At 63.8% G+C, this 56,388-nt stretch carries 49 protein-coding genes, 2 tRNA genes and 8 pseudogenes (2 of these 59 cut by a window edge); 33 read left to right on the top strand and 26 right to left on the bottom strand.

Annotation, left to right across the window (positions count from 1 at the left end; all coding sequences use genetic code 11):
* On the top strand, positions 1-58 hold the end of the coding sequence (locus ACVDG8_RS33165; RefSeq protein WP_447252239.1) for a helix-turn-helix domain-containing protein. It extends 257 nt beyond the left edge of the window; the window shows 58 of its 315 coding nt (coding positions 258-315); the start codon falls outside the window, past its left edge; the stop codon is at positions 56-58.
* A 155-nt stretch (positions 59-213) separates the two neighbouring features.
* Here ACVDG8_RS33165 and ACVDG8_RS33160 read toward each other — a convergent pair whose 3' ends face one another.
* Both ACVDG8_RS33160 and ACVDG8_RS33155 read right to left on the bottom strand, forming a co-directional pair.
* On the bottom strand, positions 214-1,263 hold the full coding sequence (locus ACVDG8_RS33160) for a tyrosine-type recombinase/integrase (RefSeq protein WP_455707872.1): 1,050 nt from the start codon (positions 1,261-1,263) through the stop codon (positions 214-216).
* Between the two features lie 42 nt (positions 1,264-1,305).
* Positions 1,306-1,533, bottom strand: a pseudogene (locus ACVDG8_RS33155) (Arm DNA-binding domain-containing protein); the annotation flags it as partial.
* Between the two features lie 405 nt (positions 1,534-1,938).
* On the opposite strand from ACVDG8_RS33155, the gene ACVDG8_RS33150 reads away from it, so the two are divergent.
* The 4 genes from ACVDG8_RS33150 to ACVDG8_RS33135 all read left to right on the top strand — a co-directional run bounded on the left by ACVDG8_RS33150 (position 1,939) and on the right by ACVDG8_RS33135 (position 5,755).
* On the top strand, positions 1,939-3,096 hold the full coding sequence (locus ACVDG8_RS33150; protein WP_447252237.1) for an HlyD family secretion protein: 1,158 nt from the start codon (positions 1,939-1,941) through the stop codon (positions 3,094-3,096).
* Positions 3,093-4,691: a DHA2 family efflux MFS transporter permease subunit gene (locus tag ACVDG8_RS33145; RefSeq protein ID WP_447252236.1), complete on the top strand. Its 1,599-nt coding sequence runs from the start codon at positions 3,093-3,095 to the stop codon at positions 4,689-4,691. The genes ACVDG8_RS33150 and ACVDG8_RS33145 overlap by 4 nt, the downstream gene beginning before the upstream one ends.
* Positions 4,692-4,763: 72 nt before the next feature.
* On the top strand, positions 4,764-5,102 hold the full coding sequence (locus ACVDG8_RS33140) for a PsiF family protein (RefSeq protein WP_455707390.1): 339 nt from the start codon (positions 4,764-4,766) through the stop codon (positions 5,100-5,102).
* Positions 5,103-5,323: 221 nt separating this feature from the next.
* Entirely contained in the window at positions 5,324-5,755 is a 432-nt protein-coding gene (locus tag ACVDG8_RS33135; protein WP_447252234.1) for a cupin domain-containing protein, read from the top strand.
* A 51-nt stretch (positions 5,756-5,806) separates the two neighbouring features.
* Here ACVDG8_RS33135 and ACVDG8_RS33130 read toward each other — a convergent pair whose 3' ends face one another.
* Positions 5,807-6,262 (bottom strand): carboxymuconolactone decarboxylase family protein, encoded by a 456-nt coding sequence (locus ACVDG8_RS33130; protein ID WP_447252233.1) that lies wholly within the window; start codon positions 6,260-6,262, stop codon positions 5,807-5,809.
* Between the two features lie 178 nt (positions 6,263-6,440).
* Here ACVDG8_RS33130 and ACVDG8_RS33125 point away from each other — a divergent pair, with 178 nt between their 5' ends.
* From ACVDG8_RS33125 to ACVDG8_RS33115, 3 genes are all read left to right on the top strand, one after another.
* Complete coding sequence (locus ACVDG8_RS33125) at positions 6,441-7,205, top strand: copper homeostasis protein CutC (RefSeq protein ID WP_447252232.1); 765 nt, start codon at positions 6,441-6,443, stop codon at positions 7,203-7,205.
* On the top strand, positions 7,205-7,717 hold the full coding sequence (locus tag ACVDG8_RS33120; protein WP_447252231.1) for a GNAT family N-acetyltransferase: 513 nt from the start codon (positions 7,205-7,207) through the stop codon (positions 7,715-7,717). Before ACVDG8_RS33125 ends, ACVDG8_RS33120 begins: the two co-directional genes overlap by 1 nt.
* Before the next feature lie 167 nt (positions 7,718-7,884).
* The gene (locus tag ACVDG8_RS33115) at positions 7,885-8,373 is read left to right on the top strand and encodes an SRPBCC family protein (RefSeq protein ID WP_447252230.1); all 489 of its coding nucleotides are present in this window, start codon (positions 7,885-7,887) and stop codon (positions 8,371-8,373) included.
* Here ACVDG8_RS33115 and ACVDG8_RS33110 read toward each other — a convergent pair whose 3' ends face one another.
* The 4 genes from ACVDG8_RS33110 to ACVDG8_RS33095 all read right to left on the bottom strand — a co-directional run bounded on the left by ACVDG8_RS33110 (position 8,374) and on the right by ACVDG8_RS33095 (position 13,624).
* Positions 8,374-9,396, bottom strand: a complete 1,023-nt coding sequence (locus ACVDG8_RS33110) for an acyltransferase family protein (RefSeq protein WP_447252229.1) — start codon at positions 9,394-9,396, stop codon at positions 8,374-8,376.
* 339 nt (positions 9,397-9,735) lie between these two features.
* Positions 9,736-10,533: an FAD binding domain-containing protein gene (locus ACVDG8_RS33105; protein WP_447252228.1), complete on the bottom strand. Its 798-nt coding sequence runs from the start codon at positions 10,531-10,533 to the stop codon at positions 9,736-9,738.
* 114 nt (positions 10,534-10,647) lie between these two features.
* Complete coding sequence (locus tag ACVDG8_RS33100) at positions 10,648-12,999, bottom strand: xanthine dehydrogenase family protein molybdopterin-binding subunit (RefSeq protein WP_447252227.1); 2,352 nt, start codon at positions 12,997-12,999, stop codon at positions 10,648-10,650.
* Between the two features lie 124 nt (positions 13,000-13,123).
* On the bottom strand, positions 13,124-13,624 hold the full coding sequence (locus tag ACVDG8_RS33095) for a (2Fe-2S)-binding protein (RefSeq protein WP_447252226.1): 501 nt from the start codon (positions 13,622-13,624) through the stop codon (positions 13,124-13,126).
* Between the two features lie 303 nt (positions 13,625-13,927).
* Here ACVDG8_RS33095 and ACVDG8_RS33090 point away from each other — a divergent pair, with 303 nt between their 5' ends.
* Both ACVDG8_RS33090 and ACVDG8_RS33085 read left to right on the top strand, forming a co-directional pair.
* On the top strand, positions 13,928-15,097 hold the full coding sequence (locus tag ACVDG8_RS33090) for an FIST N-terminal domain-containing protein (protein ID WP_447252225.1): 1,170 nt from the start codon (positions 13,928-13,930) through the stop codon (positions 15,095-15,097).
* A gap of 3 nt (positions 15,098-15,100) precedes the next feature.
* Entirely contained in the window at positions 15,101-16,444 is a 1,344-nt protein-coding gene (locus ACVDG8_RS33085; protein ID WP_447252224.1) for a hybrid sensor histidine kinase/response regulator, read from the top strand.
* A gap of 108 nt (positions 16,445-16,552) precedes the next feature.
* On the opposite strand, the gene ACVDG8_RS33080 is transcribed toward ACVDG8_RS33085, so the two are convergent.
* Positions 16,553-17,236, bottom strand: a complete 684-nt coding sequence (locus tag ACVDG8_RS33080) for a response regulator (RefSeq protein WP_447252223.1) — start codon at positions 17,234-17,236, stop codon at positions 16,553-16,555.
* 195 nt (positions 17,237-17,431) lie between these two features.
* Here ACVDG8_RS33080 and ACVDG8_RS33075 point away from each other — a divergent pair, with 195 nt between their 5' ends.
* The 3 genes from ACVDG8_RS33075 to ACVDG8_RS33065 are packed head-to-tail and all read left to right on the top strand — an operon-like array spanning position 17,432 to position 19,237.
* Positions 17,432-18,130, top strand: coding sequence for a fumarylacetoacetate hydrolase family protein (locus tag ACVDG8_RS33075; RefSeq protein ID WP_447252222.1), 699 nt, complete (start codon positions 17,432-17,434; stop codon positions 18,128-18,130).
* Positions 18,127-18,777: a maleylacetoacetate isomerase gene (gene maiA / locus ACVDG8_RS33070; protein WP_447252221.1), complete on the top strand. Its 651-nt coding sequence runs from the start codon at positions 18,127-18,129 to the stop codon at positions 18,775-18,777. The genes ACVDG8_RS33075 and maiA overlap by 4 nt, the downstream gene beginning before the upstream one ends.
* Positions 18,767-19,237: a DUF4262 domain-containing protein gene (locus ACVDG8_RS33065; protein ID WP_447252220.1), complete on the top strand. Its 471-nt coding sequence runs from the start codon at positions 18,767-18,769 to the stop codon at positions 19,235-19,237. Before maiA ends, ACVDG8_RS33065 begins: the two co-directional genes overlap by 11 nt.
* Here the strand turns inward: ACVDG8_RS33065 and ACVDG8_RS33060 are convergent.
* Positions 19,238-20,394: pseudogene (locus tag ACVDG8_RS33060) on the bottom strand (MFS transporter).
* Complete coding sequence (locus tag ACVDG8_RS33055) at positions 20,382-20,684, bottom strand: hypothetical protein (protein WP_455707889.1); 303 nt, start codon at positions 20,682-20,684, stop codon at positions 20,382-20,384. Before ACVDG8_RS33055 ends, ACVDG8_RS33060 begins: the two are co-directional and overlap by 13 nt.
* Here ACVDG8_RS33055 and ACVDG8_RS33050 point away from each other — a divergent pair.
* Together ACVDG8_RS33050 and ACVDG8_RS33045 are read left to right on the top strand one after the other, a co-directional pair.
* Positions 20,592-21,010 (top strand): annotated as a pseudogene (locus ACVDG8_RS33050) (winged helix-turn-helix transcriptional regulator). The gene ACVDG8_RS33055 and the pseudogene ACVDG8_RS33050 sit on opposite strands and share 93 nt — an antisense overlap.
* A gap of 167 nt (positions 21,011-21,177) precedes the next feature.
* Entirely contained in the window at positions 21,178-22,218 is a 1,041-nt protein-coding gene (locus ACVDG8_RS33045; RefSeq protein ID WP_447252218.1) for a zinc-dependent alcohol dehydrogenase family protein, read from the top strand.
* A gap of 101 nt (positions 22,219-22,319) precedes the next feature.
* Here the strand turns inward: ACVDG8_RS33045 and ACVDG8_RS33040 are convergent, their stop codons facing one another.
* Positions 22,320-23,210: a DMT family transporter gene (locus tag ACVDG8_RS33040; protein WP_447252217.1), complete on the bottom strand. Its 891-nt coding sequence runs from the start codon at positions 23,208-23,210 to the stop codon at positions 22,320-22,322.
* Positions 23,211-23,314: 104 nt separating this feature from the next.
* On the opposite strand from ACVDG8_RS33040, the gene ACVDG8_RS33035 reads away from it, so the two are divergent.
* Positions 23,315-24,742 (top strand): aminotransferase-like domain-containing protein, encoded by a 1,428-nt coding sequence (locus ACVDG8_RS33035; protein ID WP_447252216.1) that lies wholly within the window; start codon positions 23,315-23,317, stop codon positions 24,740-24,742.
* A gap of 172 nt (positions 24,743-24,914) precedes the next feature.
* On the opposite strand, the gene ACVDG8_RS33030 is transcribed toward ACVDG8_RS33035, so the two are convergent.
* The 3 genes from ACVDG8_RS33030 to ACVDG8_RS33020 form a co-directional block, all read right to left on the bottom strand.
* Positions 24,915-25,412 (bottom strand): MaoC family dehydratase, encoded by a 498-nt coding sequence (locus ACVDG8_RS33030; protein WP_447252215.1) that lies wholly within the window; start codon positions 25,410-25,412, stop codon positions 24,915-24,917.
* 179 nt (positions 25,413-25,591) lie between these two features.
* Positions 25,592-26,020 (bottom strand): phasin family protein, encoded by a 429-nt coding sequence (locus tag ACVDG8_RS33025; RefSeq protein WP_447252214.1) that lies wholly within the window; start codon positions 26,018-26,020, stop codon positions 25,592-25,594.
* Positions 26,021-26,153: 133 nt separating this feature from the next.
* Positions 26,154-27,449 carry a DUF445 domain-containing protein gene (locus ACVDG8_RS33020; RefSeq protein WP_447252213.1) on the bottom strand — a complete coding sequence of 432 codons (1,296 nt, stop codon included), beginning with the start codon at positions 27,447-27,449 and terminating at the stop codon, positions 26,154-26,156.
* 199 nt (positions 27,450-27,648) lie between these two features.
* On the opposite strand from ACVDG8_RS33020, the gene rirA reads away from it, so the two are divergent.
* Entirely contained in the window at positions 27,649-28,110 is a 462-nt protein-coding gene (gene rirA / locus ACVDG8_RS33015) for an iron-responsive transcriptional regulator RirA (RefSeq protein ID WP_447252212.1), read from the top strand.
* Here the strand turns inward: rirA and ACVDG8_RS33010 are convergent.
* The 5 genes and pseudogenes from ACVDG8_RS33010 to hemP form a co-directional block, all read right to left on the bottom strand.
* A pseudogene (locus ACVDG8_RS33010) lies at positions 28,107-28,894 on the bottom strand (heme ABC transporter ATP-binding protein). The gene rirA and the pseudogene ACVDG8_RS33010 sit on opposite strands and share 4 nt — an antisense overlap.
* 7 nt (positions 28,895-28,901) lie before the next feature.
* Positions 28,902-30,002 (bottom strand): FecCD family ABC transporter permease, encoded by a 1,101-nt coding sequence (locus ACVDG8_RS33005; protein ID WP_447252210.1) that lies wholly within the window; start codon positions 30,000-30,002, stop codon positions 28,902-28,904.
* Between the two features lie 6 nt (positions 30,003-30,008).
* Complete coding sequence (locus ACVDG8_RS33000) at positions 30,009-30,902, bottom strand: heme/hemin ABC transporter substrate-binding protein (protein ID WP_447252209.1); 894 nt, start codon at positions 30,900-30,902, stop codon at positions 30,009-30,011.
* Between the two features lie 11 nt (positions 30,903-30,913).
* A complete protein-coding gene (locus ACVDG8_RS32995) occupies positions 30,914-31,975 on the bottom strand; it encodes a hemin-degrading factor (RefSeq protein ID WP_447257159.1) in 1,062 nt (353 codons plus the stop codon).
* Between the two features lie 50 nt (positions 31,976-32,025).
* The gene (gene hemP / locus ACVDG8_RS32990) at positions 32,026-32,232 is read right to left on the bottom strand and encodes a hemin uptake protein HemP (protein WP_040981784.1); all 207 of its coding nucleotides are present in this window, start codon (positions 32,230-32,232) and stop codon (positions 32,026-32,028) included.
* A gap of 202 nt (positions 32,233-32,434) precedes the next feature.
* On the opposite strand from hemP, the gene ACVDG8_RS32985 reads away from it, so the two are divergent.
* From ACVDG8_RS32985 to ACVDG8_RS32970, 4 genes are all read left to right on the top strand, one after another.
* Positions 32,435-34,648, top strand: coding sequence for a TonB-dependent hemoglobin/transferrin/lactoferrin family receptor (locus tag ACVDG8_RS32985; RefSeq protein ID WP_447252208.1), 2,214 nt, complete (start codon positions 32,435-32,437; stop codon positions 34,646-34,648).
* Positions 34,649-34,653: 5 nt separating this feature from the next.
* Complete coding sequence (locus tag ACVDG8_RS32980) at positions 34,654-35,091, top strand: hypothetical protein (RefSeq protein WP_447252207.1); 438 nt, start codon at positions 34,654-34,656, stop codon at positions 35,089-35,091.
* Between the two features lie 79 nt (positions 35,092-35,170).
* Complete coding sequence (locus ACVDG8_RS32975) at positions 35,171-36,175, top strand: TonB family protein (RefSeq protein ID WP_447252206.1); 1,005 nt, start codon at positions 35,171-35,173, stop codon at positions 36,173-36,175.
* Positions 36,176-36,240: 65 nt separating this feature from the next.
* A complete protein-coding gene (locus ACVDG8_RS32970) occupies positions 36,241-36,555 on the top strand; it encodes an antibiotic biosynthesis monooxygenase family protein (RefSeq protein ID WP_447252205.1) in 315 nt (104 codons plus the stop codon).
* 42 nt (positions 36,556-36,597) lie between these two features.
* On the opposite strand, the pseudogene putA reads toward ACVDG8_RS32970, so the two are convergent.
* Positions 36,598-40,205: pseudogene (putA, locus tag ACVDG8_RS32965) on the bottom strand (bifunctional proline dehydrogenase/L-glutamate gamma-semialdehyde dehydrogenase PutA).
* 164 nt (positions 40,206-40,369) lie between these two features.
* Between putA and ACVDG8_RS32960 the strand changes: the two are divergent.
* Entirely contained in the window at positions 40,370-40,822 is a 453-nt protein-coding gene (locus tag ACVDG8_RS32960) for an Lrp/AsnC family transcriptional regulator (protein ID WP_447252203.1), read from the top strand.
* A gap of 175 nt (positions 40,823-40,997) precedes the next feature.
* On the opposite strand, the gene ACVDG8_RS32955 is transcribed toward ACVDG8_RS32960, so the two are convergent.
* Positions 40,998-42,206, bottom strand: coding sequence for a cytochrome-c peroxidase (locus tag ACVDG8_RS32955; RefSeq protein WP_447252202.1), 1,209 nt, complete (start codon positions 42,204-42,206; stop codon positions 40,998-41,000).
* A gap of 7 nt (positions 42,207-42,213) precedes the next feature.
* Positions 42,214-42,657, bottom strand: coding sequence for a FixH family protein (locus ACVDG8_RS32950; protein ID WP_447252201.1), 444 nt, complete (start codon positions 42,655-42,657; stop codon positions 42,214-42,216).
* 158 nt (positions 42,658-42,815) lie between these two features.
* Between ACVDG8_RS32950 and ACVDG8_RS32945 the strand changes: the two are divergent.
* Positions 42,816-43,735 (top strand): annotated as a pseudogene (locus ACVDG8_RS32945) (sugar kinase).
* 44 nt (positions 43,736-43,779) lie between these two features.
* Here ACVDG8_RS32945 and ACVDG8_RS32940 read toward each other — a convergent pair.
* From ACVDG8_RS32940 to ACVDG8_RS32930, 3 genes and pseudogenes are all read right to left on the bottom strand, one after another.
* Positions 43,780-44,799, bottom strand: coding sequence for an aldose epimerase family protein (locus ACVDG8_RS32940; protein ID WP_447252199.1), 1,020 nt, complete (start codon positions 44,797-44,799; stop codon positions 43,780-43,782).
* Positions 44,800-45,000: 201 nt separating this feature from the next.
* Positions 45,001-46,457, bottom strand: a pseudogene (locus ACVDG8_RS32935) (NAD-dependent succinate-semialdehyde dehydrogenase).
* A gap of 169 nt (positions 46,458-46,626) precedes the next feature.
* On the bottom strand, positions 46,627-47,577 hold the full coding sequence (locus ACVDG8_RS32930) for an AEC family transporter (protein ID WP_447252197.1): 951 nt from the start codon (positions 47,575-47,577) through the stop codon (positions 46,627-46,629).
* A 170-nt stretch (positions 47,578-47,747) separates the two neighbouring features.
* Between ACVDG8_RS32930 and ACVDG8_RS32925 the strand changes: the two genes are divergently transcribed.
* The 9 genes and pseudogenes from ACVDG8_RS32925 (at position 47,748) to ACVDG8_RS32885 (ending at position 55,355) form a co-directional block, all read left to right on the top strand.
* Positions 47,748-48,296, top strand: coding sequence for a histidine phosphatase family protein (locus ACVDG8_RS32925; protein ID WP_447252196.1), 549 nt, complete (start codon positions 47,748-47,750; stop codon positions 48,294-48,296).
* Positions 48,297-48,509: 213 nt separating this feature from the next.
* A tRNA-OTHER gene (locus tag ACVDG8_RS32920) sits at positions 48,510-48,581 on the top strand.
* Positions 48,582-48,586: 5 nt separating this feature from the next.
* A tRNA-Ile gene (locus ACVDG8_RS32915) sits at positions 48,587-48,656 on the top strand.
* 495 nt (positions 48,657-49,151) lie between these two features.
* Entirely contained in the window at positions 49,152-50,147 is a 996-nt protein-coding gene (locus ACVDG8_RS32910; protein WP_447252195.1) for a slipin family protein, read from the top strand.
* Positions 50,148-50,327: 180 nt separating this feature from the next.
* Positions 50,328-50,609, top strand: coding sequence for an acyl carrier protein (locus ACVDG8_RS32905; RefSeq protein ID WP_181056006.1), 282 nt, complete (start codon positions 50,328-50,330; stop codon positions 50,607-50,609).
* Between the two features lie 57 nt (positions 50,610-50,666).
* Positions 50,667-51,856: pseudogene (locus ACVDG8_RS32900) on the top strand (beta-ketoacyl-ACP synthase).
* Between the two features lie 71 nt (positions 51,857-51,927).
* Positions 51,928-53,199, top strand: coding sequence for a beta-ketoacyl-ACP synthase (locus ACVDG8_RS32895; protein WP_447252193.1), 1,272 nt, complete (start codon positions 51,928-51,930; stop codon positions 53,197-53,199).
* 36 nt (positions 53,200-53,235) lie between these two features.
* A complete protein-coding gene (locus tag ACVDG8_RS32890) occupies positions 53,236-54,261 on the top strand; it encodes a zinc-binding dehydrogenase (RefSeq protein WP_447252192.1) in 1,026 nt (341 codons plus the stop codon).
* A gap of 101 nt (positions 54,262-54,362) precedes the next feature.
* On the top strand, positions 54,363-55,355 hold the full coding sequence (locus ACVDG8_RS32885; protein ID WP_447252191.1) for a lipid A biosynthesis lauroyl acyltransferase: 993 nt from the start codon (positions 54,363-54,365) through the stop codon (positions 55,353-55,355).
* 21 nt (positions 55,356-55,376) lie between these two features.
* Here the strand turns inward: ACVDG8_RS32885 and ACVDG8_RS32880 are convergent, their stop codons facing one another.
* On the bottom strand, positions 55,377-55,808 hold the full coding sequence (locus tag ACVDG8_RS32880; RefSeq protein ID WP_447252190.1) for a L,D-transpeptidase: 432 nt from the start codon (positions 55,806-55,808) through the stop codon (positions 55,377-55,379).
* Between the two features lie 260 nt (positions 55,809-56,068).
* On the opposite strand from ACVDG8_RS32880, the gene ACVDG8_RS32875 reads away from it, so the two are divergent.
* A protein-coding gene (locus tag ACVDG8_RS32875; RefSeq protein ID WP_447252189.1) for an acetylornithine deacetylase/succinyl-diaminopimelate desuccinylase family protein crosses the window boundary here: on the top strand, positions 56,069-56,388 show its 5' portion. It continues 958 nt past the right edge of the window; the window shows 320 of its 1,278 coding nt (coding positions 1-320); the start codon lies at positions 56,069-56,071; the stop codon falls past the right edge of the window.

Raw genomic sequence — 56,388 nt, 5'->3', positions numbered from 1 at the left:
TCCTGAAAATGGCGGTGGTGTCGGCGTGCGTCTGTCACGGCGTTCCGAAAGGACGTAGGATCGGTGAAGTAGCTCCCGGTAGGCAAGGCAAAGCGCGTCCATTAGCCGACAATCATTCGATTGCGGCGGCAGTCAGAGGGATCAAGATCAACCGCGAAGACTTCGGCGAGCAGCAGGAAGGATTCGGGTCGAACGACGACTGGGCAGACCGGTTCATGCAACTGCCTTCGCTCGCAGAGGTTCGATGTTGCCCTTGCCTGCAATAATGCCGGCAAGCCGATCGGCCCAAAGCTCCAAGGCGTCCCGTTTCTCGCTCATATAATCGTAGCGCGCATATACCCGCGACGTGATCGTACTCTTGGTCACCGAAACGTGGTTCAACACTTGCCCGACGATGAACGGCGAAATGCCGATCTCTTCCATGCCCGTCGCAGCAGATCGCCGTAGGTCATGCGGCGTCCACGGTGCAATGCCCATGATCATTGCCACGCCGCGCTTGCTGATCTCTTCTCGCTTCACTGCTTTCGGGACAGATGCGCCGGTGAGGGCTGCACGGCCGCCCGGTCCAGGAAAAACGAAAGGCGGTACCGCCCTGCCCTTGCGCTCCGACAGCGTCTTCACGTCGGCGATCTGATCGCCGATGATCCGGATTGCCATTTCGCACAGTGGCACAACATGGTCGCGGCCGTTCTTCGCGCGCCTGGCTGGTATCGTCCAAAGGCCGCGTGTCAAGTCCAGTTCGCCGTGCTCCATGCCGGCGATCTCGCCAACACGCTGTGCGGAAACCAGGCACAGGCGCAGAATGCGGCGGGTGCTTTCCCGCATGTCGGCTTCGGGCAAGGCTGCCCACATCGTCTTGATCTCGTCGGCCGTCAGCACGCGGTTGCGCTCGACCGTTTCAGTCGGCCTCGTCATACCTTCGGTCAAGTTGCTGTCCAGATCGCCACGACCGCGCCCCCATCGGATCATGGCGCGAATGTCCTCGAACACCCGGTTCGCCTCAACGGCCGCGCCCCGGTCCTTCACCGCGTCGATCGCCTTGGTGATGTCGCGACGATGCAGGTCTGCGAGCTTCACCTCGCCGATGCAGCCAGATGATGCCTTCTCGACCTTCTTTCCGTCAGCGTCATAGCCGGACACATTCTTGCGCAGCCGGCGCGCAATCTCATCGACCGACCGCCGCGATGATGCCCGGCGGGTAAGATAGCTCTCAACCAAATCAGAGACGGTCATCGAGGCGGCGTGCGCCTTCTTGGCGGCCACAGGGTCGCCGCCCTCTTGCACGCTTGCACGAGTGTCCTTGGCCTTCTGGCGAGCACCCTTGTCGGTGCCGAGCGGTGTCTCGGGATAGGTGCCGAGCTTCAACCATTGCCGCTTGTCGGGCGGCCCGTAAACCACGAACCAGGTCTTTTGCCCACCCGCCGAGACGCGCAGCACAAGACCTTTTACGGTCGTATCGAAATAGTCGGCTTTCCGGCCGGAGCCGGCCTTGGCGGCCTGGCAGAATTTGTCGGTGAGTTCGAGTTTCGGCATCTGTCCAGCGACCAATCTTGCTACAACCGGTCTGCCCGGGTTCCGTGAGTGATCTACAGAATAATCTACAGAAAACCACGAGCTTTGTCGATACCGGCTGCGACAGATCGCGACGGGATGAAACGCTAATTACTTGTTATCAATAGAATTTTTAGAAATTCAGGCTGTCGCACGCTGGTCCACCAAATCGCATTGGAAACCCTCTGTTAACCGGTTGGTCGCTGGTTCGAATCCGGCCCGGGGAGCCAATTTTTTCACCTCTGATACTCATCCTGTTCGTCCAGCCGTGCGCTCGCGTCGCCTCGCGCGCAACGGAAGCTGCGGCAATCGACACCAGGAACCTTTGCCGAAAACGTCCGTTGAATTGCCTGGCGGGTGCCGACTGCTGGGACGATTGCATTGGACGTGAAGACCGAACGACCCAAACGGGAGGCCAAGCCCGCCGAGCGCGACGACGAACAAGCCGTGCCCGCCAAGGACACCGATTCTGTGTCGTCCGAGGCAAGCAACCGGGAAGGCGACGAACCAGGCGGCAACAGGTTGAGTTTCGTCAGGCGCCATCCCTTCGCCACGGGCGCTGTCGTGGTCGTGCTGTTGATCTGCATTGCCGGCGGCGTCATGTGGTGGATCAACGCGCGCCAGTATGAATGGACCGACGACGCCTTCATCGACGCGCGCACGGTGACCGTGGGCGCCGAGATTTCCGGACGCATCACAGATGTCGCCGTCACCGACAACCAGCCGGTCGAGGCTGGCGCTGTCCTGCTTCGCATCGATGACAGCGACTACCAGGCTTCGCTGCAACAGGCCGAGGCCGGCGTGGCGGCCGCGCGGGCCGGCATCGCCAATGTGCAAGCCCAGACCGAGGCGCAGAACGCCAAGATCGATGCCGCGCAGAAGCAGGTCGCGCAGGCGCGGGCCGCGCTCGAATTCGCCACATCCGAGGACCGGCGCAACCGCGAACTCCTGGCCAAGGGCACCGCGACCCAACAGCAGGCCGACCAGGCCGCCTCGACCTTGCGCCAGGACCAGGCTGCGCTGGCTACCGCCGGCGCCAATGCGGAGGCCGCCAAAAGCCAGATCACCGTGCTGGGCGCGCAGGCGAAGAGCGCGCAAGCCCAGTTGCAGCAGGCGCAAGCCACCCAAGACCAGGCCAAGACCACGCTGACGCGCACGGCCATCATGGCTCCGGTCGCCGGGCACGCCACCAGCATCAGCGCCGCAAAGGGCACCTACGCGCAGCCTGGCCAGGTGCTGATGATGTTCGTGCCCAAGGATGTCTGGGTGAGCGCGAACTTCAAGGAGACGCAGCTGGACCTGATGCGGCCCGGACAGCCGGTCGACATCGCAATCGACGCTTATCCGGAAAAGACCTTCCATGGTCACGTCGACAGCGTCCAGGCCGGCAGCGGCACCGCCTTCAGCCTGCTCCCGGCCGAGAATGCCACCGGCAATTTCGTCAAGGTGGTGCAGCGCGTGCCGGTGAAAATCGTGTTCGACCGGCCGCCTGACGTCTATCTCGGCCCAGGCATGTCGGTGGTGCCGACGGTCAAGGTAAGATGAGCGATCTCGCGGTAGCCCAGGGTAACGAAAGCCGGTCGGCGGCCGGCGGTCGCAATCCCTGGCTCATCGCAATCGTTGTCTCCATCGCCACCTTCATGCTGGTGCTCGACACCTCGATCGCCAATGTCGCGTTGCGCAACATCGCGGGCAGCCTGGCCGCCGGCATGGACGAGAGCACCTGGGTGATCACCACCTATCTGGTTGCCAACTCCGTCATCATCCCGGTCAGCGGCTGGCTGACCAGCGTCATCGGCCGCAAGCGCTATTATATGATCTGCGTCGCCACCTTCACGTTGGCGTCGTTGCTGTGCGGCCTCGCGCCCAACCTGTCAACGCTGATTGCCTTTCGCATCTTGCAGGGCCTCGGCGGCGGCGGCATGGCGCCGAGCGAGCAGTCGATCCTCGCCGACACGTTTCCGCCCGAGAAGCGTTCCCAGGCCTTCGCGCTTTACGGTATCGCGGTCATCGTCGCGCCGACCGTGGGGCCTACTCTGGGAGGCTGGCTGACCGATAATTTTTCGTGGCACTGGATCTTCTTCATCAACGTGCCTTTCGGCATCCTGTCGCTGGCCCTCGTGCAATGGCTTGTGGTCGAGCCCGACATCATTGAACGCGAACGGCGCGAGCGGCTGCGCGGCGGTCTGCGGATCGACTGGATAGGCTTCCTCCTGGTGGCGACCGCGCTCGGTTGCCTGGAAGTGTTCCTGGATGAAGGCCAGCGCAACGACTGGTTTGCATCGACCTTCATCACCACTTTCGCAGTGATCTCGGCCGTCTCTTTCCTGCTGCTCGTCCCCTGGGAATGGACCCGGCGCCATCCGATCGTCGACATCAGGCTGCTCTTCACGCGACAGTTCGGCATGTCGTTCGTGGTCATGATGGCCGTCGGCGCCGTGCTGTTCAGCACCACGCAATTGATGCCGCAGCTGCAGCAGACGACCTTTGACTACACAGCCACTTTGTCCGGGCTGTCGATGATGCCCGGCGGCATCGCCATGCTGCTGCTCATGCCGATTTCGGGTTTCGCCGGCGGTTTGGTTCAGCCGCGCTATCTCATCATGATGGGCATGTCGGTCGTTGCGGTGGCGCTATGGCACATGACCTCGCTGACCCCGGATGCAAGCTTCGGCTTCTTCGCCTATGCCCGGGTCTTCATGATGATCGGACTGCCGTTCCTGTTCATCCCGATTTCGACCGCGGCCTATGTCGGCCTGCCGCCGCAAAAGACCGACCAGGCCTCGTCGTTGATCAACGTTGCCCGCAATCTCGGCGGCAGCATCGGCGTGTCGTTGTCCAACACCGTCATTGCCCAGAACGCTCAGCTCCATCAGTCGGTGCTGGTCGGCCACACCGCGCAATCGAGCGAAGCCTATCAACAGACGCTTCGCCAGGTGACGGACCATTTTGTCGCCGAAGGTTCGCCGCTGGCCCAAGCCCGGCAGCAGGCCGTGGGCTGGATCGGCGATGAGATCGGCAGGCAGGCTTCGCTGCTCGCCTATGTCGATGTCTTCTTCTATTGCGCGATAGCAACGGCGCTGCTTGTGCCAGTGGCCCTGTTGCTGCGGTCGCCCAAACCCGGGCCAGCCAAGCGATAGGACAAGACAGTCCTGCCACGGGATGCGGTTTTCCTGGTAACGACAAAGTGTCCGCCGGCGGCGCGGCTCGGCATGGTGCAACGCCAGTCCGGTGTTAGCTTCCGCCTCGGGGGAGCTCGAACAACGGAGTTCGCAATGAAAGCTGCAGCACGTCTTCTTGCCTCTTTCGCCCTGGCCGGATTTGTCACCACCGGAGCTGTCGCGGCGACGGCGACCACAACCACAACGACGCCCTCCGCGACAACGACCGCGGCGCCAACCACGAAGAAGCCGAAAACCGCCATGACGCCCGAAAAGACCGCGATCTCGAAACAATGCTCGACGCTGGCGGACCAAAAAAACCTTCACGGCAAGGATCGAGAGAAGTTCCGCTCGGCTTGCAAAAAGAACGGCGGCAAAGCCCCCAGCTGATCCGCAATCCAGGCGGATCGCCTCTCGGCACGGTTCCTGATCGGGCGATACAGCCCGTCGACCGGCCAAGGCGACAATGCAAGTGCCCAAGGCCCCGGCATGTCCGGGGCCTTTCTCTTCGGGCAAGGCATTGGCGGCAACACCCAAAAACCAGCGCGTTGCAAAAGGATGGTTGCGCATCGATTTGCGTCAGGCGATGGTCCGGCAAACTGGAGGGGCCTATGCGAAACATCTCGGCATCGATGCTGCTGCTGACAGCCACCGTTTATGCGACCGCAGCCAATGCGCTGGACAGCAGCAACACGCCGGTCGTCGTTACCCCATTGGCATCGAAGACGACGACCGCGTCTGGCCAACCGATCACGCTGCCGCAGAAGAATGTCGAGGTCCAGGTTTCGTCCTACCAGATCGCGCCGGGCGCGACCTTGCCGGTTCACAAGCACCCCTTCCCGCGTTACGCCTATGTCGAGCAAGGAACGCTCAAAGTCACCAATGTCGAGACCGGCGCCAGCAACACCTACAAGACCGGCGACTTCATCATCGAGATGATCGGCCAATGGCACCAGGCCGCCAACATCGGCGCCGATCCGGTCAAGCTGCTGGTAATCGACCAGGTCGAACAAGGCGCCAAGAACACCATCCTGAAACAATGACAGCCGGCAAATAATTGTCAGCCGCCTGGTGGCAGATGGCCGACAATTTGTTCAGCCCCATGCGCCCACCGGCTGGCGGGTGGTGGCGTTCAGCCGGTTGAAGGCGTTGATCAGCGCGATCTGGATCACCAAAGCGGCGAGCGCCTTGTCGTCATAGTGGCGCGCGGCCTCGTCCCAGATATCATCCGGCACAGCATCCGAACGGTCGGCCAGCCGCGTCGCGGCTTCGGTGAGCGCAAGCGCGGCGCGTTCAGCAGGCGTGAAGTAAGGCGTCTCGCGCCAAGCCGCCACCGCGAAGATCCGCTCGTCTTTCTCACCGGCTTTCTTCAGCTCCCGCGCATGCATGTCGACGCAAACGCTGCAGGCATTGATCTGGCTGGCGCGCAGATGGATGAGCTTGCGCGTGACATAGGGCACCTCGCCTGCCTCGGTCGACTTGTCCAGCGCCAGCAGCGCCTGCAGCGCGCCCGGCATCAGCATCACCGGGTTCTTCAATCTTGCTTCCACGGATCGTCTCCTTGTCTTGGCGGCTGACGGTCAATCAATAACCGTCCGGCTATGAATTGACTCATAACTTTCAGGTTATGGGTTGTCAAGCGACCAATTTTTGACCGCACTGGACCGATCGTTGCGCCTTTCAAGGCGGTGGTCCGGATGCTAGGGCTGCGCATCTCGCCAACCATGGATGACGCCAGTGACCGACGCCTTGAAACCCGTGATCGAAATCTGCGTCGAAGGCATTGACGGGCTGCTCGCCGCGCAGGCCGCCGGCGCCGATCGGGTCGAGCTCTGCGCCAGCCTCGTCGAAGGCGGCATCACGCCGAGCCTGGGCACCGTGCGTGTCGCGCTCGAGAACGCGACCATCCCCTTCCATGTCATCGTGCGCCCGCGCGGCGGCGATTTTCTTTACAGCCAAGCCGAATACCGCTCGATGCTTGCCGACGTCAGCGCGCTTCGCGAGCTCGGCGTGGCCGGCGTCGTCGTCGGCTGCCTGACCGCCGAAGGCGCCATCGACGAGGCGCGTATGAGTGCGCTCGTCGAGGCCGCCGGCCCGCTCAACGTCACCTGCCATCGCGCCTTCGACATGACGCGCCACCCGGTCGAAGCGCTCGAAGCGCTGATCCGCTGCAAGGTCGGCCGCGTGCTGACCAGCGGCCAGCGCGACACCGCGCTGGACGGCGCGGAGCTCCTGGCTCAGCTCGTGCGCCAGGCCGGTAATCGCATCATCATCCTCGGCTGCGGCGGCCTGGCGCCCGACAATATTGGCGAGGTGCGCAGGCTGACCGGATTGACCGAGATGCATTTCGCCGCGCTTGCCGACATGCCGAGCACCATGCGCTATCGTAACCCGCAGGTCGGCATGGGCGGCACCGATCTCGACCGTGAATACCGCAACACGGTGACCGACAGGGCGCTGGTGGCGGCAACCATCGCGGCCGCGAGAGCCTGATGACTGAAAGAGCCATGGAACGGTCGCTGATCGAACGCGTCTCGCTTGCCGACCAGGCGGCCGTACTCGTGCTGAACAACGAGCACGCGGCGGAACTCTCCTGGCTGGAGGCGGATCGTCTGTCTTTCCTGCTCAAAGAAGCCTTCTACACGCGCCGTATCGGCGCGCTCGAAGCCTTTATCCTGTGCTTCGACCAGGACGCCCGCTACGACAGCCCGAATTTCCTCTGGTTCTGCGAACGCTACCCGCGTTTCGTTTATGTCGACCGCGTCGTCGTCGCCGCTGAGGCGCGCGGCCGCGGCCATGCCCGGCGGCTCTACGAGGATCTGTTCGAGCAGGCCCGGCGCGCCGGCCACGTGGTCGTCACCTGCGAGGTCAACGCCGATCCGCCCAATCCGGCGTCGGATGCTTTCCACGGCGCCCTCGGCTTCGGTGAGGTTGGCGAGGCCGTCATTCATGGCGGCAAGAAATCGGTGCGCTATTGGGCTAAAGCAATTCCAGGAAAAGTGTGATCGGTTTTCTGTCCGGAATTGCGTAAAAACAAAGAGTTAGAGCGGTTCGCCGTTTCCGTGAAACGGTGAAATGCTCTAAGCCCATCGCGAACTGAGCAGTGCCCTCACCACTGGCCAGAAAAACAAGCAAAAGCTAATGTAAGTGTTCCTCTAGCCGGGAGCGCAGCATGCCGAGCAATGTCTTTCGCTTCGACGAAAGCTGGGAGATTCCCGAGGGAACACCACAGGAAGTCTGGGACGTGTTGTCGGATGCGCAGTTGCTGCCGCTGTGGTGGGGCGATGCCTACAAGGAGATCGAACCGCTCGACAAAAAGGGCAAAGGTGTCGTCGGCGCGCGCGCCAGGGCACGCGCCCGCGGCGCCCTGCCCTACGAGCTCAACTTCCTCATCGAGGCGGCCGAGTTGGAGCCGGCCCGGTTGGTGGTGGTGAAGACCTTCGGCGATTTCGACGGGCTGTGGCGGGCCGAACTGTCGCCGTCCGGGCCCGGCACCCATGTCGATCTCGTCTGGCAGGTCACGGTCGAAAGGCCGATCCTGAAATTCCTGGCGCCGCTGCTCAGGCCCGCTTTTGCCTGGAACCATCGCTGGACGACACCGCGCGGCGAGGCCGGGCTTCGCCGCTATCTGGCCGCCCAGAAGGCGGCAGGAGCCAATTGATCACCAGTTGCGGTTCAGCCAGGCGCGAGCGGGCTTCTCGACCACATAATAGCTGCACAGCGCGCAGGCAAAGACCGCCGCCAGCATCGGGATAGCCGCGCTGCCCTGCTCATCGACGAATTTGTAGAAGGGCTGCTGCCACAGATAGAGCGAATAAGACCACAGGCCGAGCATCACCATCGGCCGCGATGACAGCAAACCGGTCAAATAGCCGCCTGCGAAGTCAAGCGTGTTGACGGCGAGCGCCAGCAGCGGCACGGCGAGGATGTAATGCAGAGGTGTTGGCACCGGGTTGAGGAACAGCAGAACCCCGGCCAGCGCCGCCGCCAGCGCCAGGTGCGGGCTCTTCAGGACGGCCGGCAGGCCGCCATCGGCCTTCAGCAGGCAGATCGAAGCCGACAGCAGGATGGATGCGATATGCACGTCGGTGCGCCAATAGCTGTGCTCGTAATCCATGCCGAGAACCCAATATGAAATCGCGCCGTTGGCCATCGCCAGCAACGAAAGCGCCAGGAGAAGCCGCACCACATTCGCCCGCCCGGTCACCAGCACGCTGATCAGCGCCAGGATGATGTAGGCATGCTCCTCGACGCAAAGCGACCAGATATGGTCGAGCGCGCCGGCACGGTTGATCAGAATGCCGGCATAGTTGTAGGTGAATGTCAGCGCCGTCAGCGCCGCCTTCCATTTGAAGGCGATGAACGTTCCCGAAAGCCCGATCATGGCGGCGATCACGAACACCAGCAGCGCCGGATAGATGCGCGAGAAGCGGCGCTTGAAGAACTTCTTCAACGGAAAACGCTCGATGAACAGGATCTCGCCCATCAGCCGGCCGCTGAGCACGAAGAAGAACTCGACGCCGAGCACGCCGAGATTGATGCCCGGCACGGGGAAGAAGTGGCCGATCAGCACTAGGGCGATCGACAATCCGCGCCAACCGTCGAGATAGGTGAGCCTCGCCCTGTGCACGCTTTCGGCGGCCGACCTGGGAAGAACCATCTGGGTCGCGGAGATCTCGGACATGCCGATCCTTTCGCACTCGATACGCGAAAGGGTGCAACCGGCGGCAAGCGCCTCCGAACCCAGATCGCTTTCCCGCCCGCTGGCATATTGCAGTGCAATATCAGTTTGTGCAAGTGCGAGATTTTCGGCCGGGCAGTTCCCGGCAAGCAGGAGGCCGGGTTTGCTTGCAGCAAAGGGCTGCCGCGCTCCGTGCCATGCCACCAACAACTGGAGCAATTCCCGGAAAAGTGTGAAGCGGTTTTCCGTCCGGAATTGCGTCAGAACACAAAGACGGCGACAGGCCGTTAAAAAAGGAAAAGGGGCCTGAGCGGCCCCTTCCTACCGACTGCCAGGATGCTGTCAGGCGTTGGCGGCGACCACGGCGCGCTTGGCCATCACGGCGATCAGATTGGCACGATAATCGGCTGTAGCATGAAGGTCGCTCATCAGACCTTTCGCCGGTATTTTCAGGCCGTCGAGCGCCGCTGCGTCGAAAGTCTTTGCCAGCGCGGCCTCGACCTCCTTCGAGCGAAAGACGCCATCCTCGCCGGCGCCGGTGACGGCGGCTCTCACCCCATCCTTGCCCTTGGCCACGAACACGCCGACGATCGCGTAGCGTGACGCCGGATTGCGGAATTTCTGGTAGGCCGCCTTGGCCGGCGCGGTGAAGCTCACCGCTGTGATGATCTCGCCATCCTTCAGCGCCGTCTCGAACAGGCCCTTGAAGAACTTGTCGGCCGCGATCTCGCGTTTGTTGGTGATGATCGTCGCCGCAAGCGCCAGGAGTGCTGCCGGATAGTCGGCGGCCGGATCGTTGTTGGCGATGGAACCGCCGATCGTGCCCTTGTAGCGCACCGCCGGATCGCCGATCAAGGAAGCCATGTGGGCGAGCGCTGGGCAGGCCTTCGTCAGCTTCTCGTCGCTGGCGACGTCGTAATGCGTCGTGGCCGCGCCGATGGTGACCGTCTTGCCCGACACCTTGACACCCTGCAGGTCTTTCAACCGCGAGACGTCGACCAAATCCGACGGCGCCGCGAGCCGCGTCTTCATGGCCGGGATCAGCGTCATGCCGCCCGAGAGCAGCTTGGCGTCCGCATTCTTCAATTGCCTGGCGGCATCGGCGACCGAGGAAGCGCGGTGGTAGTTGACTGCGTACATTTGTCTTTCTCCCTTCGGGGAAAGAGCGAATAGGGAGTAGCGAATGGCGAATAGGGGGATCCTTCTCGCATCACGCTTTTCCCTATTCGCTACTCCCTATTCGCTATTCGCTTCTCAATGCTTCTTCGTCGCGCGGATGGCTGCCCACACCGTCGACGGCGACGCCGGCATGGCGATATCGACGACGCCGAGCGCATCGGTGATGGCGTTGATGACCGCCGGCGGCGAGCCGATGGCGCCGGCTTCGCCGCAACCCTTGATGCCGAGCGGATTGCTCGGACATGGCGTGTTCGAGGTCGATATCTTGAACGACGGCAGGTCGCCCGCGCGCGGCATCGTGTAATCCATGTAGCTTGCGGTCAGCAATTGCCCGCTGGCATCGTAATGCGCGCCTTCGAGCAGCGCCTGGCCAACGCCTTGCGCGATGCCGCCATGCACCTGCCCCTCGACGATCATCGGATTGATGATGTTGCCGAAATCGTCGGCGGCGACGAACTGGACGATCTCGGTCGTTCCGGTCTCCGGATCGATCTCGACCTCGCAAATGTAGCAGCCGGCCGGGAAGGTGAAGTTGGAAGGATCGTAGAAAGCGGTCTCCTTAAGGCCTGGCTCCATGCCGGCCGGCAGATTGTGCGCGGTGTAGGAGGCAAGCGCCACCTGGAACCAGGGCAGGCTCTTGTCGGTGCCGGCGACCTTGACCTCGCCATTCTCGATGACGATGTCGCCCTCGTCCGCCTCAAGCAGATGCGCGGCGATCTTCTTGGCCTTGGCCTCGACCTTGTCCAGCGCCTTGGCGACGGCCGACATGCCGACGGCGCCCGAGCGCGAGCCGTAGGTGCCCATGCCCATCTGCACCTTGTCGGTATCGCCATGCACGATCGAGACGGAATCGAGCGGCACGCCGAAGCGCTCCGTGACCAGTTGCGCGAAGGTCGTCTCATGGCCCTGGCCGTGGCTGTGCGAGCCGGTCAGCACCTCGATCGTGCCGACGGCGTTGACGCGCACCTCGGCCGATTCCCAGAGGCCGACGCCGGCGCCGAGCGAGCCGACCGCCGACGATGGCGCAAGGCCGCAGGCCTCGATGTAGCAGCTCATGCCGATGCCGCGCAGCTTGCCCTGCTTGGCGGCGTCCGTCCGCCGCTTGGTGAAGCCGGCATAGTCGGCGGCTTTCATCGCCGCATCGAGCGAAGCGTTATAGTCGCCCGCGTCATAGTTCATGATCACCGGCGTCTGGTGCGGGAAGGAGGTGATGAAGTTCCGGCGTCTGAGTTCCGCCGGCGACACGCCAAGCTCGCGCGCCGCCGTCTCCATCATGCGCTCCAGCACATAGGTCGCCTCCGGCCGCCCTGCCCCGCGATAGGCATCGACGGGCGCCGTGTTGGTGTAGACAGTGCGCACATTGGCGTGGATCGTCGGGATATTGTACTGGCCCGACAGCAGCGTGGCATAGAGATAAGTCGGCACGCAGGATGAGAACAGCGACATGTAGGCGCCGAGATTGGCTATCGTGTCGACTTTGAGGCCGGTGATGCGGTTGTTCTTGTCGAACGCCATTTCCACCGTCGAGACATGGTCGCGGCCATGCGCGTCGGTGAGGAAGCTTTCGGTGCGGTCGGCGACCCATTTGACCGGCACGCCGGTTTTCTTCGACGCCCACAGGCAGACGATCTCTTCCGGATAGATATAGATCTTCGAGCCGAAGCCGCCGCCGACATCGGGCGCGATCACCCTGAGCTTGTTTTCCGGCGCGACATTGTAGAAGGCGCTCATCACCAGCCGCGCGACATGCGGGTTCTGCGACGTCGTCCAGCAGGTGTAATGGTCCTCGGCCTTGTCGTAATGGCCAAGCGCGGCGCGCGGCTCCATGGCGTTCGGCACCAGCCGGTTGTTGACGATCTTCATGCGCGTGACATGGGCCGCCGATTTGATTGCGGCATCGGTTGCCTTGGCATCGCCAAGTTCCCAGTCGAAGATGAGGTTGTTCTCGGCCTCGGCATGGATCTGCGGGGCGCCGGCTTCAAGCGCCTTGGTGGCCTCGACCACGGCCTTCAATTCCTTGTAGGTGATCTCGACCGCTTCCGCCGCGTCGCGCGCCTGGCCTTTTGTATCGGCAACCACGATGACGACGGCGTCGCCGACATAGCGCACCTTGTCGACGGCGAGCGGCGACCATGCGCCCATCTTCATCGGCGAGCCATCCTTGGAATGGATCATCCAGCCGCAGATCAGATTGCCGATGCCGTCGGCCTTGATCTCCTTGCCGGTGAGCACGCCGACGACGCCGGGCATGGCTTGCGCCTTTTTCACATCGATCTTCTTGATCTGCGCATGCGCGTGCGGGCTGCGCACGAACACGGCATGCTTCATGCCGGGAACCGCCATGTCGTCGACATAACGCCCGCCGCCGGTGATGAACCGCTTGTCTTCCTTGCGCGCCACCCGAGCGCCGACGCCTTCGATACCCATAGGAAATTCCTCCGGAATTTAGGGGAGTAGGGCAGTAGGGGAGTAAGAGGTAGGGAAAAAGCGGCCTCGTTGCGTTGGCCTTTCTGCCCTACTCCCCTACTGCCCTACTCCCTTATTCCCCTTGCTATGCTGCTTGTTTCGCCTTGCCCTTGGCCCCTTTCGACATCGCTTCCGATGCTGCGAGGATCGCCTTGACGATGTTGTGGTAGCCAGTACAGCGGCAGATATTGCCTTCAAGCTCGGCGCGCACGGTCGCCTCGTCGAGGCCCCCCGGGTGACGCGCGATCATGTCGGTCGCGGCCATGATCATGCCCGGCGTGCAGAAGCCGCATTGCAGCCCGTGATGCTCCTTGAAGGCCGCCTGCACCGGATGCAGGTCGGCGCCGTTCGCCAGCCCTTCGATGGTGACGACCGTCGCGCCGGAAGCCTGTACGGCGAGCATCGTGCAGGATTTCACGGCCCGGCCGTCGACATGCACGACGCAAGCGCCGCATTGCGAGGTGTCGCAGCCGACATGCGTGCCCGTCAGACCAAGGTTTTCGCGCAGAAAATGCACCAGCAGCGTTCGGTCCTCGACGCTCCCGCCGACCCGTTTCCCATTCACAGTCAACGACACGTCCGACATGCAACCTCCCTTTATGACCTTGGTCATGGCGTTGCCGATGCCGTGCTGATGCTTCGGCAGTGCGCTATCCTCATATCGCGCTACGGCTAAGAAACAGCGCTGCCGGCATTCCGCCAATTGTACTTTCGGTCACGGCCAAAGCGCTGTGCGGTACCGCGTCCGGCCCATTGCCAAATCAGACATTGAGGGCAAAGATGCCTTCGGCGCTCGCGCACCCGACATGCGCAAGAAAAAACGCGAAAGAAAAAACGCGACAAGGACGCGCTGGAGGAATTGCGGAGAAGGCAACTGGCCAGTTCGAGCATGCGCTATGCATCAGGCCTTTCGGCGCTCACCACGGATGAGCCCGACCCGAATGCCTTTGCCCGGGCGATCGCCGCCGAAGCTGCAACCGTCGACGCCGGCTTCGCGCTTTTGTTCTTCTCGCAAAGCCTCGTCGAGGCAGACGCTCTTTCGCGCGCGCTAAAACTGCATGCGCCCACCCTTGCCTATACCGGCTGTTCGACTGCCGGCGAGATCACGCCGCAAGGGCTGGAGGAAGGCCACATGCTTGCCTTGCTTTTGCCCTCGCCATCGTTCTCGATCGTCAGCACCATGGTCGAAAACCTGTCCTCGTCCGGCATGGACAGGATCACCGGCGAGGTCGCGGCGCTGCGGCGCCTGCTGCGCGCCCGCCTTGGCCAAGACCACGTCGGCCACGATCGTTCCAAGGGCATATTCGCGCTCTGCTTCATCGACGGACTGTCCCATGCCGAGGAAGCGGTGACCTCGGCGATCCACTGGGGGCTGGACGACATTCCGCTGATCGGCGGCTCGGCCGGCGACGACCTTAAATTCGAGACGACGAGGCTGATCGCAAACGGCAAGGTCGCTTCCGACAGCGCCATCATCGTTCTGGTCGCGACCGAGATCCCGTTCCACGTCTTCAAGACCGACAATTTCATTCCGACAGACGAGAAACTGGTGGTGACGGCGTCCGATCCGGACCGTCGCATCGTGCGCGAGTTCAACGCCACCAACGCGGCGGAGGAATACGCGGCCTCGGTCGGCATCGTGCCGCAGACGCTGACGCCGCTGAGCTTTGCTTCCCACCCTGTCGTGGTGAAGGTCGGCGGCGAATATTATTGCCGCTCGATCCAGCGCATGCACCCCGACGGCTCGCTATCCTTTTTCTGCGCCATCGACGACGGCGTGGTTCTTTCCATCGCCCAGCCGAAGAACATGGTCGAGGCGACGCGCGCCGCCCTTGCCGACGTCGAACGCAAGCTCGGCGGCATCGACATGATCCTCGGCTTCGACTGCGTGCTGCGCCGGCTGGACGCGCGCAACCGCCAGGTTTTCCGCGACATCTCCGAGCTCTACCGGACCAACAACGTCATCGGTTTCGGCACCTATGGCGAGCAATACAGATCGATGCATCTCAACCAGACTTTCACCGGCATCGCCTTCGGCGAGCGCCAGGCGGCCGAGTGAACCATGCCGCTTCGCGACATAGACGACATCGACAAACTGAAGAAGATCAACGCCGCCCTGGTCAGCCGGGTCGAGCGCTCGATGGATCAGCAAGGCAACGCCTTCTCGCTGTTCCAGACCGCGATCTCACTAGAGAACCGGGTCCGCAACCGCACCGAGGAACTCCACGCCACCCTGCGCCGGCTCGAGCAGTCGAACATCGACCTCGTCGCCGCCAAGGAAACGGCTGAGCTCGCCAACCTTTCCAAGACAAGGTTCCTCGCCGCTGCCAGCCACGACGTGCTGCAGCCGCTCAACGCCGCGCATCTGTCGGTCTCGGCGCTCGCCGAAGTGCAGACCAGCGAGGAAGGCAAGAAACTGGTGCGCCAGGTAGAGCGCTCGCTGGAGACGATGGAGGACCTGCTGCGCACCCTGCTCGACATCTCCAAGCTCGACGCCGGCGTGGTGCAGCCGGAGACCGGCGACGTCAGCCTGGAGACGCTGTTTTCCTCACTGCGCTCCGATTTTCTTCCCGAGGCGGAAAAGAAGGGGCTGTCGCTCAAATTCCGGCCGGTCAATGTCGTCGTGCGCTCCGACCGCACGCTGCTGCGCCGCATCCTGCAGAACATCCTCTCCAACGCGCTGCGCTACACTCGCTCCGGCGGCGTGCTGGTCGGCACCAGGCATCGCGGCGACACCATCCGCATCGACGTCGCCGACACCGGCTGCGGCATTCCCGAGGACCAGCGCGAGGCGGTGTTCGAGGAATTCCACCGCGGCACATCGGCGCTTGCCGATGCGGGGCTGGTCGGCGGTGGACTGGGTCTCGGCCTCGCCATCGTGCGCCGCATGGCGGCGGCGCTCGGCCACCCCGTGACGTTTTCCTCGAAGGTCGGCCGCGGCACGATCTTCCACATCGACGTGCCGATCGGCATGGGCGCCCCGGCCGAGCAGGCGGCAAGCCTGGCCGACATGGAGCGGCCGCGCGGCTATGGCCTGTTCGGCACCAAGGTGCTTCTGGTCGAAAACGACCTCGATGTGCTGGGCGCCATGACCTCGCTGCTCGAACGCTGGCAATGCCTGGTGCGCGCGGCAACCTCGACCGATGATGCGCTCGACTTGCTTGGCGACACCGCCTGGGTGCCCGACATCATCATCGCCGACCAGCACCTCGACGGCGGCGACCTCGGCACCGCCACCATCGCCGAAGTGCGCGATTATCTAGGCCGCCCGGTGCCGGCGCTCATCGTCACCGCCGACGGCTCCGAAGCCGTCGCCAAGGCAGCGCGGGCCGCCGGCATCGAGCTGATGCGCAAACCGCTGAAACCGGCGCAGTTGCGCGCGCTGCTGGCGCATTTGCTGGCTTGACTGGCATGACCAGGATCACCGCCTAAAGAGGTTATCTGGGTGCGAGAGGTGCCGATGCCACCGTACTTTACTCGGGCCACCGCAATCGCGGTGAGGGTCAGCCTCGTCTCAAAACCCCGCCGGATCCCGGAACAGCTCCACACTATCCAGCTTCGATACCTCGATCACCGCTTGCGTCCGGCTATACACATTGAGCTTGCGCAAAATCTCCGAGACATGCGCTTTCACCGTCGTCTCGCCCACCTGCAGCTCATAGGCGATCTGCTTGTTGAGCATGCCCTGGCGCAGCATCTGCAGCACCCGTAGCTGCTGCGGCGTCAATTTCGCCAGGCGCTGCACCATGTCGGCGCGGTCGGTGCTGTCGGGGTCGGGCGGCTGGCCCTCGTAATTTTCCGGCACATAGACGGCGCCGTCCATCACCGAGCGGATGGCCGAGGCCAGGTCGCTTTTGCGCGCCGATTTCGGGATGAAACCGGCAGCGCCATAGGACAGCGCCTCGGAGATGATCTTCGGCTCCTCATGACCGGACACGATCACCACCGGCAGGCGCGGGTGGCGGGTCCTGAGCTGCAGCAAGCCCTCGAAGCCTTGCACACCAGGCATGCTCAGATCGAGCAGCGCGAGATCGAACGGTTTTATGCCGGACAGCAGCTCCAGCGCCTCGGCGATCGAGCGTGCCTCGACCGTATCGACATCGGGATAAGCCATCTGCACGGCACTGTGCAGCGCCTCCCGAAACAGCGGGTGGTCGTCGATGATCAGGAAACGGGCGCGATCGCTGACGGCGGTCATTGCTGAGGTTCGGCCATAGGTTCGATTTTACGCGACACAGACTAGTCTCCCGGCCATGTCCAGATTATTGCCAAATAGTACATCGCCCCACCATACGGCACTGATACCAAAACGACAGGCCCATGTTTTTGCAGGCCTTGCCCGCCTGCCGAAATCGGTCGAAGGTGCGGGCGCATTCCGAACAGAGACCACGAGATGACAGACTTCGTCCTTCCGCCGCCGGCCATCGCCTCCGTAGCCATTGCCGGTTCGGCGGAACGCTTTGCCGTGCGCCGCATCTTCTGCGTCGGCCGCAACTACGCGGCGCATGCGCGCGAGCTCGGCAATGACGAGCGCGACCCGCCCTTCTTCTTCACAAAGCCCGCCGACGCGGTGGTCGACAGCGGCGCCGAGATCCCCTACCCGCCTTTGACCGCGAACCTGCACCACGAGATCGAGCTGGTCGTGGCCATCGGCAAGGCGGGTTTTCGCATCGCGCGCGAGGATGCGTTGTCTCACATCTGGGGCTATGGCGTCGGTGTCGACTTGACCCGCCGCGACCTGCAGGACCAGGCCAAGAAAGCCGCCCGCCCGTGGGACTGGTCGAAAGCTTTCGACCGTTCCGCACCCTGCGGCCCGCTGGTGCCAGCCGCGAAATCCGGCCATCCCTACAAAGGCCGCATCTGGCTCGCCATCAACGGCGCGTTGAAACAGGATGGCGACCTTGCCGAATTGATCTGGCCGGTCGCCGATGTCGTTTCGATCTGCAGCGAGGCAATGGAACTGCAGCCCGGCGACCTGATCTTCACCGGCACGCCGGCCGGCGTCGGCGCCGTACAGGCGGGCGACACGATCACCGGTGGTATCGACGGCATCGGCACGATCGAAATCAAGATCGGGCAACCGCGGCGATGAGCGATCTCATCCTTCACAATTACTACCGCTCCTCCACCTCCTACCGGGTGCGGATCGCGTTGGAAATGAAGGGGCTGAGCTACACCTACGTGCCGCATCATCTGCGCCATGGCGAGCATCTCGAACCCGCTTATCTCGCGGTCAACCCGCAAGGGCTGGTGCCGGCGCTGGTGCTAGACAACGGCCGGCTTTTGACGCAGTCGCTGGCGATCGTCGAATATCTCGACGAGACCCAGCCCGAGCCGCCGCTGCTGCCCAAGGATGCGCTGGGCCGCGCCCGGGTCCGAATGCTGGCGCAGATGATCGCTTGCGACATCCACCCGGTGAACAATCTGCGTGTGCTGACCTCGCTGCGCAATTTGTTCGGCGCCGGCGACGCGGATGTCGTCAACTGGTTCCGGCATTGGGTGAACGAAGGTTTCCAGCCGCTTGAAAAGATTCTCGCCTCCTCGCCCGAGACAGGCACCTTCTGCCATGGCGACCAACCGGGCCTGGCCGACATCTGCCTTGCCGCGCAGGTCACCAACAATGCCCGCTTCGGCGTCGACATGGCGTCTTACCCGGTGATCGCGCGCGTCAACGCCGCCTGCATGGCGCTGCCGGCCTTCCAGAAAGCAGCGCCGCAGAACCAGATCGATGCCGAATAGAGAGGCCAAGGACGCCGAGGAAGCCAAGGCGCTCGCCGACATCGAAGAGTACGGCTGCCACATCCTCTGCGTGCTGGAGGAGGATAAGCATCCGCCCTTCGCATACTCGGTGGGCATAGAGCACAATTTCAAGGTCCCCGAATTGGTCGTGATCGGACTGAAGCCGGAGCTTTCGCAGACCATCATCAACGAGTATTGCCGACGGGTGCGCAGCGGCGAGAGGTTCAGCGTCGGAGAGCGGGCGTCGGGTTTCCTGGGAGGCGGCTTCGACTGTCAGTTCGGCGCGGTCCACCCTGGCCATTATCCTGAATATTTCGGATGGGACATCTGGTTCTATGACGGTCCGGATTTCCAGATTGTGCAGCTTATTTTTCCGACAACTTCCGGCGTCTGGCCATGGGATGCCGAAGCCGATGAATGGTTTCGCGAACGGCAGCCGCTGCTGGATACCCGGCCCTAACTAGCGTCCGACTCTCAGGGTTGCCACCCAAAACACCAGCGCGACCAGACCGAGCCCGGAGCCGAGCAGGCACACACCGCTCCAGCCCCAGGCGCCAAAAATCATGGTCGAGGCGATGGAACCCAGCGCGCTGCCCAGCGAATAGAAGATCATGTAGCCGCCGACCAGACGGCTGCGGGCATCCGGCCGCCGGGCGAAGATCAGGCTCTGGTTGGTGACGTGCACGGCCTGGATGGCGAGGTCGAGCATGAGGATGCCGAGAACGAGCAGCCACAGCGTTTTGCCCATGAAGGCGATCGGCAGCCAGGCGGCAGCCATCAGCAACAGGCTGAGGCCGGTCACCAGCTGCCCCTGTCCGCGATCGACGAGAACGCCGGTCCAGCGCGCGCCGAGCGCGCCGGCGACGCCGGCCAGGCCGAACAGCCCGATCTCGGTATGCGACTGCAAAAAGGCGGTGCCGCCAGCGGCAGCGCCAGCGGCGCCCACAGCACGTTGAAGCTGGCGAAGATCAACATGGCAAGCACGGCGCGCACCCGCAGCAGCGGCTCCTCGACGAACAGGCGTAGCACCGAGCCGAGAAGCCGTGCATAGGACGTGCGCGGCCGCTTGGCCTCATGACCCGGCAGGACTTGGAAAAGGATTGCCGCCATCGCGAGTGTCAGCACGGCCGAGACGAGGTAGACCGAACGCCAGCCGGCGAAATCGGCGACCAGCCCCGAAACGAAGCGCGCCAGCAGAATGCCCAGAATGACGCCGCTGGTGACGATGCCGACTGCACGCCCCCGCTCCTCAGGCGCCGCCAGATCGGCGGCGTAGGCGACCAGCACCTGCACGACCACGGCGAGCAAACCAACCACTGCCAGGCTGGCCAGAAGCACCCCCGCATTTGGCGAAAAGCCGACAAGGACGAGCGCCAGCGCCGAAAGCACGGCCTGGCCGGCAATCAGCTTGCGGCGATTGAACAGGTCGCCTAGCGGCACGATGAAGAACAGGCCGAGCGCGTAGCCGATCTGCGTCACTGTCACCACGATGCCGACCGAAGCGGGATCGATTGCGAAGTCCTGCGCGATCGCGTCGAGCAGCGGATGCGCGAAATAGACATTGGCGACGCTCAAGCCGCAGGCGGCGGCAAAGATCAGCGCCGTCAGCCGCGACAACCCCGCTTTGTCCCTTCCGCCCCTTCGGGCGGCTGCAGATCGACTTTTTGCAGTTGCAGGTTCATCACGCTCTCCGCTTCGGTTTCAAGTTGAAACCATTGCCGATTAGACAAAAAGGTTTTATCTTGCAACCACAAACAGGAAACTGGACCAATCGCATGGTGAAACGGACGAGCCATCAGAGCGCCGACTGCCTTATCGCCCGCCCGCTCGATGCCATCGGTGACTGGTGGTCGCTGCTCATCGTGCGCGATGCCTTCGACGGCATGCGGCGCTTCGGCGAATTTCAAAAAGCCTGGGCGTGGCCAAGAACATCCTGTCGGCGCGGCTGCGAAGCCTCATCGCGCATGGCATCCTTGAAACCGTCCCGGCTCCCGATGGCAGCGCGCATCATGAATATGTGCTGACCGAAAAAGGCCGCGGCCTGTTCTATGTCCTGGTGGCGCTGCGCCAATGGGGCGAGACCTATTTCTCCGGACCGGGCGAGCCTTACACCTTCATGGTCGATCGTGAGACCGGCAGGCCGATCCGGCGCCTGGAGGTGCATGCCGAGGATGGCCGCCTGCTCGTCCCCGGCGACACCCGGCTGGCCGACTTCCGCCAGGTGCAGGACTAAGCTGGGGATTTCCGATCAACCGGCGGTGGAATCGGCTATCGTTGCTGCGGGGCTAGAGCAATTCCAGGAAAAGTGTGACACGGTTTTCCGTCCGGAATTGCCTAAAAACAAGGAGATAGGGCGGTTCGCCGTTTCGGTGAAACGCTCTAGCGAAGGGTGGAGTGCCGATGAAAGCCGTCGTCTTCGAAAAATTCGGTGAGACACCGAAGATCCAGACTGTGCCTGATCCGAAACCCGCCGCCGATGGCGTCGTCATCAAGGTTGAGGCGACGGGGCTCTGCCGCAGCGACTGGCACGGCTGGATGGGTCATGATGACGGCATCACCTTGCCGCACGTTCCGGGTCACGAGCTGGCCGGCGTCGTCGTCGCCGCCGGCAAGCAGGTCGGCCGCTGGAAGGCCGGCGACCGCGTCACCGTGCCGTTCGCCGTCGGCTGCGGCCGCTGCTTCGAATGCACCTCGGGCAACCACCAGGTCTGCGAACACCAGACGCAGCCGGGTTTTACGGGCTGGGGTTCGTTCGCCGAATATGTCGGCATCGAGCATGCCGATACCAACCTCGTGCGCTTGCCCGACGGGATGGAATACGCCACCGCCGCTAGCCTCGGCTGCCGTTTCGTCACCTCCTTCCGCGCGATCGTCGACCAGGGCCGGGTGACGCCCGGCGAATGGGTGGCGGTGCATGGCTGCGGCGGCGTCGGCCTCTCGGCGATCATGATCGCCAGCGCCATGGGCGCCAATGTGATCGCCATCGATCTCACCGACGAGAAGCTGGAGTTTGCCAAGAAGATCGGCGCGGTGGCGACGATCAACGCCTCGACGACCTCCAACGTGGTCAAGGCCGTCAAGCAGATCACCAATGGCGGCGCGCATATGTCGATGGACGCGCTGGGACACCCGACCACCTCGTTCAACTCGATCGCCAATCTGCGCCGCCGCGGCCGCCACGTTCAGGTCGGCCTGATGCTGGGCGAGCATGCCCGCCCTCAGGTGCCGATGGACAAGGTCATCGCCTTCGAGCTCGAAATCCTCGGCAGCCACGGCATGCAGGCCTATCGCTATACGGCGATGATGGAGATGATCCGCCACGGCAAGCTGAAGCCCGAGCTGCTGGTCGGCAAAAGGATCAGCCTCGATGAAGCGCCGGCAGCACTGATGGCGATGGGTGGTTTCGAGGGGATTGGCATCGGAGTGGTGACGAAGTTCTAGTCGGAAAAACGCGCTCTATCGCTTTGTCTTGACGCAATTCCGGACGGAGGGTTACGGCGAAGTCGCCGAACTTAACCGCTCACACTTTTCCTGGAATTGCTTTATCCGGCTGCGCGCGGCGATGGAATCGGCTTCGCGAACTTCTTCGCCCCGAACACGCAGGCCACGACGCCCAGCGTGACGACCATCATCATCGGGCTGATCTGCTCGTGCAGCAGCGTTGCCGCCAGCGCGAGGCCGAAGAAGGGCTGCAGCAGCTGCAATTGTCCGACCGCGGCGATGCCGCCTTGGGCCAGGCCGCGATACCAGAACACGAAGCCGATCAGCATGCTGAACAGCGAGACGTAAGCAAGGCCGATCCAGGCGCCGGAACCGACATTGGCGAGCGTCGGCGGCAGCGTCGCAAAGCTCAGCACCAGCATGACCGGCAGCGACAGCACCAGCGCCCAGCAGATCACCTGCCAGCCGCCGAGCCTGCGCGAGAGCGCCGCGCCTTCCGCATAGCCAAGACCGCAGACGATGATGGCGCCCAGCATCAGGCCGTCGCCGAGCGGCGACGCGGTCACGCCTTGCGACAGGGCAAAGCCCGCGACCAGCGCGCTGCCGATGCACGAGAACAGCCAGAACGCCGGACGCGGGCGGTCGCCGCCGCGCAGCACGCCGAAGATCGCGGTCGCCAGCGGCAGCAGGCCGACGAAGATGATGGAATGAGCGGTGGTGACATGCTTCAGCGCCAGCGCCGTCAGCAGGGGAAAGCCGACGACTACGCCAAGCGCGACGACGACCAGCGAGGCCAGGTCACTGCGCTCCGGCCGCCTCTGGCGAAAGACAAGCAGCATGGCCAGGCCAAGCAATCCGGCGATCGCGGCGCGCGCCGACGTCAGGAAGGTCGGATCGAAATCCGCCACCGCCACATGCGTCGCCGGCAGCGAGCCGCTGAAGATCAGCACGCCGATAAAACCGTTCAGCCAGCCGCTCGCGCTCTTGTCCATTCGAGACTCCATTGTTTCGGCCTCTATCGAACAGGCCCGGTGGCGTTGCCAGAGACAATGGGGTACAATTGCACAAAACTGTAATGGTCTTGCGGACAGTACGGATGACGGATCAGGCTCTGGAAAATGACGGCGCGCGCACGCTTGTCGAAAGCGTGATGGCGACGATCCGCCAACGCATCGCGGCGCGCGCGCTGACGCCGGGAGCCCGTTTGCCGTCGATCCGGGCTTTGGCCAAATCGCTGCAGGTGTCGAAATCAACCGTCGTCGAGGCCTATGAGCGTCTGGCCGCGGAAGGCGCTATCCGCTCGCGCCCGGGTTCCGGCTTTTACGCCGCCGGCCAGCTCGCGCCGCTGTCGCTGGCCGAGATCGGCCCGCGCCTCGACAGGGCAATCGATCCGCTCTGGGTGTCGAGGCAATCGCTGGAAGCCGGCGAGGACATGCTGAAGCCCGGCTGCGGCTGGCTGCCGGCGTCCTGGATGCCGCAGGCCGCCTTGCGCCGGGCGCTGCGCAGCGCGGCCCGCGCGGATGACGTGGCGCTGGCCGACTACGGCACGCCGCTCGGCCTGCCGCCGCTGCGCCGATTGCTGGCGCGGCGCATGGCCGAACATGGCATCGAGGTCTCGCCCGACCAGATCATGCTGACCGACTGCGGCACCCAGGCCATCGACCTCCTGTGCCGCTTCCTGCTCGAGCCGGGCGACACGGTGCTGGTCGACGATCCCTGCTATTTCAATTTCCACGCGCTGCTGCGCGCCCATCAGGCCAAGGTCGTCGGCGTGCCCTATACGCCTTCGGGGCCGGACATCGAGCTGTTCGCGCAGGCGCTCGCCGAGCACCGGCCGCGCCTCTACATCACCAATTCCGGCATCCACAACCCGACCGGCGCGATCCTGTCGCCGGTCGTCGCGCACCGGTTGCTGAAGCTCGCCGACCAGGCCGAACTCACCATCGTCGAGGACGATATTTTCGCCGATTTCGAGCACGCCCCTGCCCCGCGGCTTGCGGCCTTCGACGGGTTGCAGCGCGTCGTCCATATCGGCTCGTTCTCCAAGACGCTGTCCGCCTCGGTGCGCTGCGGCTTCATCGCCGCGCCTCCTGACTGGATGGAAGGGCTGACCGATCTCAAGATCGCCACGACCTTCGGCGGCGCGCGCCTGTCGGCGGAGCTTGTGCTGACGCTCCTGAAGGACGGCAGCTACCGCAAGCATGTCGAGCAATTGCGCGCTCGGCTGTCGCGCGCCATGGCCGAGACGGCAGGCCGGTTGAAAGCCATGGGCATCCGACCCTGGATCGACCAGCCCACCGGCATGTTCCTGTGGTGCCGCCTGCCCGACGGCATCGACGCCGCCGATGTCGCCCGCCACGCGCTTGCGGACAATGTCGTGCTGGCGCCCGGCAATGCCTTCAGCCTGTCGCACAGCGCCGGCCGCTTCATGCGCTTCAACGCCGCCCAATGCGGGGACGAACGCGTCTTCCGAGCGCTCGAAAATGCAGTCGCTGCCTCTCGTCGCAGAGTCGCATCAGGGTAGTAGCGGTACTGAACCAGACGAACAGCCGCCTCAAGTCTGTCGAGATTCAGGTCAGGCCGAGTCGAAAACGGTGGGTTCCGAGAACCGGAGCGGAGCGTACTTAAGTACGTGAGCACCAGAAGCGCAGGAAGCCGCCGTTTGCAGGCCGGCCTCACCTGAATATCGGCGGACTTTAGGTGGCGGCCCGCTTGCGGCGCTCGTAAAGCATCACCAGCGTTTCGGCGGTCAGCGCGGGCTTCTGTTCGCCCTCGATCTCGACGATGTTCTCCGCCCTCATCAGATACTGGCCAGGGCCGAGATCCTCCATCGAAAGCAGCGTCGTGCGCAGCCTGATGCGCGCGCCTGCCCTCACCGGCGCCAGGAAACGCACCTTGTCGAAGCCGTAATTGAAGGCGGCTTGGGTGTTTTCCGGCACGATGCCCATCTCGAGCGCCAGCGCTCCGATGATCGACAGCGTCAGATAGCCATGCGCGATCGTGGTGCGGAACGGGCTCTGCCGCTTTGCCCGCTCGGTGTCGACATGAATCCACTGATGGTCGCCCGTGCATTCGGCGAACTGGTCGATGCGCCCCTGGTCGACCGTCGTCCAGTCGGACACGCCAAGCTCATGCCCGGCCATTGTCCGTAACTGTTCGAAGGTCGGCGGCGTTTTCGGCCGTTTTTCCGTCATTCCTGCTTTCCCATCACTCCTGCCTGCATCCCCGATCATGAAGCGGCGGGTTCTGTCAATTCGCAGTTGCCTATTTTCGCTGGTAGAGTTGATGCTTTTACGGCAAGCCGAGAACGCACGGCGCCTCAGCCGGTTGCATATCCATGGCGGCCTGAATTGGGCGGGAAAGACCGGATATCCTATTTCTTCCCGTAGCCGGCGCGGACTTCCGCCATCGCGTCCCTGATCCGGTCGCGCAGGATCTCGATCGATTCGGTGCTGGATTTCCGCACCAGGTCAGCCACTTCGCTGGCATTCTTCAGGGTCGTCTCGAACGATTTGCGCGCGAATTCGGCCTGCTTGCCCATCACATCCTGCGGATTGCCCGGCGCCTGGTAGTTCTGCGCCATCCGCGTGATCTCGTGCATGGCGTCCTGCACCATTTCATGCTGCCTGGCGAGCACCGAGGATGCGCCGGCGGCACTTGCCCTGGCCGATTTCTCGAGCGCCTCGAGGTTCTTGCGATGGTGGTCGAGAATCGCCTGGACATCGACATTCGGCAGCTTGAGGTCGCGGCCGAACCGGCTGAACATGTCTAGGAAAGTACCGGATTCCGGTTGTTTTGCCATGTTGTGCCTCCCGTTTTACCGCACCTGCGGTACCCTCAAAAAGCAATTCCAGGAAAAGTGTGTAACGGTTTTCCGTCCGGAATTGCGTAAAACCAGAGAACCCTAGAGGAGAATAGTGTACGGTCGACCCACGTCAATTGACGAGAAACAGCCGCTCCGCCGTATAAAGCGCCAGGCCCGCAAGCCCGCCGATGATCATGCCGTTGAAACGGATATATTGCAGGTCCTTGCCGATGTTGATCTCGATCAGCCGCGTCAGTTGACCCAGATCCCAGCGCTTGACCTGGTCGGCGATGAATTTCGACACACCGCTTTTCTGGCTTTCCACGAAGGAGGTCAGCGCGACGACAAAACCCTGGTTCATGTCGGCCCTGATCTGGGCGTCGTCGGCCAGATGCCGGCCGACCTCGACGAACATGCCGGCGAGATGCTCGCGGATCACCGACTTGGGCGCATTGGCATCCTGTTCGATGAACAGCCGCAGGCTCGCCCATGCGTCACCGGCCAGCGCCCTCACCTCGGGACGGGCTAGGAAATCGCGCTTCAGCTTCTCGGCGCGCCTTGCATATTGCTTGGAATTCCTGAGTTTTTCGATGAAGCCGAGCGCGAAGCGGTCGAACTCGGCGCGCATTGGATGGACAGGGTCGGCGCGCACCTCCTCCAGCAACGACCCGGCCGAGGCGACGATCTTCTTCAACAGATAGGCGTCGGCGCGAAACAGGTTGAACAGCGAGGGCAGTTCCTCGCGGATCTTTTCGCGCATCGTCTCGAGCGCCTGTTCGTCGTTCAGGAAACGCCCGACGACCCGGGTGAACTCATCGAACAGCTTCTGGTGGCGCTGGTCGTCGGTCAGCGCCGACAGAAGGTCGGCGGCTAACGGCGCCAGCGGCACTTTCTCGATTTGCTCCAGCATACGACTGGTGACGAAGTCGCGTAAGCCGGACTGCTCCACCGCCGTCAGCGTCTGCGGCACCAGCCGCGCGACGAATCGCGACAGGCCGGCGGCGCGTTCGGCGTCGCCCAGCCAGTCGGCGACGAGAGCGGCGAAGTCGACCTCGGCGAGCTTTTCGCGCACCGGTTCCGGTGCCAGGAAATTCGCCTCGATGAAACGGCCGAGATTGTCGGCGATGCGGTGCTGGTTTTCCGGAATGATCGCGGTGTGCGGGATCGGCAGGCCAAGCGGCCGCCTGAACAGCGCCACCACGGCATACCAGTCGGCAAGACCGCCGATTGTTGCCGCCTCGGCAAAGGCGGCGACAAAGCCGAGCCACGGATAGGCGCCCTGAAACGACTTCGCCACCGCAAACACGACAACGCAGAAGGCAAGTGCCGCGGCCGCGATGAATTTGACGCGCCGTAGCGCCGATAGCTTTGCCTGCGCATCGGTATCGAATCGCACCGGCGTCAGGGCCGTGGCGGATTGGGACATGGGCAGGCCGCTCCTCTTTGTCTCGCGAACTTATCTAGGGGCTGCCTTGCCGAAATGCACATTTGCTGGCAGTGACGCTGTTTCCGGCCATTGGCACAAAAAGTTGACAAGAAAATTCAGCTATCATGCCGCTCTAGTCTGGAATTATTCCAAACTATAGGCCATATTCGCCCGCAAGCTAATGTTTCGCGAGGATACCATGCGGCTCACGCGCCAGACCAACTATGCGATGCGCATCCTGATGTATTGCGCCGCCAACACCGAACGGCTGAGCCGCATCCCCGAGATAGCCGCCGCCTATTCGGTATCGGAACTGTTCCTGTTCAAGATCCTGCAGCCGCTGGTCGAGGCCAGGCTGGTCGAGACGGTGCGCGGCCGCAACGGCGGCGTGCGGCTTGGACGCCCGGCCGAACAGATCAACCTGTTCGACGTCGTGCGTGTGACCGAAGAGAGCTTCGCCATGGCGGAATGCTTCGAGAACGACGCGGCCGAATGCCCGCTGGTCGACAGCTGCGCCCTGAATTCGGCGCTGCGCGAGGCGCTCAACGCCTTCTTCGCCGTGCTTTCCCGCTACACCATCGCCGACATGGTCGCGGCGCGCCCAAATGTACGCCATCTGCTTGGCATCGACCTTCTGGAGCAGCGCGCCCCGGCCGCCTAAGCCGCGGATTGAGGCAACACGAACGGCACGCTGCCGGCTGGCAACGCGCCGACCTTGAGCCGGCAGTCGAACACTTTCTCGATCAATTCGTCGTTCAGCACATCCCGCGGCGAGCCGGCGGCCGCCAGCTGGCCGCGGGAAAGCACGAAAATGCGGTCGGCGTACATGGCCGTCAAATTGAGGTCGTGCAGGATCGCCACCACGCCGCCGCCGCGCCGGGCAAAATCGCGGGCGATGTTCATGATGATCAGCTGGTGCTTGACATCGAGGCTGGAAACCGGCTCGTCGAGGAAGAGATAGCGCGGCCTCCCTCCAGCACCGGCGACCACACCTGGCAAAGCACGCGGGCAAGCTGCACCCGCTGCTGCTCGCCGCCCGACAGTTCCTGGTAGAAGCGGCCGGCAAAGCCGTCGAGGTCGACCCGCGCCAGCGCCCGTTCCGGCAGGCGCTGATCCTCGCCGGGCAGCACGCCGGAGCGTCCGCCGATCAGTCCGAGGCGCACGATCTCGCGCACGGTGAAGGGAAAGGACAGCATCATCGATTGCGGCAGCACCGCGCGCAGCGTCGCCGCCTCGACCGGCTTCATGGTGGACAGATCGCGACCGTTGAGCGTCACGGTGCCGGTATAGGCGAGCTCGCCGGTTAGCGCCTTGAGCAAGGTCGTCTTGCCGGAGCCGTTCGGCCCGACAATCGCCGACACCTCGCCGGGACGCGCGGTGAAATCGACCTGCGACACGATGCGCTTGCCACCGATCGCCACCGAAATGTCGCGTGCTTCGATCATCGGCACCTCACAAATCGACGACGCCGCGCTTGCGCAGCAGGATCCACAGGAAGAACGGCGCGCCGGCGACGGCGGTGACGATGCCGATCGGCAGCTCGGCCGGCGCGACGATGGTGCGGGCAACGGCGTCGGCGATGAGCAGCATCGAAGCGCCGAGCAGGGCCGATGCAGGCAGCAGGTAGCGATTGTCCGGACCGATCGCGAGGCGCAGGACATGCGGCACGACGATGCCGATGAAGCCGATGCCGCCGCTGACGGCAACCGATGCGCCGACCGCCGCCGACACGCCGACGATGGCGGTGTATTTCAGCCGCTGCACCGGAATGCCGAGATGGGCGGCGGTTGCCTCGCCGAGCGCCAGCGCGTTGAGGCCGCGCGACAGGAACGGCATCGCCGACAGCGCCAGCACGATCACCGGCCCGACCGTGCCGATCTTCGGCCATGTCGCGCCGGCCAGCGAGCCGAGCTGCCAGAACGTCAGATCGCGCAATTGCCGGTCGTCGGCCATGAAGATGAGGACGCCGGTGAGCGCCATGGCCAAAGCGCTGATGGCGATGCCGGCAAGCAGCATGGTGGCGACCGATGTCTGGCCCTGACGTGTCGCGATGGCATAGAGCAGGAAAGTCACCGCAAGGCCGCCGACGAACGCGGCCAAGGGCAGCGCAAGCGTGCCGAGGACGAGCGTAAGCGGCGCAAGCCACGTCATGCCGAGCACGATGACAGCCACCGCGCCGAGGCTGGAACCGGCGGAAACGCCGATCAGGCCTGGGTCGGCAAGCGGATTGCGAAACAGGCCCTGCATCACCGCGCCGCAAACGGCGAGCGCGGCGCCGATCAGCACGCCGAGCAGGACGCGCGGCATGCGGATGTCATAGACGATCAGATTATCGCGCGCGGCGAGTGCGACATCCGCCGCCGCGGCGTCGGTAAACCAGTCGTAGATGACGCGCACGGCCGAGGCATCGGAAGCCCCCGATGTCAGCGACAGGAAAACGGATAGCACCAGCGCCAGGCACAGCAGCAGGATGACGAACCTTGCTCGTGTCGAGCGGTCGCCATCGGCTGCCATCACGCTGCCCGCGGCACCAACGATAGACTGTTCGGCCATCGCCGCTTAGTCCGTGACCTGGTTGCCATACAACGATACGGCGAGATCGTGGATCGCTTCAGCGGTACGCGGACCGAAGCCGAGCAGATAGCCGCCATCCATGGTGATCACCTTGCGCGCGGCACCTGCCGGCGTCGAGGCGATCGCCGGGTTGGCGAACAGCTCGTCTTCCGAGATCGGCGGGCCGGCGTTCTTCATGGTCAGGATGACGTCCGGCCTGGCGGTGGCGATCGCCTCGTCCGTCATCGACTTGTAGCCGGAGAATCCCACCACAGCATTGACCCCACCGGCCAGCTTTATGATGCCATCGGCGGCGCTGTCGCTGCCGGCGGCAAGAATCTTGCCGTTCTGGGTCGACAGCACAAACAGGATGCGCCTGCGCTCCTTGATCGAGGCCGTCAGCTTTTCCGCCGCCGTCAGCTTCGCATCCATTTCGGCTGCAAGCTTCTCGGCCTTGGCGTCGACGCCGAGCGCCTTACCGACGACACGGATCTTTTCGAGGATGCCTTCGTGGCTGTAGTGCTCGGGCACCTCGATGAAGAGCACGCTCGATTTCTTCAGCACATCGACCGCTTCGCGCGGGCCGCTGCCGTGCAAGGCGAGGATGCCCGACGGATTGACCGACAGCACACCTTCCGGCGACAGCGCACGCATATAGCCGACATCGGGCAGCTTCAGCGCGGCTTGCGGATAGGTGCTGGTCGAATCGCGGGCAACGAGACGTCCTTCCTCGCCCAGCGCATAGACAATCTCGGTGATCGAGCCGCCGATGGAGGCGATCCGCGAGGTGTCGGCAAAGACGGCCGTCCCTTCACCCGCCCCGGCGGGCAGCGTTATGAAAGCCAGAAGAACGCTGAACAACGGCGCAAGCGCCGGACGAAAATCGAATGGAACACGCATTGGGTCTTACCTTATGCAGCGGTCGGGCTTGGGATGCGGGGCAGGTTCTCGGCCAGGAAGCGCCAGTCCTTGCGCTCGCTCTCGCCTTCATGGCGCTTGCCGAAGAACTGGATGATCATGCCGCCATCGGCGTCATAGACCTCGAGCGAGGTGACATGGCCGTCCTTGGTCGGCTTGCGCACCGCCCAGACCTCGTGGATGTGATCGGTTCTGAGATGCAGGTGGAAGGTCTCGTCGAGCACGTTGATCCACGGCCCCATCGGCTTGACCGACTTGATCGGGCCGGAATGGATCTGGATGCAGCCGCGGTTGCCGACGAAGCACATGATCGGCATCTCGCCTTCGGCGGCGCGGTGGAACATGGCGCCGACAGCGTCCTTGTCGAGCAGCCAGGCAAAATCCTGGCCGACCATGCGCACCGCTTCGCGGCGGCTGAGCTTCAGCGTCTTCAGCATGCCGAAGAACTGATGCACGTCGGTCATCCGGCTCCAGCGGTCGCGCAGGTCGTCGATCGAGGCGACCGGACCCTGGGCTTCGCCTTCTCCTTCCACGGCACTTGGGAAGACTACCACGGTCGGTTCCTGGTTCGACGATTCGAGGCTCGCGACCAGCTTCTGATAGGCGTAGAGGTTCGACGCCGGCCGCAGATGCACCTTGTGCACGGCCTCGCCTGCCGCATCGAAGAACTGCAGGCTGCGGCGGATCTCGCCGCCGTCGCGCTTTTCGACCGCAAAGCCATGCGCCCAGACCTTCGGGAAGATGCGCAGGTCGATGTTTTCGCCTATAACCATGGCGTTGTGGTTGCCGGTGACGACCTTGTCGTAGACGCCGATTTTTTCGTGCACGGCGCTTTCGTTGCGCGTCAGCGCCATCACTTCGCCGACGGCTTCGAGGCCGATCAGAAGGTCGTTGACGCGCGGCTCGACGTGCACCACGCCAAAGCCGCAATGCGCCGCGACCAGCTCCGCTTCCGAAATGCCCAATTCTACCGAGAGATCGCGCTCCCGCATTTTCGGATTGTCTTCCCGCGCTCGCCGGATTTCCTCCGGCGACGGCCTCACGCGCTGGTCCATATCGTTCACCTGTATTGCCTGATGTCTGCTCGTCTACCGCCTGCTGATTCTCATTTGTTGAGGATCAGTTTGCCCTGGCGGGTGATCTTCAGGCGGTAGAGCGCGCCGTGATGCTCGATGCCGATCTCATGCTCGCCCTGGAACAGCGTGTTGCTGGAGAGCGTCCTTACCGCCAGGGGCACCCGCTCGTAGCGCATTTGCGTGTCTTCCGGACGGCGAACGCGATAGCGGAAATCATTGGGATTGTGCGTGTTCATCGGGTCGGTCCCTTTCCTATGCCGGCCGAGTGGCCGGACCTCACGTAAATGCCGATTAATTTCTTGACTAGAATGATCATGTTTACTAGTCAGTGCATTACCGGACTAAATGAGTCAACATTTAAGACGCCGGACATGATCAAAAATGCGAGCGAGCCCCTAGGCCAGCCAGCTGCGAGCCTGGAAATTTGGAGTTGGGGCAATGGGGTTGGTGACTTGGGGACGGACGGGCCTGGCGGGCGATAGCGCGGGTTCGGGCTTCCGATCGTTGGCACGGGCAATGGCCGTTTTGATGGCTGGGTCGGCGGCAATTGCGCTCGGCGCACCCGCGGCAAAAGCGCAGCAGGCCGCACAGCCGGCAGATAGCCAACAGGCTGACCAGAAAAAGCAGGCCGACGAAAAGCCCTCGGGCAACGTTACCCTGCTCGACAAGATTCTCATCATCAGCCGCACCGGCGAAAGCGCGATCCAATCGCTGGCGTCAGCCAGCCATGTCGGCCAGGAACAGCTCGCCCGCCGCATGGCGACGACGCCCAACGAGATGCTGCTCGGTGTTCCAGGTGTCACCGTTCAGGCCGACGCCCGCCGCGTCAGCTCCAGCATCAACATCCGCGGCCTGCAGGATTTCGGCCGCGTCGCCGTCATCGTCGACGGTGCCAGGCAGGATTTCCAGCGCTCCGACCACGGCACGCAGTCGACCTTCTATGTCGATCCGGAGCTCATCAAGTCGGTCGACGTGATCCGCGGCCCAACCGCCAACACCTATGGCTCCGGCGCCATCGGCGGCGTCGTCTTCTTCGACACCAAAGACGCCGAGGACTTCCTCAGGCCCGGCGAGACGTGGGCCGGCTCGCTGATCGGGCGCTATGAGAGCAACGGCAAGGGCTGGACCACCAGTGCCACCGGCGCCTACAAGATCAACGACAACTGGGACGTCCTCGGCAACATCGTCTACCGCGACTACGACAACTACAAGAACGGCGGCGGCGACACCGTTGCGGGCACTGGTTTCGACGTGCTGAGCGGCCTGCTCAAGACCACGATCCGCCCGAGCGAAAACAGCGAGCTGAAACTTGGCTGGGTCGGTTCGAAAGACGGCTGGACCGAGACCAGCGGCAGCGTGCCGGCGAACGCCGACTTGAAGTCGAACACGTTCACGGCCCGCTACAACATCACCGACGACGCCAAGAGCTGGCTCGACCTCCACATCAACGCCTCCTACAACAGAACCGAGCTCGGCCTGACGACGCTTATTCCGCAGAACCGCTTCGATCCGGTGACCGGCCTGCCCGTAGTGCTGCCGGCCGGTTCGCAGTCGACCTTCGACGTCGGCACGACGGGCATCGACATCTGGAACACCTCGCGCTTCGAGACCGCCGGCATCGCGCATGAATTGACCTATGGCGGCGACTGGGTCGGCGACAATGTCGACACCGGCGGCACGGCCGGCGGCGACAGCTTCTATACGCCCGGCGGCAAGCGCAACGTTTCCGGCGCCTACGTCCAGGATAAGCTGACCTGGGAATGGCTCGAGCTCGTCACCGGCCTGCGCTACGACAATTACAGCCTGAAGGATGACACCCACGAAACCTCCGGCGACCGGGTATCGCCGCGCATCACCGTCGGCGTCTCGCCTTTCGAAAGCGCTGGCCTCGCGGGCCTGCAATTCTACGGCACCTATGCCGAGGGCTACCGGTCGCCCTCGCTGACCGAGACGCTGATCAGCGGCAACCATCCGGCCGGCGTCACCTTCCCGTTCCTGCCCAACCCGAACCTCAAGCCTGAAACCGGCAAGACCGTCGAGTTCGGCGTCAACTACAAGCAGAACGACGTCCTCGAGGGCGGCGACGCGCTGCGGCTCAAGGCTGCCTATTTCAACAACAATGTCGACGATTACATCGATGGCGTGACGCTATCGCCGTTCGACCCGACCAGCGGCTGCCCGTTCGGCCCGGGCATCCCGATCTGCTTCCAGTACCAGAACTTCGCCAAGGCCAGGATCAACGGTTTCGAGCTTGAGAGCGTCTACGACGCTGGCTGGGGCTATGCCGGGCTGTCGGCCTCGATCATCAACGGCCACACCATCTCCTATGAAGGCGAACGCGCCGATCTGGCCACCGTCCCCTCCTCGCAGGTGACCGGACAGCTCGGCTTCCGCTTCCTCGAGGACAGACTGACGGTCGGCGGCGAGGTCCAGTACAATGGCAAGCCCAAAGGCAATCCGGTGGCCAAGGACTACACACTGGTCAACGCCTTTGCCAGCTACCAGGCGACCGACAATTTCAAAGTCGATTTGCGCGTCGATAATCTGTTCGACGTCAAATACACCAACCCGCTGAACGGAAGCACCACCGCCGTGGTTTACGAACCTGGCGTCACGGTGAAGCTGGCGGCAACCATGCGCTTCGGAGGCTGACAAACATGAACCTGACGGCATCGCTTCGTCTCTTGACCTCGACGCTGGCGGTGTCGCTTGGCGTGGCGCCGGCGTGGGCCCAGTCCGCGCCGGCTCCGAGCCTGAACCTGGAGCTCAACGCCGCGCAACCGTCCGGCAAAGGCTGCCGGCTGACCTTCGTCGTCAACAACGCGCTTGGCGCCGACCTATCCAAGGCCGCGTTCGAGATCGCGCTGTTCAACGAAGCCGGCGTCGTCGATCGCCTCACCGTGCTCGACTTCAAGGACCTGCCGGCCGGCAAGACCAAGGTCACGCGCTTCGACCTCGCCGGCGCCGATTGCGGCAAGCTCAGCCGCGTGCTGATCAACAGCGCCACCGAATGCGCCGGCAACGGCGTCGAGCCGGCAACCTGCATGCGCGGCCTCAAGACCTCGACCAGGACCGGCATCGCTTTCGGGGTGTGAGGTGGGACTGCATCCCGCTTTCCGGCAAGGCGCCGGGCCTGCCTCCAGTCTGTTGCCATGGGCAGCAATCGATCTTGATTTGACAATTCCGCGTCGCGTGCGGCAGGTCTCGTCGCGAGACATGCAGGACATCAATTCCATCCCCGAAACCGGCAGCGAACCGGCGATCACGCCGGCCGAGCCGCTTGCGCGGCAATCGGCGACGGACCGCAAATGGCCGGTCGCGATCATCGCTTCCTGCGTTATCCATGCCGCTGCGGCGGCAGCGTTTCTCATCGTGCTCGACGGGTCACTCGATTCCCGGGATGCGATCCAGGTCGAGGGCACCGATCAGTCAGGGGCGGACGTCGTCGGCAGCGACGTGGACAGCCAGGCGCCGGGCGCGGTGAATGTCACGCTGGTCCCGGACCCGCGACCCACCAAATCCGAAGCAACTGAGCCCGTGGCGCCGACTGAAGCGCCTCAACCGGCAAGCAAACCGCCGACGCCGGAGGCCGCGTCGGAAGCCGTCAAACAGGCAAATACCGCTCCGGATATACTGGCGGCGGCTTCTCCACGCCCGGACGATCAGAGCGTTGCCACGCCCAGCGAACCGACAGCATCCGCAAACCAGGCGCAAAGCGCCGAAGCGCCTCCCACCGAGGCCGCCCAGCCGCCGGTTCCAAGCGAAAAACCGGCCGCGCCGGCGGGATCCGCAGGATCAAGCGACACCACCAATACGCGTGGCGCGGCCGATGGCGATGAACGCGAAGCGCCGGTCATTGCCAGCAAGGGCGCGAAGCAGACCGCCACCGGCAATGCCGTGGAATCGCGCTATAGCGGTGAAATTCAAAAGAAGCTTGCCCGCGCCAATCGTCGCGTTTCGAAATCGGTTCAGGCGAAGGCCCGCAACAATGCCAGGGTGGTCTTTGTCGTCATGGCCGACGGCAGCATCGGCGACTTGCAGCTCGCCGAAAGTTCAGGCTCCGACGAACTCGATCAATTCGCTTTGAAGATGGTGCGCCAGCAAGCGCCGTTCCCGCCCATTCCGCCCGAGACCGGGAGGTCAAGCTGGGTGTTCAGAGCGCGGGTCGGTCCGTTCTAACATCCGCGCCCGCGGACAGAGCCATCGTCAATCATCGAAATTCATCAATTTTTGAAAGGAATCCCATGTACATCGCCATGAACCGCTTCAAGGTGCAGACCGGCTCGGAGGAAGCCTTCGAGGATGTCTGGAAGAGCCGCGATTCCAGCCTTGCCGAAATGAAAGGCTTCCGCGAATTCCACCTGCTGCGCGGCCCGGTCAACGAGACCGAGGGCTACACGCTGTTTGCCTCGCACACAGTCTGGGCAAGCCAGGATGATTTCGTCGCCTGGACCAAGTCCGAGAATTTCCGCGCCGCGCACCGCAATGCCGGTGGCTCGAAGGTGCACTATCTCGGCCACCCGCAATTCGAAGGCTTCTCGGTCGTCGAAGGCGCCTGACCGCCGCAGGTTCGCGGCGGCCGCTTGTAGTCTCGCTGCCTGCTATGCCGCTGCTAGCAGGCTGGCATTGCCGCCGGCAGCGGTGGTGTCGACGCAGACGGCGCGCTCATGCGCATAGGCCGCCGGGTTGAGCACTTCGCTGACCAGCGGCACGATTGGGCCAGTCCTGTCGGCGACGACCTTGCGCACCACGCGCGCCGCTTCCGGCGTGCCTGAGAAAGCGACGACGTCGACGCGCAGCGAACGCGCCTCGACCGGATCGGGGCGGCCGTCGATCGCCGCCAGCGGCAAGCCCTTGCCGGTCAGCGCCGACAATGCCGCCGGCGCACCCGGCGCTACGGCAAGCACGGCGTTGCCGGCGGCCAAAGCCTGGATTGTCTGCGCGAGCAGTGTCTCGCCATCCGGGCCGAGGCAGAGCACTCGGCCCCTCGGCGACAGCGACAGCGTGTTGGCCTCACCGGTCGGTCCGGGCAGGTCGACCTGGCCGAAATCGAGGCTGGCGGCGGCGGCAATGGCCGCAGCGCCCTTGCCGCGCAGATGCTTCCTCAGGATCGCCACGCGATCGGCCCGCGTCGACCAGCCGCCAAGTGCGGGATCCGGTAGATTGTCGGCCAACTCGGTCGCCGTCACCTTGTGGCCCTCGCCGACTTCCGTGCCGGCTTCCGGCCCCTTGCGGAAGCGGCGCAGATAATGCGGCCCGCCGGCCTTCGGGCCGGTGCCCGACAGTCCCTCGCCGCCGAAAGGCTGCGAGCCGACGACGGCGCCGATCTGGTTGCGGTTGACGTAGATGTTGCCGGCGTGGATGCCGTCAACGAAATGCTGCGCGCGGCCCTCGATGCGGGTGTGCAAGCCGAAGGTCAGGCCGTAGCCCTTGCGGTTGATGGCGGCGATCACCGCGTCGATCTCATCGGCATCGAAGGTCGCGACATGCAGCACCGGGCCGAACACCTCGCGCTCCATCTCCTCGATGCCTTTGACGCGGAAGACATGCGGCGCGACGAAGCGGCCGTCCTTCGGCGCTTCGAGCTTGGCGATCAGCCGTCCTTCCAGCCCCTTCTTCTTGCAATAGTCGCTGATCGAGGCTTGCGCCTCATCGTCGATGACCGGACCGACATCGGTCGAGATTGCCCAAGGGTTGCCGATGGTGAGCGCTTCCATGGCGCCCTTCAGCATCTCCAGCATCTTCTTTTCGACGTCCTTCTGGACGTAGAGCACGCGCAGCGCCGAGCAGCGCTGGCCGGCACTCTGGAAGGCCGACGCAAGGATATCGCGCACCGCCTGTTCGGGCAGCGCCGTGGAATCGACGATCATCGCATTCAACCCGCCGGTCTCGGCGATCAGCATGGCGTCGGGCGCGGCGGTCTCGGCCAACTGCTTCTCGATCAGCTTGGCAACCTCGGTCGAGCCGGTGAAGCAGACGCCGGCAATGCGCGGATCGGCGGTCAGCGGCCCGCCGACCGAGGGCCGTCGCCCGGCAGCAGCTGGATGACATCTTCCGGCACACCGGCCTCGCGCAGCATCTCCACGGCGCGGAAGGCGATCAGCGGCGTCTGCTCGGCGGGCTTGGCGATCACCGAATTGCCGGTGACGAGGGCCGCAGCGATCTGGCCGGTGAAGATCGCCAGCGGGAAATTCCAGGGCGAGATGCAGACGATGGCGCCGCGCGCTTCCGTGCCCGCCTCGGCATTCGCGGCCTCGGCTGCATAGTAGCGCAGGAAGTCGACCGCTTCGCGCACCTCGGCGACGCCGTCGGCCAGCGACTTGCCCGCTTCCCTTGTGGCCAAAGCGAAAAACTCCACCGCATTGGCTTCGTAGAGATCGGCGGCGCGGTTGAGGATCGCGGCGCGCTCGGAGACCGGGCGCCTGGCCCAGGCCGGTTGCGCTTCGACGGCGATGCGGACGGCGGTCGCCACCTGCTTGGCGGCCGCTTCATGCACCGTGCCGACGATCTCGTTCGGCTTGGCCGGATTGACGATCTGGCGCTGCTTGCCGTAACCGGCGGCGCGCGTGATCGGCTTGGCGTGCCAAAGGTCCGCCGCCGCAAACGCGGCTCTCGCTTTATCGATGGCCGCGAGCGTCACCGGGTCGGTGATATCGAACCCCTTGGAGTTGCGCCGGCCAGCGCCGAAGATCGCGGCCGGGCGGACAATCGCCGGATTGGCCGCCGGGCCCTGGCTTTCGACCGCCTCCAGCGGATCGCGCGCGATCTCCTCCGGCTCGACGTCCTCGTCGGTCAACTGGTGGACAAAGGAAGAGTTGGCGCCGTTCTCCAGGAGACGCCGCACCAGATAGGCGAGCAGGTCGGAATGCGCGCCGACCGGCGCGTAGATGCGGCAGCGTGTGCCTTCGGACCGGCGCACCGTCTCATGCAGCGCCTCGCCCATGCCATGCAGGCGCTGGAACTCGAAGCTGTCGCGGTCCTTCGCCATCGACAGGATGGCGGCCACCGTATGCGCGTTATGGGTGGCGAATTGCGGATAGATGCGGTCGGTCATCGACAGCAGCTTTTTCGCGCAAGCCACATAGGAAACGTCGGTGTTGGCCTTGCGGGTGAAGACCGGATAGCCGGTCAGCCCGAGCGTCTGCGCGCGCTTGATCTCGGTGTCCCAATAGGCGCCCTTGACCAGCCGCACCATGATCCTGCGGTCGTATTTCTTCGCCAGCGCGTAAAGCCAGTCGATGGCGAAGGCCGCGCGTGGCCCATAGGCTTGTACGACAACCCCGAAACCATCCCACCCGGCGAGTTCCGGATCGGCCAGCACGCGCTCGATGACATCGAGCGACAGGTCGAGCCGGTCGGCTTCCTCGGCATCGATGTTGAGGCCCATGCGCGAATGCCGCGCGGCGAGCGCCAGCGACAACAGCCGCTCGGCCATCACCGGCAGCATCTTCTCCTTCTGCGCCTCTTCGTAGCGCGGATGCAGTGCCGACAGCTTGACCGAAATGCCGTGGTTGAAACGGATGTCGGGACCGTTCGAGCCGGAATCGAGCGAGGAAATCGCGTCCGCATAGGCTTTGAGATAGCGCAGCGCATCGGCTTCGGTGCGCGCCGCCTCGCCCAGCATGTCGAAGGAATAGAGATAGCCCTTCTGCGTCATCGGCCTGCCGCGTTTGACGGCTTCCGCGATCGTACGTCCAAGCACGAACTGCTCGCCCATCTCGCGCATGGCCGCAGCCACCGCCTTGCGGATGACCGGCTCGCCGAGCCTGCGCACCATAGAGCGCAGCGTGCCTTCGATGCCGCCCTCGCCTTCGTCGAGCACGCGGCCGGTCAGCATCAACGCCCAGGTCGAGGCGTTGACGAAGATCGAACTCGAACCGCCCGAATGCGCCGACCAGTCATGCGGCGCGATCTTGTCGGCGATGAGATCGTCCATCGTCTCGGTGTCGGGCACGCGCAGCAGCGCCTCGGCCAGGCACATCAGCGCCACGCCTTCCTTGGTCGACAGTCCATAGGCCGAGAGAAAAACCTCCATCAGCCGGGGGTCGGTCGAGCCGCGCACCGCGCGCACCAGATCGGCGGCGCGGCCTGAGATCGCCTTGCGCTGTTGCGCCGACAATCCCGCTGCCGCCGACAGGCGGTTTACCGCCTCGTCTTCATCGGGCAAATAATTGGCGCGGATCTGCTGGCGGATGGCGTCGAGCGGCATGTCGGGTCCATGAAAGCGAGCGTCAGGGAGCGGTCTGGCCACTGCCGGACCGATTGGCGCAAGCTAGCATAGCTGCGGATTTCAGTCGGTCCAAAGAAATCGACAAGATAGTCCGATCGATCTATCATTCGGGTCAAAACCTTCTCATTTCGACCACGATTTCGATGACCGAAGACCAATTGGACCGCATTGACCGTAACATCCTGTCCGCGCTCGGTCGCGACGGCAGGCTTTCGATGTCTGAGCTGGCCTTGAAGGTCGGCCTGTCGAAGACGCCGGTGCAGGCACGCGTGAAGCGGCTGGAGAAGGACGGCTACATAAGGGGCTACCGCGCCATCATCGACCGCGAGCGCATGGGCGAAGGCCATGTCGCCTTCGTCCAGGTGAAGCTCTCGGACACGCGCTCAGCCGCGCTCGATGCCTTCAACCGCGCTGTCCAGGCCGTGCCGGAGATCGAGCAATGCCACATGATGGCGTCGAGTTTCGACTATCTGCTGAAAGTCCGCACCACCGACATCGCCGCCTATCGTCGCGTACTGGGCGAGCGCATCTCGGCCCTTCCCCATGTCGCCCAGACCTCGACTTTTGTGGCAATGGAGACGGTCAAGGATCGCTAGCGGACGGTTCGCCTGGCGGATCGGCTTCGTCTCCGGCCCTTATCGATGCTTCGACAATCGCGAATTCCTCTCGCAAGGCCGCGAATTCAGCGACGAACTCGGGATCCTTGAACCAATCCCTGGCGGCATCTTCAACGAGAACTATTTTCCGGCTCATAGGGGCCTTCTTATCCCATCATTCCGACAGTGTCTTGAGAAACGCCACCAAGGCCGCCCGCTCGCGGTCCGACAGGTCGAGCGGATGAACTTCGGAGACGCCCTCGACGGCGAGCGGCGCTTTTGAATAATGCGCCACGACCTCGTCGAGCGTCGAGAACTGGCCGGCATGCATATAGGGCGGCCGGTCCGCCACGCCCCTGAGCGACGGCGTCTTATAGGCGCGCATGATTTGCGGGCCGTCCTTCACCATGAAGCGCAACTCGCGGCAGGCGCTGGCGCCGCCATCGCGGAACTCACCCAGACAGTTGAAGGGATCGGCCTGGACTTGCGCCACGGCGTCGACCCGGCCGCGATCCAGGGGCAGACCGTCGACCGGCGGCACGCCGGTGTTGTGGAAGGAATTGTCGGTGAAGCGCGGCCCGTTATGGCAGGTCACGCAATTGGCCTTGCCGATGAACAGCTTCAATCCAAGAATCTCTTCCTGCGAGAACGCCGCATCGCCTTGCCGTGCTGCGCCGGTCGCGAGATCGATGGCGAAGCGGTCGAAGCGCGTTTGCCCAGGCTCGATCGAGCGCTCGAAGGCGGCGATCGCCTTGCCGATATTGGCGTAGACGCGGTTGACGTCCTCCTGCTGGCCGGCGGGCATCGCGCTCCACGCCGCCTTGTCGGCATCGCTGCCGAGCGGACTGGCATTGGCGGGCACTGTCGAAAGATCGGGCAGCGGCCCGAAGATGCGCTCATAACGCTCGCCGAACCGCCTCTTGATGTAATGCGCGAAGGCGGCCCGGTTGCCGGCCTGCTCGAGCGGATTTTCGAGCGGTGTCAGCGCCTGCGCCCACAGACTGTCGCGCCGCCCGTCCCAGAAGAACCACGCATTGCGCGCGACGCCCGCCAACGGCATGGTGCGCCGGTTGGTGCGGCCGACGCCGACCGCTTGCGGCAGGTCGTCCTGGAACTGGCGATCGATCTTGTGGCAGGTCGAGCAGGATACGCTGCCGTCGCGGCTCATGCCGCCGTCGAAGAACAGCGTCGAGCCGAGCGCGGCTGCGGCCGGCATGTCGGCGTACCGGTTCGTGGTGTCGGGTTTCAGCGAAGGCAGCGTGTTCAGCGCCAGCGAGGCGATGGTCTTCTTTTCCGCATCGCTGAACTCAGGCTTGCCGCAACCGCCGAGCAAGGCGAGTGCGGCCAAAGCGAGCAGACCTGCGGCAGCGGCAAACCGGCTCATTTGCCGCTCACAGCACGATGTTGAAGACGACGGAATCCGACCCCGCCGCCGCTGAAATGCCAAAATGCAACTGCCACCAGCCGCTCATGGTGAACTTCACGCCATCGATGCGGTAACGCCCCGCGCCGAGATAGTCGGTCGCTTGCGGGCTGGTCGGCAGTCCGTGATCGTGCTGCGGCATGCCGCCGGAAACAGTGATCGCCGCGCCCTCCACCGGCGCGCCGGCGGCGGTCTTCAGCGTCAGCAACCAGGATTGCAACTCGCCTTGCCGGACAACGCCGCGTTCCGGCTCGAAGCTCGCCACGAACAGGCCGTTCGCCGTTTTCTTCGAGCGCGACAGGTCCGGGCCCGCCGCCGATTGCGGCAGCATCAGATAGACAGCCGCCAGGATGCCGACCAGCAGGGCAGCCAGACCGAGACCCGCAAGAATGTAACGCCATACCGATGCCAAACCCGTTCCTCTTCGGCTGCTAACGTCGCGGGCTCGCTGTCGCGTCCCGCGTGGCCTGTGGGAAATCGCTTCTGGCGCAAAATTCGACCTTCGCCAAGCATGGCGCTATCAACTGCAAAAAGCTACAGCAACAAAGCGTTAGAGCAGGAATGGGCTGCATGGCAGGCAACGGTATCGCGTCGATCGGCGAGTGCATGCTTGAGCTCTCGGGCCAGGCCGGCGACAATTGGCGCATGGGTTTTGCCGGCGACACTTTCAACACGCTGTGGGCGCTGCATGCGCTGAGCCCAGACCGGCCCGCAACCTATGTCTCGGCCTTTGGCGACGATCCTTTCTCGCGCGACCAGATCGATTTCTTCGGGCAGAACGGCATCGGCATCGGCAGCAGTCCGGTGATCGCCGGCGCAAGGCCGGGCCTCTACGCCATCACGCTGACGGGCGCCGAGCGCGCCTTCACCTATTGGCGCGCCGATGCCGCGGCGCGCAAACTCGCCTCCGATCCGGCCGCGCTGGCGAAAAGCCTTGAAAACCAGGCGCTTGTCTATTTTTCCGAATCACCCTGGCAATCCTGGACGAGGCCGCGCGGAAGACATTGCTGGCCGCCGTCGCCGCCGCTCGCACCGAAGGTTCGCTCATCGCCTTCGATCCCAACTACCGTCCTCGGCTTTGGTCGAGCCGCGAGACGGCGCAAGCCGCGATCCTGCAAGCGCTTGCCGCCGCGGACATCGCACTCCCGACCTTTCCGGACGAGCAGATGCTGTTCGGCGACGACACGCCGGAAGCGACCGCCGAGCGTCTCAGCAAGCTTGTCGGCGAGGTGATCGTCAAGAATGGCGAGCAGCCGGCATTGATCGCCGCGAACGGCAACTCCGAAAAGGTTGAGGCGGTTTATGTCGCAACGCCCGTCGACACCACCGGTGCCGGCGATTCCTTCAACGGCGGCTATCTTGCGGCCCGCCTTGCCGGCCATGCGCCCGCCGACGCGGCCCGCCGCGCGCATCGCGTTGCCGCCGCGGTGGTGCAGGTTCGCGGCGCGCTGGCACCGTTCGAGGTGCTGAGAGCTGCCTTCGACAATTAAGCGAAATCGAAGCTTAGACGCGCATCACTTCAATAGTGTAAAACTTAAGGCAGCCGGAAGCGGTATTCCGTGACCTGGTGATAGATCTGCCCCGGCCACAGCGTCGCCTGCGGGAAATACGGCCGGTTCGGCGCGTCGGGCCAGGTTTGCGCCTCGAGGCAGAGGCCCGAAAACGCCCTGTAGCGGCGCCCATCAAGGCCCGGCGATGTCGGCGCCACATATTGCCCGCTATAGAGCTGCAGGCCGGGCTCCGTGGTCCAGACCTCCATTTCGACGCCGGAATTGGCGCCCTGCACCCAGGCCGCCTGGTGCAACGGTCCACGGCTGGAGGCCAGGCAGTAGTTCATGTCGTAGGCAAGCTGCTCGCCTTCCATTTCCATGCGCAACGGCCGTGCCTGGCGGAAATCGTAAGGCGTGTCGTCGACCGGCTTCACCACGCCGGTCGGGATCATCTCGGCGTCGACCGGCGTGAAGGCGCCGGCATTGAGCATCAGCCGGTGGTCGAGAATGTCGCCGGTCCCGCCATCGTCGAGGTTGAAATAAGAGTGCTGCGCCAGATTGCACAGCGTCGGCTCCTCACAGGTGGCGGTGAGCTCCATGCTCAGCGTGCCGGGGATTTTAAGCCGATAGGTGCAGGTGACGTCGAGCGCGCCGGGAAAGCCCATCGCGCCGTCCGGGTCGTGCAGCGTCAGCGTCACGAAATCGCGGCCGTGCAGCGAAACCGTCCAAGGCCGGTGGAAATAGCCTTCCGAGCCGCCATGCAGCGTGTGCTTGCCGAGGAAATTGCGCTCCGTCTGGTAGCGCTTGCCGGCAAGGGTGAAGCGGCCATTGCCGATGCGGTTTGCAAAGCGCCCAACCACGGCGCCGAAGAAAGCGCGGTCGGTCTCGTAGGGCTCGAAACGATCATAGCCGAGCACCAGCGGCGCATCATGGCCGGTGAGCCTGAGGTCCTGGACGATCGCGCCAAGCCCGATGATGTTGGCTGTGATGCCGCCGCCCCGGATGGTGAAGCGGCGCACGGCCTCGCCCGCCTGCGTCGTGCCGAAGACCTCGCCGTCCTTCATCGCTGTGTCCGAATCGTCTGTCTGTTGATCCGTGGACTGTGGCCGGCTGCATGGCGTCCGGCAGGGCAGGCCGGATCACGATACCGGTTCGTTGAACGGTCATCCTGATCCAGCTCTTGGTTGGGGCATGATCTTTTCCGAAAACCGGTTCCCACTTTTCGGGATCATGCTCTGGATGCCTGCCCGTTCCACGGATCAGGATCAGAGGCCGAGGCCGCCGATGCAGACATATTTGGTGTCGAGGTAATCCTCGATGCCCTGATGTCCGCCTTCCTTGCCGAGGCCGGATTCCTTGACGCCGCCGAATGGCGCCTCGGGCGTGGTGATCAGGCCTTCATTGACGCCGACCATGCCGTATTTCAGCCCTTCCATGACGCGGAAGGCGCGACCGAGATCGCCCGTATAGAAATAGGCGGCGAGGCCGAACTCGGTGTCGTTGGCTAACGATACCGCCTCTTCCTCGGTCTCGAACTTGAACACCGGTGCGATCGGCCCAAAGATCTCTTCCTTCATGAAGCGCATCTTCGGCGTGGCATTGGCGATCACGGTCGGCTGGAAGAACGAGCCACCCAGCGCATGGCGCTTGCCGCCGGCGACGACCTTGCCGCCCTTCGACGTCGCGTCGGCGATGAATTCCTCGACCTTCTCGACTGCCTTCTCGTCAATCAGCGGGCCCTGCTGCACGCCTTCCTCCAGGCCCGAGCCGACCTTGAGGTTGTTGCTGGCGGCCGCAAGCTTCTCGACGAACTTGTCATAGATGCCGGCCTGGACGAGGAAGCGGTTGGTGCAGACGCAGGTCTGGCCGGAATTGCGGTACTTGGCGGTTATGGCGCCGGCGACCGCGCGATCGATGTCGGCGTCGTCGAAGACCAGGAATGGCGCGTTGCCGCCAAGCTCCATCGACACGTTTTTGACAGTGACCGACGACTTCTGGATCAGGATCTTGCCGACCTCGGTCGAGCCGGTAAAGGTGATCTTCTTGACCAGCGGATTGGCGCAAATCTCATCGCCGATTTCCCGGCCGAGCCGGTCAGGATGTTGACCACGCCCTTGGGGAAGCCGACTTCCTCGGCGAGCGCACCCCAGGCCAGACCCGAATAGGGCGTCTGCGAGGCGGGCTTGACCACCGCGGTACAGCCTGCGGCCAGTGCGGGGCCGAGCTTGCGGGCCAGCATAGAGGACGGAAAATTCCACGGCGTGATGGCGGCGATGACGCCGACCGGCTCCTTGGTTACCAGGATGCGGCGATCGCCCCACGGCGACGGCACGACATCGCCATAGGTGCGGCGGCCTTCCTCGGCGAACCACAGGATGTAGCTCGCGGCCGAGCCGATCTCGCCCTTGGATTCGGCGAGCGACTTGCCCTGCTCGATGGTCAGCAGTTCGGCCAGCACGTCCTGATTGTCCATCATCGCGTCATGCAGCTTGCGCAGCAGCTTCGAGCGCTCGAGCGCGGTCGTCTTGCGCCAGCTTTTGAAAGCTTCCTCGGCAGCCTCGATGGCGCGGCGGGTTTCGGCCTTGCCGGCTTTCGGCACAGTGCCGATCTTGAGGCCCGTCGCCGGATTGGTGACGTCGACGGTCTGGCCGCTGTCGGCCTGCACCCATTCGCCGTTGATGAGATTGGCCTGGCGCATGAAATGGCTGGTTTTCTGAAGCATGGTCTGGCCTCCGTACGGCGCGCTGATCGGCCGTTTTGTCTGGATATCCGATGGAGCGTGCTTGAGCCGCACACTGGCGCATTGCTCTTACCTAGGGAAAGGCGGGCAAGCAATCGCAAGATGGCATATAGGGGTTGGGCCAGCAAAAGCGAGCCCGGTCCGAGCGGTTCTATCCGAATACGTGGATGGCCACGGTCAGCCAGAAAGACGTGGTTAGCACCGCGCTTGCGGTGGCCAGCGTCATCTGGTTCGAGGCCAGCGCCTGGCCGGTGTTGAACTGGACGGCGATCAGGTAGGAATTGATGCCCGACGGCAGCGCCGCGACGACGACCGCAACCTTGGCCGTCAGCGGCGGCAGGCCGAGCAGCCAGACGAACGCCAGCACCAGCGCCGGCATCAGGAACAGTTTCAGGAACGACAGCGCCAAGGCGGGCCGGATGTTGCCGGAAATGCCGAAGCGGCGCAGGCTGAGCCCCATTGCGAACAGCGCCACCGGGCCGGCCGTATCCGCCAGCGTATCGACCAGCCGCTCGACAAGGTCCGGCATCGGCACGCCGCTGACGCGCCAGGCGAGACCTGCCAGAATGCCGATGATCAGCGGATTGATGAACAGCCGCCGCAGAAAGCTTTTGATGATGCGCAGCGGATGGACGGTTTCGCCGCCGGTGCGGCCGAACATCTCGAACAGCACGATCGAGGCCATCATCATGATCGGCAGATGGACCGAGACCAGCAGCGACAGCACCTCGAAGCCGTTCGCCCCGAAGATGCCGAGGATGAAGGGCGCACCGAGCAGCACGACATTGGAATAGGCCGACGACACGCCGCCGACGATGCCGGCACGGGCGTCGCGGCCGAAGATGCGCGTCATGACCAGATGGCCGGCGGTCCAGGTGATGGCCGCAGCCGCGAAATAGGCGGCCCACAGCGACCACGGCGTGACGCCGTGGAAATCGGACTGCACCATGGTCTGGAACAGCAGCAGCGGCATCGCGACATTGACGGCGAATTCGGAAATGCCCTCCCCGCTCGCCGGCTTCAGATAGCCGGTGAGCCCGGCGAGATAGCCGAGCGCCACGAGACTGAAGACGAACAGGACGGTTTCGACCAGCGGAGACATTTTTCCCGTGATAGGCGAGGCCCCGTGATGGCGCAATCCACCGGCCCCGTGCCTATCAAGTCTTCTGTCCAGCCGGTATGCCAGGCGGTCTGCTTGTCTTTCGGCCGGCTTTGCGGTCCCTATATGCCAATCATGGCCCCCGGGCCCTCGGGCCGCCATAAGGACTTCTCATGCTGCGACTTGCCCTGGCGCTTTTCCTGTTCGTTGTTCCGAGCCTTGCCCACGCGACCGACGCGGGCTGGGCGCTGCTGCGCGAGGGCGGTCATGTCGTCCTGCTTCGCCACGCCTACGTCACCGGCGCGACCGATCCGGCGAATTTCAGCATCGACAATTGCGCTACGCAGCTCAATCTGTCGGAGCGCGGCAAGCAGCAGGCGAGCCGCATCGGCGCGCTTTTCGCGGCCCGCGCCGCGCCCATCGAGCGCGTGCTGTCCAGCCGCTATTGCCGCAGTCTCGACACTGCCCGCATCGCTTTCGAAGCCGAGCCGGAACCCTTCGCGCCGCTCGACCTGCTGAAAGCCGACCCCGCCGAGAAGGCCGCGCAGATCGCGGCGGTAATGAAGGAAATCCGCAGCTATTCCGGGTCCGACAATCTGGTGCTGGTCACGCATCTGGAAAACATCGAGGCCCTCACCGGCGTTTCGCCGCGCGAAGGGGAAGCGGTGGTGGTGGCGCCGGAGGGCGACGGCCTCAAGGTGCTTGGGCGCGTGACGTTCTGAGACGCGCATCGCGCAACTGTTGCCAAAATGCCACTTCCGAAAGAAGCCGCGAATTCGACACCACAATGCCGCTTGCGACAACCCGTCGCAGGGTCTATACGCCCGCTCCCGGTCACGAAAACCGAAGCGAGCACAACGGTTGGAGCTTTCGCCTCCGCCCGTGCAGGCGGCTTTTGCCGCCCTGTATACGGCGCCGTTTCGGGTGTTGGGATTGCGGGTGTAGCTCAGAGGTTAGAGCGCCGGATTTGGGTCCGGAGGTCGAGGGTTCGAGTCCCTTCATCCACACTACGGATAGCTCAGTTTGGTTAGAGCGTCAGACTTATAATCTGATTGTCGAAGGTTCGATTCCTTCTCCAATGGCCTGTTAAGCCATCTGAAAAACGGTCCGAGGACCGGAATGCTGAAGACCTGACGGACGGCCGAAGCCTGCGGGCCAAGGCCGTATCGGAGGGTCCGACGCCATCGGCTCGCGGCCAGGCTCGCGGTGATGGTCAAGGCGCGGTGTCGCCGGCAAGGCAGGCTTCGGCTTGCCGCGCCCGCTTCGCTGCCCCGCGACCCGCTCCCGAAGGCCCGCCGCGGATTGATGCCACCGGTCCCCGGATCATTCGTGTCCGGGCTTTGAAGTACGAGACGACGTGAAACGAGAAACGAAAGGACGATCGACGCATGACGTGACGCCTCGCATGGGGCCATGCCCGACAGGAGCAAGACAATGACTATTCTCGATCAGGTTCTTGGACGCGAGCGCGTCCTCGTAAAGGAAAACGAACGTGCCCTCACCCTCTACAAGGGGAAATCCAGGCTGTCCTGCTGCCGGGCGAGCACTCGCTCGCCAACCGGGGCGGAAGCCTGGAAGTGTCGCGGCACGATCTGAAGAACCCGGAATTCGTTTCGGCGTACGAGAAGGCGTTGTTCGACAAGCTCCCGGATATGGCCGCGCGTCATTTCACCGTCGTTCGCACCGGCCGCACGGATGTCGCCGTCATCGAGCGTGACGGCAATCTCCATGCCGTTCTGGCGGCGGACCGCAAGCTGGTGCTGTGGACGGATGCCGGGCCGTGGAAGGTGACGCTGGTCGATACGGCCGCCGAACTGGCGATCGATCCGGCCGTCATGCGCCGGCTCGGCCAGGCCCGGAAGACGGAACTGATGTCCGTCCATCCGGTCGTCGACGGCCAGGCCGGACTGCTGTTCGTCGACGGCGTGCTTGCCCGCACGCTTTCTGCGGGCGTGCACGCCTTCTGGAATGTCGGCCGCATGGTCCAGGTGAAGGTCGTCGACCTCAAGCGCCAGTCGCTCGATGTCGCCGGGCAGGAAGTGCTGACCAAGGATCGCGTGACGATCCGCGTCAACATCGCTGCTGAGTACCGGGTCGTCGATCCGGTCAAGGCGGTGAGCACGGTGAAGGACTTCTCCGAAGCCCTCTACCGCGCCCTGCAGTACGCCTTCCGCAAGACGCTTGGCGCGCTCACGCTCGACCAGATCCTTGAAAAGAAGGTGACGGTCGACGAGGAGGCCGCGACCAAGGTGCGTGACGACATGGCCGCGATCGGCCTCGAGGTCAGCGATATCGCGCTCAAGGATGTGATCCTGCCGGGCGAGATGCGCGAAATCCTCAACCAGGTGGTTTCGGCCGAAAAGCAGGCCGAGGCCAACGTCATCCGTCGTCGCGAGGAGACGAACGCCACGCGTTCGCTGCTCAACACGGCCAAGGTGATGGCCGAAAACCCGGTGATGCTGCGGCTGAAGGAGCTCGAGGCTCTGGAAACCATCGCCGGCAAGGTCGAGCGGCTCACCGTCCACAACGGGACGGGCGGGTTGCTCAACGACCTGGTCAAGCTCCGCGATTAGCCGAGCTTACGCAACGTTAGAAGGGAGGGGCCGCCGGGCCAGCCGGCGGCCCTTCTTGCGTTTGCCTGCCCCTACCCATCCGCACGCCGTGCATCAGGCCTTTTCCTGTCGGGAAAAACCGATTAGACAGCGCCCAAACAAGATGCGGACAGATTCCGCCCGCAACCGAAGGAAAAGCCCTTGTCCACCACGTTCGAGAAAGTCGCCAAGATCATTGCCGACACCAGCGAGATCGATATCGACACCATCACGCCCGAGAGCCACACCATCGACGATCTCGGCATCGACAGCCTCGATTTCCTCGACATCGTCTTTGCCATCGACAAGGAATTCGGCATCAAGGTGCCGTTGGAAAAGTGGACGCAGGAAGTCAATGACGGCAAGGCTTCGACCGATGACTACTTCGTCATGAAGAACCTCTGCGCCAAGATCGACGCGCTGGTCGCGGCCAAAACCGCGTGATTTTCGTCGAGCGCGCGAACTTGACGCGCTTTCCCGCCTGACCCACAAAAGCCATCCATGAGCAATCCGCACGACGTCGTCATCACCGGCATCGGCCTCGTCTCTTCCTTGGGAGAAGGTCCGGATGCGCATTGGCAAAAGCTGACCCAGCCCGGCCTTGAGCCGGTGCTGGAGGCGGTGCGCTTTGCGCCCTATACCATCCATCCGCTGCCCGAGATCGACTGGAACCTGCAGATCGCCAAGCGCGGCGACCAGCGCCAGATGGAAACCTGGCAGCGGCTCGGCACCTATGTCGCCGGCCTGGCGCTGGACGATGCCGGCATCAAGGGCGATGACGAGCTTTGCGCCACCATGGACATGGTGGTGGCGGCCGGCGGCGGCGAGCGCGACGAGACGGTCGATGCCGCGATCCTTGCCGCTTCGAGTCCCGCAACGACCGCGACGTGCTGCTCAACGAGAAGCTGACCACCGAATTGCGGCCGACCTTGTTCCTGGCGCAGCTCTCCAACCTGCTCGCCGGCAACATTTCCATCGTGCATAAGGTCACCGGCTCGTCGCGTACCTTCATGGGCGAGGAAGGCGCAGGCGTCTCCGCCGTCGAGACGGCCGCCGCGCGCATCCGCTCCGGACAGTCGACGCATGTGCTGGTCGGCGGCGCCTTCCAGACCGCACATTCCGACATGCTGCTCGGCTACGAGCTTGCCGGCTATCTGCATCGCGGTCCGTGGAAGCCGGTCTGGCAGAGACAGGGCGCTGAAGGCGGCGGTGTGGTGACGGGTTCCGGCGGCGCTTTCCTGGTGCTCGAGCAGCGCCAGCACGCGCAAAGCCGCGGCCGCAAGATCTACGCCGAACTCGGGCCCGTGGCTTCCGGCCGCGCCCGGCGCCGGCGCGGCGAATTGAATGCGGAGATCGCCGCATTGTTGCAGCAGGCGGCGCTGCCGGCTGGCGAACTGCTGACCATTTCGGGCGCCTCGGGCGCTCATGCCGCCACGACCGCTGAGAAGGCCGTGCTGGATGCCAATCCGGCTCTGGCCGTGCGCGCTTTCTCTACGCTGACCGGCCACATGAAGGAAGCGCAATTCCCGTTTGCCGTGGCACTGGCGGCTTTGGCTGTCGATCGCAAGGCCGCCTACCCTGTCTTCGATGCCACAGCGGAGCGGCCTTTCGCGGGCGCCCCGACATCCGTCCTTGCAACGGCGATCGGCTATCACCAATTCGAGGGCCTGGGCCTGATCAAGGCGGCTTAGAACAGTTTTTCGCAGTTCCGGGACCGCTACACACTTTTCCTGGAATTGCCCGAGACCGAGGCAAACAGAATATGGCCAATCTTCGCGATCATATGGGCAGGCCGATAGTCGCCGTGACCGGCATCGGCGTCGTCACCTCGCTCGGCGTCGGCAAAAAAGACAATTGGGCAGCACTGACCTCGGGCAAGTCGGGCATCCATCCAATCACCCGCTTTCCGATCGATCAGTTGAACACCCGCATTTCCGGCATGGTCGATTTCCTGCCGTCGAGCACCAAGGGCGCCAGCCACCTCACCTACGAGCTGGCCGAAACGGCGGCGCAGGAGGCCCTGTCGGAAGCCGGCTTCGATTCCAATGACTTTGGTGGCCCCCTGTTCCTGGCTTCGCCGCCGGTCGAACTCGACTGGGCCGACCGTTTCTCGCTTTACAATTCCGACGACAAGGGCGGCGGCGCCGAAAGGCTGCTGCGTGTGGCCCGCGCGTTGAAGGAATTGGACACCTTCGACACCACCCAGTTCGGCACCATCGCCGACCGTCTGGCCGACCGCTTCGGCACGCGCGGCCTGCCGATCACGCTGTCGACCGCCTGCGCTTCCGGCGCCACCGCCATCCAGCTCGGTGTCGAGGCGATCCGCCGCGGCGAATGCGACAAGGCGCTGTCGGTCGGCGCCGACGGCTCTGCCACCGCCGAAGCGCTGATCCGCTTCTCGCTGCTCTCGGCCCTTTCCACCCATAACGACATTCCGGAGAAGGCTTCCAAACCCTTCTCCAAGGACCGCGACGGCTTCGTGCTCGCCGAAGGCTCCGGCGCGCTGGTGCTGGAATCGCTGGAGGCCGCCCTTGCTCGCGGCGCCACCGTTCTCGGCATCCTGCGCGGCTGCGGCGAAAAAGCCGACGATTTCCACCGCACCCGTTCCAAGCCGGACGGTTCGCCGGCGATCGCAGCGGTGCGCGCCGCCCTTGCCGATGCTGGCCTGAGCAAGGACGAGATCGACTACGTCAATGCGCATGGCACCTCGACGCCGGAAAACGACAAAATGGAGCATCTGTCGTTATCGACGGTGTTCGGCGAGCGCATCGGCTCGATGCCGGTCTCGTCGAACAAGTCGATGATCGGCCACACGCTGTCCGCGGCCGGCGCCGTCGAGGCGGCGTTCTCGCTGCTGACGATGCGTGAAAGCGTCATTCCGCCGACCATCAACTACGACAACCCCGACCCGGCGATCGTGCTCGACGTGGTGCCGAACAAGAAGCGCAATGCCGAGGTTCGCAGCGTTCTGTCGAACTCCTTCGGCTTCGGCGGTCAGAACACTTGCCTTGTCATGGCGCGGGAACCGGTCTAAGCGACCTTTTTCAGCCCCACTGAACCGACAGGCCCAATGCGCGCACTGCAACTTATCGAGGATCGCCGTCTTGAAACGGTGGACCTGCCGCCCCCTCCGCCGCCTTCGCTCGGCGAAGTGACGCTGCGCATCAAAGCGGTGGCGCTCAACCATATCGATGTCTGGGGCTGGCGCGGCATGGCTTTCGCCAAGCGCAAACTGCCGCTGGTCGTCGGCGCCGAAGCCTCGGGCGAGGTCGAGACGGTCGGCCCTGGCGTTTCCAACCTGCTGCCAGGACAATTGGTGTCGATCTACGGCGCCCGCACCTGCGGCCTGTGCCGTGCCTGCCGCGAAGGCCGCGACAATCTCTGCGAGCAAGTCTCCGGCGTCCACGGCTTCCACCTCGACGGCTTCGCGCAGGAGAAGATCAACCTGCCGGCGCGCTTGCTGGTGCCTGCCCCGCCCGGCGTGACCGATATCGGCGCCGCGGTCGCTCCCGTCACCTTCGGCACCGTCGAGCACATGCTGTTCGACAATGCCAAGCTCCAGGCCGGCGAAACCATCCTGGTCCATGCCGGCGGCTCCGGCATCGGCTCGGCGGCGATCCAGCTCGCCAAGCGGATGGGCTGCATCATCATCACCACGGTCGGCTCGAACGACAAGATCGACAAGGCCAAGGCGCTCGGCGCCGACCATGTCATCAACTACCGCGAGGACCGCTTCGAGGGCGTCGTGCGCAAGCTGACCAAGAAAAAGGGCGTCGATGTCGTGTTCGAGCATGTCGGCGCCGACACTTTCGCCGGCTCGATGCTGTGCCTGAAGCGCGGCGGCCGCCTCGTCACCTGCGGCTCGACCTCCGGCGTGTCGACGCAGATCAACCTGATGCAGCTTTTCCAGCAGCAGCTGAAGCTGCTTGGATCCTTCGGCTGCCGCATGGAGAACATGGCCAATGCCATGCAGAAGATGGCGGCGGGACAGGTGGCTCCCGTCATCGACACCGAAGTTGGCTTCGACGACATCGACGCCGCGCTGAAGCGTATGGAAGGCCGCGACGTCTTCGGCAAGATCATCTTGCGCGTCTAAGAGCAATTCCAAGAAAAGTGTGAAGCGATTTTCCGTCAGGAATTGCGTAAAAACAAGGGGATAGAGCGTTTCTGCGAAACGGTGAAACGCTCTAAAAGCGGATGGTCGGCAAGGTGTTCAAGAAAGCCCGCCGGGACTTCATGTTCCGCTACGGCCGCCGGCTGCGTCAGATGGAGCACTGGCTGGTCGCGCGCCTTGCCATGGTAATTATCCGCGTGCTGCGGCTTCTGCCGCCGGACAGCGCGCTCAACTTCGCCGACCGCGTCGCCCGCCGCATCGGACCGATGGTCGGCCGCCACCGCGTGGCGATCGACAATCTGCGCCTTGCCTATCCGCAAAAGAGCGATGCCGAGATCGAGGCCATCGCGCTCGACATGTGGGGCAACATGGCGAGACTCGCCGCCGAGTACATTTTCCTCGACGCGCTGTTCGACTTCGATCCGAACGCGACCAAACCGGGCCGGGTCGAGGTTCGCGGTGTCGAGCATTTCCTTGAGATCGCCGGCGAGAAGAAGCCGCACATCCTGTTCACCGGCCATCTCGGCAATTTCGAGCTGCTGCCGGTGGCCGCCGCGACGTTCGGCATGAAGATCACCGCGCTGTTTCGTCCGCCGAACAATCCTTATCTCGCCGACTACATCCACTCGACGCGACGCTCGACGATGGGCGACCTGTTGCCTTCATCGACCGGTGCGTCGTTCGCACTGGCTTCCATTCTGGAAAACGGCGGCAATATCGGCGTCCTGGTCGACCAGAAATTCTCGAGCGGTGTCGACACCAGCTTCTTCGGCCGCCCCTGCCAGAGCAATCCGGTGCTTGGCATGCTTGCGCGCCACTACGACTGCGACGTCTATCCGGCGCGCTGCGTCAGGCTGCCGGGCAACCGTTTCCGCCTGGAGATCGAGGACAAGCTCACCTTGCCGCGCACTGATGACGGCAGTGTCGACGTCAGGGCAACCACCCAGCTTCTCGCCGACGTGGTCGAGCGCTGGGTGCGCGAGGATCCTGGCCAGTGGATGTGGTTCCACAAGCGCTGGGAAATCAGTGGCCGCCGCCGCAAGCGCGGACAAGCAACGGCAACGGCCGGCCAATAGTTGGTCGGCTTTCGACCCGGATCAGTTGGTCACGACGATCCGCGTGTTGCCGAAGCCGGCTTCCTTGACCATCGCATAGAAGGTCGCGGCGTTGGCCGTATGCAGGCGCACGCAGCCATGCGATGCGGGACTTCCCAGATATCTCACCGCATTGGTACCGTGGATGGCATAGCCGCCATGGAAGAACACCGAATAAGGCATTGGCGACATGTGATATTTTTTCGAATACCACATCCGCGCCGTCCGTTGCGGCCGATAGGTACCGGGTGGCGTGAAGTAGCCGCGGCGCGCGGTCGACACGCTCCACCGATACATCACCTGCCCATATTTGCTGACCGTCATCGTTTGCGATGACACGTCGATGCTGGCGACCAGCGATGCCGCCCGGCTTGCAACCGACATGCCGAGCATGGCGATTGCCACCATTGTTGCCATGAGAGCGAATTTCTTCATGCGATCAAACCCCTTTGATTGCCCTTGCCGCCATCACGTGATTTTTCATCGTTTTATTGGCAGGTGAATGAATTACCACACACTCCTTGAAAAAACGCCCAACCTAAAGCCACGAATTTGAACGATTCTCGTCATAGTTGCTACCACGACACGCACCCTCTGGAGTTTAAGCCAGCGCTTTGGGCCATGCAGGCATGGCCGTTTGGCAATTGGCGAGAGGCTGCTTGCAAAAACTCGGCGTTGCTCTTTCAATCCGCCGCATGAATGAACGACTCTTCAAGGCGGTTGATGATCGGGTCGACGACCTGGTGCAGCTCACCGCCGAGCTGATCCGCTTTCCGACCGTCAACCCGCCAGGCGAGGCTTATGGGCCTTGCGCCGAATATGTCGGCGCGCGCCTGAGGCGGCTCGGCTTCGAAACCGAATTCATCCGTGCGCAAGGCACGCCGGGCGACACCGATCGCTACCCGCGCATCAATGTCGTGGCCCGCCGCAACGGCCGCTCGCCGGGGCCTTGCGTGCATTTCAATTCGCATATCGACGTGGTCGAGGCCGGCGACGGCTGGACCGTCGATCCTTT

The sequence above is a fragment of the Mesorhizobium sp. ORM8.1 genome, from assembly GCF_053005525.2.
The sequence above is the reverse complement of the archived record's forward strand: the minus strand, read 5'-3'. Positions and strand labels throughout refer to the sequence as shown.

Bases quoted from the DNA above. Each gene is read 5' to 3' on its own strand.
- ACVDG8_RS33145 (WP_447252236.1), top strand. From the start codon at position 3,093: ATGAGCGATCTCGCGGTAGCCCAGGGTAACGAAAGCCGGTCGGCGGCC.
- ACVDG8_RS33140 (WP_455707390.1), top strand. From the start codon at position 4,764: ATGGTGCAACGCCAGTCCGGTGTTAGCTTCCGCCTCGGGGGAGCTCGA.
- ACVDG8_RS33135 (WP_447252234.1), top strand. From the start codon at position 5,324: ATGCGAAACATCTCGGCATCGATGCTGCTGCTGACAGCCACCGTTTAT.
- ACVDG8_RS33125 (WP_447252232.1), top strand. From the start codon at position 6,441: ATGACGCCAGTGACCGACGCCTTGAAACCCGTGATCGAAATCTGCGTC.
- ACVDG8_RS33120 (WP_447252231.1), top strand. From the start codon at position 7,205: ATGACTGAAAGAGCCATGGAACGGTCGCTGATCGAACGCGTCTCGCTT.
- ACVDG8_RS33115 (WP_447252230.1), top strand. From the start codon at position 7,885: ATGCCGAGCAATGTCTTTCGCTTCGACGAAAGCTGGGAGATTCCCGAG.
- ACVDG8_RS33110 (WP_447252229.1), bottom strand. From the start codon at position 9,396: ATGTCCGAGATCTCCGCGACCCAGATGGTTCTTCCCAGGTCGGCCGCC.
- ACVDG8_RS33105 (WP_447252228.1), bottom strand. From the start codon at position 10,533: ATGTACGCAGTCAACTACCACCGCGCTTCCTCGGTCGCCGATGCCGCC.
- ACVDG8_RS33100 (WP_447252227.1), bottom strand. From the start codon at position 12,999: ATGGGTATCGAAGGCGTCGGCGCTCGGGTGGCGCGCAAGGAAGACAAG.
- ACVDG8_RS33095 (WP_447252226.1), bottom strand. From the start codon at position 13,624: ATGTCGGACGTGTCGTTGACTGTGAATGGGAAACGGGTCGGCGGGAGC.
- ACVDG8_RS33090 (WP_447252225.1), top strand. From the start codon at position 13,928: ATGCGCTATGCATCAGGCCTTTCGGCGCTCACCACGGATGAGCCCGAC.
- ACVDG8_RS33085 (WP_447252224.1), top strand. From the start codon at position 15,101: ATGCCGCTTCGCGACATAGACGACATCGACAAACTGAAGAAGATCAAC.
- ACVDG8_RS33080 (WP_447252223.1), bottom strand. From the start codon at position 17,236: ATGACCGCCGTCAGCGATCGCGCCCGTTTCCTGATCATCGACGACCAC.
- ACVDG8_RS33075 (WP_447252222.1), top strand. From the start codon at position 17,432: ATGACAGACTTCGTCCTTCCGCCGCCGGCCATCGCCTCCGTAGCCATT.
- maiA (WP_447252221.1), top strand. From the start codon at position 18,127: ATGAGCGATCTCATCCTTCACAATTACTACCGCTCCTCCACCTCCTAC.
- ACVDG8_RS33065 (WP_447252220.1), top strand. From the start codon at position 18,767: ATGCCGAATAGAGAGGCCAAGGACGCCGAGGAAGCCAAGGCGCTCGCC.
- ACVDG8_RS33045 (WP_447252218.1), top strand. From the start codon at position 21,178: ATGAAAGCCGTCGTCTTCGAAAAATTCGGTGAGACACCGAAGATCCAG.
- ACVDG8_RS33040 (WP_447252217.1), bottom strand. From the start codon at position 23,210: ATGGACAAGAGCGCGAGCGGCTGGCTGAACGGTTTTATCGGCGTGCTG.
- ACVDG8_RS33035 (WP_447252216.1), top strand. From the start codon at position 23,315: ATGACGGATCAGGCTCTGGAAAATGACGGCGCGCGCACGCTTGTCGAA.
- ACVDG8_RS33030 (WP_447252215.1), bottom strand. From the start codon at position 25,412: ATGACGGAAAAACGGCCGAAAACGCCGCCGACCTTCGAACAGTTACGG.
- ACVDG8_RS33025 (WP_447252214.1), bottom strand. From the start codon at position 26,020: ATGGCAAAACAACCGGAATCCGGTACTTTCCTAGACATGTTCAGCCGG.
- ACVDG8_RS33020 (WP_447252213.1), bottom strand. From the start codon at position 27,449: ATGTCCCAATCCGCCACGGCCCTGACGCCGGTGCGATTCGATACCGAT.
- rirA (WP_447252212.1), top strand. From the start codon at position 27,649: ATGCGGCTCACGCGCCAGACCAACTATGCGATGCGCATCCTGATGTAT.
- ACVDG8_RS33005 (WP_447252210.1), bottom strand. From the start codon at position 30,002: ATGGCCGAACAGTCTATCGTTGGTGCCGCGGGCAGCGTGATGGCAGCC.
- ACVDG8_RS33000 (WP_447252209.1), bottom strand. From the start codon at position 30,902: ATGCGTGTTCCATTCGATTTTCGTCCGGCGCTTGCGCCGTTGTTCAGC.
- ACVDG8_RS32995 (WP_447257159.1), bottom strand. From the start codon at position 31,975: ATGGACCAGCGCGTGAGGCCGTCGCCGGAGGAAATCCGGCGAGCGCGG.
- hemP (WP_040981784.1), bottom strand. From the start codon at position 32,232: ATGAACACGCACAATCCCAATGATTTCCGCTATCGCGTTCGCCGTCCG.
- ACVDG8_RS32985 (WP_447252208.1), top strand. From the start codon at position 32,435: ATGGGGTTGGTGACTTGGGGACGGACGGGCCTGGCGGGCGATAGCGCG.
- ACVDG8_RS32980 (WP_447252207.1), top strand. From the start codon at position 34,654: ATGAACCTGACGGCATCGCTTCGTCTCTTGACCTCGACGCTGGCGGTG.
- ACVDG8_RS32970 (WP_447252205.1), top strand. From the start codon at position 36,241: ATGTACATCGCCATGAACCGCTTCAAGGTGCAGACCGGCTCGGAGGAA.
- ACVDG8_RS32960 (WP_447252203.1), top strand. From the start codon at position 40,370: ATGACCGAAGACCAATTGGACCGCATTGACCGTAACATCCTGTCCGCG.
- ACVDG8_RS32955 (WP_447252202.1), bottom strand. From the start codon at position 42,206: ATGAGCCGGTTTGCCGCTGCCGCAGGTCTGCTCGCTTTGGCCGCACTC.
- ACVDG8_RS32940 (WP_447252199.1), bottom strand. From the start codon at position 44,799: ATGAAGGACGGCGAGGTCTTCGGCACGACGCAGGCGGGCGAGGCCGTG.
- ACVDG8_RS32930 (WP_447252197.1), bottom strand. From the start codon at position 47,577: ATGTCTCCGCTGGTCGAAACCGTCCTGTTCGTCTTCAGTCTCGTGGCG.
- ACVDG8_RS32925 (WP_447252196.1), top strand. From the start codon at position 47,748: ATGCTGCGACTTGCCCTGGCGCTTTTCCTGTTCGTTGTTCCGAGCCTT.
- ACVDG8_RS32895 (WP_447252193.1), top strand. From the start codon at position 51,928: ATGGCCAATCTTCGCGATCATATGGGCAGGCCGATAGTCGCCGTGACC.
- ACVDG8_RS32890 (WP_447252192.1), top strand. From the start codon at position 53,236: ATGCGCGCACTGCAACTTATCGAGGATCGCCGTCTTGAAACGGTGGAC.
- ACVDG8_RS32885 (WP_447252191.1), top strand. From the start codon at position 54,363: ATGGTCGGCAAGGTGTTCAAGAAAGCCCGCCGGGACTTCATGTTCCGC.
- ACVDG8_RS32880 (WP_447252190.1), bottom strand. From the start codon at position 55,808: ATGAAGAAATTCGCTCTCATGGCAACAATGGTGGCAATCGCCATGCTC.